At 58.3% G+C, this 57671-nt stretch carries 54 protein-coding genes and 2 tRNA genes (2 of these 56 cut by a window edge); 27 read left to right on the top strand and 29 right to left on the bottom strand.

Going from position 1 to position 57671, the window contains the following annotated elements; genetic code table 11:
• A protein-coding gene (locus tag VNL17_03285; GenBank protein HXI83096.1) for a hypothetical protein crosses the window boundary here: on the top strand, window positions 1-508 show its 3' portion. 128 nt of this gene lie to the left of the window's left edge; only the last 508 of its 636 coding nucleotides appear in the window; the start codon falls outside the window, past its left edge; its stop codon occupies window positions 506-508.
• 228 nt (window positions 509-736) lie between these two features.
• Here VNL17_03285 and VNL17_03290 read toward each other — a convergent pair whose 3' ends face one another.
• The 3 genes from VNL17_03290 to VNL17_03300 form a co-directional block, all read right to left on the bottom strand.
• Window positions 737-1804: a Fic family protein gene (locus VNL17_03290; GenBank protein HXI83097.1), complete on the bottom strand. Its 1068-nt coding sequence runs from the start codon at window positions 1802-1804 to the stop codon at window positions 737-739.
• A 271-nt stretch (window positions 1805-2075) separates the two neighbouring features.
• Entirely contained in the window at window positions 2076-2921 is an 846-nt protein-coding gene (locus VNL17_03295) for a serine protease (GenBank protein HXI83098.1), read from the bottom strand.
• Window positions 2922-3035: 114 nt separating this feature from the next.
• Window positions 3036-3212 carry a hypothetical protein gene (locus tag VNL17_03300; GenBank protein HXI83099.1) on the bottom strand — a complete coding sequence of 59 codons (177 nt, stop codon included), beginning with the start codon at window positions 3210-3212 and terminating at the stop codon, window positions 3036-3038.
• Between the two features lie 157 nt (window positions 3213-3369).
• On the opposite strand from VNL17_03300, the gene VNL17_03305 reads away from it, so the two are divergent.
• Complete coding sequence (locus VNL17_03305; protein ID HXI83100.1) at window positions 3370-3663, top strand: GYD domain-containing protein; 294 nt, start codon at window positions 3370-3372, stop codon at window positions 3661-3663.
• Window positions 3664-3690: 27 nt separating this feature from the next.
• On the opposite strand, the gene VNL17_03310 is transcribed toward VNL17_03305, so the two are convergent.
• From VNL17_03310 to rnr, 10 genes are all read right to left on the bottom strand, one after another.
• Window positions 3691-4632, bottom strand: a complete 942-nt coding sequence (locus VNL17_03310; GenBank protein HXI83101.1) for a thiamine pyrophosphate-dependent enzyme — start codon at window positions 4630-4632, stop codon at window positions 3691-3693.
• Between the two features lie 11 nt (window positions 4633-4643).
• Window positions 4644-6446: a 2-oxoacid:acceptor oxidoreductase subunit alpha gene (locus tag VNL17_03315; protein ID HXI83102.1), complete on the bottom strand. Its 1803-nt coding sequence runs from the start codon at window positions 6444-6446 to the stop codon at window positions 4644-4646.
• Window positions 6447-6639: 193 nt separating this feature from the next.
• On the bottom strand, window positions 6640-7386 hold the full coding sequence (locus VNL17_03320; protein HXI83103.1) for a hypothetical protein: 747 nt from the start codon (window positions 7384-7386) through the stop codon (window positions 6640-6642).
• 21 nt (window positions 7387-7407) lie between these two features.
• Window positions 7408-8862: an excinuclease ABC subunit UvrC gene (locus tag VNL17_03325; protein ID HXI83104.1), complete on the bottom strand. Its 1455-nt coding sequence runs from the start codon at window positions 8860-8862 to the stop codon at window positions 7408-7410.
• Window positions 8863-8930: 68 nt separating this feature from the next.
• Window positions 8931-10529 carry a murein biosynthesis integral membrane protein MurJ gene (gene murJ, locus VNL17_03330; protein HXI83105.1) on the bottom strand — a complete coding sequence of 533 codons (1599 nt, stop codon included), beginning with the start codon at window positions 10527-10529 and terminating at the stop codon, window positions 8931-8933.
• A complete protein-coding gene (gene waaF / locus VNL17_03335; protein ID HXI83106.1) occupies window positions 10526-11641 on the bottom strand; it encodes a lipopolysaccharide heptosyltransferase II in 1116 nt (371 codons plus the stop codon). Before waaF ends, murJ begins: the two co-directional genes overlap by 4 nt.
• A complete protein-coding gene (gene lpxK, locus VNL17_03340; protein ID HXI83107.1) occupies window positions 11610-12770 on the bottom strand; it encodes a tetraacyldisaccharide 4'-kinase in 1161 nt (386 codons plus the stop codon). The genes waaF and lpxK overlap by 32 nt, the downstream gene beginning before the upstream one ends.
• A gap of 208 nt (window positions 12771-12978) precedes the next feature.
• Window positions 12979-13941: a hypothetical protein gene (locus VNL17_03345; protein ID HXI83108.1), complete on the bottom strand. Its 963-nt coding sequence runs from the start codon at window positions 13939-13941 to the stop codon at window positions 12979-12981.
• A gap of 39 nt (window positions 13942-13980) precedes the next feature.
• Window positions 13981-14727 (bottom strand): PEP-CTERM sorting domain-containing protein, encoded by a 747-nt coding sequence (locus VNL17_03350; protein HXI83109.1) that lies wholly within the window; start codon window positions 14725-14727, stop codon window positions 13981-13983.
• 306 nt (window positions 14728-15033) lie between these two features.
• On the bottom strand, window positions 15034-17181 hold the full coding sequence (gene rnr, locus VNL17_03355) for a ribonuclease R (protein HXI83110.1): 2148 nt from the start codon (window positions 17179-17181) through the stop codon (window positions 15034-15036).
• A gap of 26 nt (window positions 17182-17207) precedes the next feature.
• Here rnr and VNL17_03360 point away from each other — a divergent pair, with 26 nt between their 5' ends.
• The 4 genes from VNL17_03360 to VNL17_03375 all read left to right on the top strand — a co-directional run bounded on the left by VNL17_03360 (window position 17208) and on the right by VNL17_03375 (window position 21106).
• On the top strand, window positions 17208-18521 hold the full coding sequence (locus VNL17_03360) for a hypothetical protein (protein ID HXI83111.1): 1314 nt from the start codon (window positions 17208-17210) through the stop codon (window positions 18519-18521).
• 76 nt (window positions 18522-18597) lie between these two features.
• Window positions 18598-19182, top strand: coding sequence for a GTP cyclohydrolase I FolE (gene folE / locus VNL17_03365; GenBank protein ID HXI83112.1), 585 nt, complete (start codon window positions 18598-18600; stop codon window positions 19180-19182).
• On the top strand, window positions 19182-20564 hold the full coding sequence (gene miaB / locus VNL17_03370; protein HXI83113.1) for a tRNA (N6-isopentenyl adenosine(37)-C2)-methylthiotransferase MiaB: 1383 nt from the start codon (window positions 19182-19184) through the stop codon (window positions 20562-20564). The genes folE and miaB overlap by 1 nt, the downstream gene beginning before the upstream one ends.
• Complete coding sequence (locus tag VNL17_03375; GenBank protein ID HXI83114.1) at window positions 20561-21106, top strand: hypothetical protein; 546 nt, start codon at window positions 20561-20563, stop codon at window positions 21104-21106. Before miaB ends, VNL17_03375 begins: the two co-directional genes overlap by 4 nt.
• Before the next feature lie 47 nt (window positions 21107-21153).
• Here VNL17_03375 and VNL17_03380 read toward each other — a convergent pair whose 3' ends face one another.
• Window positions 21154-21738, bottom strand: coding sequence for an FKBP-type peptidyl-prolyl cis-trans isomerase (locus VNL17_03380; protein ID HXI83115.1), 585 nt, complete (start codon window positions 21736-21738; stop codon window positions 21154-21156).
• Between the two features lie 75 nt (window positions 21739-21813).
• On the opposite strand from VNL17_03380, the gene budA reads away from it, so the two are divergent.
• Window positions 21814-22617, top strand: a complete 804-nt coding sequence (budA, locus tag VNL17_03385; protein ID HXI83116.1) for an acetolactate decarboxylase — start codon at window positions 21814-21816, stop codon at window positions 22615-22617.
• A 406-nt stretch (window positions 22618-23023) separates the two neighbouring features.
• Entirely contained in the window at window positions 23024-23389 is a 366-nt protein-coding gene (locus tag VNL17_03390) for a hypothetical protein (protein HXI83117.1), read from the top strand.
• Window positions 23390-23429: 40 nt separating this feature from the next.
• On the opposite strand, the gene VNL17_03395 is transcribed toward VNL17_03390, so the two are convergent.
• From VNL17_03395 to VNL17_03410, 4 genes are all read right to left on the bottom strand, one after another.
• On the bottom strand, window positions 23430-23717 hold the full coding sequence (locus tag VNL17_03395; GenBank protein ID HXI83118.1) for a type II toxin-antitoxin system RelE/ParE family toxin: 288 nt from the start codon (window positions 23715-23717) through the stop codon (window positions 23430-23432).
• Window positions 23714-23896, bottom strand: coding sequence for a hypothetical protein (locus VNL17_03400; GenBank protein ID HXI83119.1), 183 nt, complete (start codon window positions 23894-23896; stop codon window positions 23714-23716). The genes VNL17_03395 and VNL17_03400 overlap by 4 nt, the downstream gene beginning before the upstream one ends.
• A 50-nt stretch (window positions 23897-23946) precedes the next feature.
• The gene (metH, locus tag VNL17_03405; protein HXI83120.1) at window positions 23947-27468 is read right to left on the bottom strand and encodes a methionine synthase; all 3522 of its coding nucleotides are present in this window, start codon (window positions 27466-27468) and stop codon (window positions 23947-23949) included.
• Window positions 27469-27544: 76 nt separating this feature from the next.
• Window positions 27545-27736 (bottom strand): hypothetical protein, encoded by a 192-nt coding sequence (locus tag VNL17_03410; protein ID HXI83121.1) that lies wholly within the window; start codon window positions 27734-27736, stop codon window positions 27545-27547.
• A 372-nt stretch (window positions 27737-28108) separates the two neighbouring features.
• Here VNL17_03410 and VNL17_03415 point away from each other — a divergent pair, with 372 nt between their 5' ends.
• A complete protein-coding gene (locus tag VNL17_03415; GenBank protein HXI83122.1) occupies window positions 28109-28609 on the top strand; it encodes a YbhB/YbcL family Raf kinase inhibitor-like protein in 501 nt (166 codons plus the stop codon).
• Here the strand turns inward: VNL17_03415 and VNL17_03420 are convergent.
• Window positions 28566-29291, bottom strand: coding sequence for an NADAR family protein (locus VNL17_03420; GenBank protein ID HXI83123.1), 726 nt, complete (start codon window positions 29289-29291; stop codon window positions 28566-28568). The two genes, VNL17_03415 and VNL17_03420, sit on opposite strands and share 44 nt — an antisense overlap.
• A 106-nt stretch (window positions 29292-29397) precedes the next feature.
• On the opposite strand from VNL17_03420, the gene VNL17_03425 reads away from it, so the two are divergent.
• The 6 genes from VNL17_03425 to panB are packed head-to-tail and all read left to right on the top strand — an operon-like array spanning window position 29398 to window position 33764.
• The gene (locus VNL17_03425; GenBank protein ID HXI83124.1) at window positions 29398-30384 is read left to right on the top strand and encodes a phytoene/squalene synthase family protein; all 987 of its coding nucleotides are present in this window, start codon (window positions 29398-29400) and stop codon (window positions 30382-30384) included.
• A 40-nt stretch (window positions 30385-30424) separates the two neighbouring features.
• Window positions 30425-31312 (top strand): 4-hydroxy-tetrahydrodipicolinate synthase, encoded by an 888-nt coding sequence (gene dapA / locus VNL17_03430; GenBank protein HXI83125.1) that lies wholly within the window; start codon window positions 30425-30427, stop codon window positions 31310-31312.
• A complete protein-coding gene (locus tag VNL17_03435) occupies window positions 31309-31989 on the top strand; it encodes a dihydrodipicolinate reductase C-terminal domain-containing protein (GenBank protein HXI83126.1) in 681 nt (226 codons plus the stop codon). Before dapA ends, VNL17_03435 begins: the two co-directional genes overlap by 4 nt.
• A 2-nt stretch (window positions 31990-31991) precedes the next feature.
• Complete coding sequence (locus tag VNL17_03440; GenBank protein HXI83127.1) at window positions 31992-32459, top strand: hypothetical protein; 468 nt, start codon at window positions 31992-31994, stop codon at window positions 32457-32459.
• On the top strand, window positions 32456-32956 hold the full coding sequence (gene folK / locus VNL17_03445; protein ID HXI83128.1) for a 2-amino-4-hydroxy-6-hydroxymethyldihydropteridine diphosphokinase: 501 nt from the start codon (window positions 32456-32458) through the stop codon (window positions 32954-32956). Before VNL17_03440 ends, folK begins: the two co-directional genes overlap by 4 nt.
• Before the next feature lie 7 nt (window positions 32957-32963).
• Window positions 32964-33764: a 3-methyl-2-oxobutanoate hydroxymethyltransferase gene (gene panB / locus VNL17_03450; GenBank protein HXI83129.1), complete on the top strand. Its 801-nt coding sequence runs from the start codon at window positions 32964-32966 to the stop codon at window positions 33762-33764.
• A 2-nt stretch (window positions 33765-33766) separates the two neighbouring features.
• Here the strand turns inward: panB and VNL17_03455 are convergent, their stop codons facing one another.
• From VNL17_03455 to VNL17_03465, 3 genes are all read right to left on the bottom strand, one after another.
• On the bottom strand, window positions 33767-34168 hold the full coding sequence (locus VNL17_03455; protein ID HXI83130.1) for a hypothetical protein: 402 nt from the start codon (window positions 34166-34168) through the stop codon (window positions 33767-33769).
• A 5-nt stretch (window positions 34169-34173) separates the two neighbouring features.
• The gene (locus VNL17_03460) at window positions 34174-35439 is read right to left on the bottom strand and encodes an LL-diaminopimelate aminotransferase (GenBank protein ID HXI83131.1); all 1266 of its coding nucleotides are present in this window, start codon (window positions 35437-35439) and stop codon (window positions 34174-34176) included.
• Window positions 35440-35519: 80 nt separating this feature from the next.
• A complete protein-coding gene (locus VNL17_03465; protein ID HXI83132.1) occupies window positions 35520-36239 on the bottom strand; it encodes a class I SAM-dependent methyltransferase in 720 nt (239 codons plus the stop codon).
• Between VNL17_03465 and panC the strand changes: the two genes are divergently transcribed.
• Together panC and VNL17_03475 are read left to right on the top strand one after the other, a co-directional pair.
• Window positions 36238-37083 (top strand): pantoate--beta-alanine ligase, encoded by an 846-nt coding sequence (panC, locus tag VNL17_03470; protein HXI83133.1) that lies wholly within the window; start codon window positions 36238-36240, stop codon window positions 37081-37083. The two genes, VNL17_03465 and panC, sit on opposite strands and share 2 nt — an antisense overlap.
• Before the next feature lie 163 nt (window positions 37084-37246).
• Window positions 37247-38356 (top strand): SUMF1/EgtB/PvdO family nonheme iron enzyme, encoded by a 1110-nt coding sequence (locus VNL17_03475; GenBank protein ID HXI83134.1) that lies wholly within the window; start codon window positions 37247-37249, stop codon window positions 38354-38356.
• A gap of 1 nt (window position 38357) precedes the next feature.
• On the opposite strand, the gene VNL17_03480 is transcribed toward VNL17_03475, so the two are convergent.
• Window positions 38358-39332 carry an NADPH:quinone reductase gene (locus VNL17_03480; protein HXI83135.1) on the bottom strand — a complete coding sequence of 325 codons (975 nt, stop codon included), beginning with the start codon at window positions 39330-39332 and terminating at the stop codon, window positions 38358-38360.
• Window positions 39332-40360 carry a trypsin-like peptidase domain-containing protein gene (locus tag VNL17_03485; protein HXI83136.1) on the bottom strand — a complete coding sequence of 343 codons (1029 nt, stop codon included), beginning with the start codon at window positions 40358-40360 and terminating at the stop codon, window positions 39332-39334. Before VNL17_03485 ends, VNL17_03480 begins: the two co-directional genes overlap by 1 nt.
• 70 nt (window positions 40361-40430) lie before the next feature.
• Here VNL17_03485 and nadB point away from each other — a divergent pair, with 70 nt between their 5' ends.
• A complete protein-coding gene (gene nadB / locus VNL17_03490; GenBank protein HXI83137.1) occupies window positions 40431-42038 on the top strand; it encodes an L-aspartate oxidase in 1608 nt (535 codons plus the stop codon).
• 3 nt (window positions 42039-42041) lie between these two features.
• Here the strand turns inward: nadB and VNL17_03495 are convergent, their stop codons facing one another.
• The gene (locus tag VNL17_03495) at window positions 42042-44249 is read right to left on the bottom strand and encodes a DUF2079 domain-containing protein (GenBank protein ID HXI83138.1); all 2208 of its coding nucleotides are present in this window, start codon (window positions 44247-44249) and stop codon (window positions 42042-42044) included.
• Window positions 44250-44354: 105 nt separating this feature from the next.
• On the opposite strand from VNL17_03495, the gene VNL17_03500 reads away from it, so the two are divergent.
• Both VNL17_03500 and VNL17_03505 read left to right on the top strand, forming a co-directional pair.
• Window positions 44355-44431: transfer RNA gene (locus tag VNL17_03500), tRNA-Val, on the top strand.
• Window positions 44432-44437: 6 nt separating this feature from the next.
• The gene (locus VNL17_03505; GenBank protein ID HXI83139.1) at window positions 44438-45598 is read left to right on the top strand and encodes a hypothetical protein; all 1161 of its coding nucleotides are present in this window, start codon (window positions 44438-44440) and stop codon (window positions 45596-45598) included.
• On the opposite strand, the gene VNL17_03510 is transcribed toward VNL17_03505, so the two are convergent.
• The 4 genes from VNL17_03510 to VNL17_03525 form a co-directional block, all read right to left on the bottom strand.
• Complete coding sequence (locus VNL17_03510; protein ID HXI83140.1) at window positions 45550-46587, bottom strand: glycosyltransferase family 4 protein; 1038 nt, start codon at window positions 46585-46587, stop codon at window positions 45550-45552. The two genes, VNL17_03505 and VNL17_03510, sit on opposite strands and share 49 nt — an antisense overlap.
• A gap of 105 nt (window positions 46588-46692) precedes the next feature.
• A complete protein-coding gene (locus tag VNL17_03515; GenBank protein ID HXI83141.1) occupies window positions 46693-47568 on the bottom strand; it encodes a glycosyltransferase family 2 protein in 876 nt (291 codons plus the stop codon).
• A complete protein-coding gene (locus VNL17_03520; protein HXI83142.1) occupies window positions 47565-48314 on the bottom strand; it encodes a methyltransferase domain-containing protein in 750 nt (249 codons plus the stop codon). The genes VNL17_03515 and VNL17_03520 overlap by 4 nt, the downstream gene beginning before the upstream one ends.
• A gap of 9 nt (window positions 48315-48323) precedes the next feature.
• Window positions 48324-49178, bottom strand: a complete 855-nt coding sequence (locus VNL17_03525; protein ID HXI83143.1) for a class I SAM-dependent methyltransferase — start codon at window positions 49176-49178, stop codon at window positions 48324-48326.
• A 246-nt stretch (window positions 49179-49424) separates the two neighbouring features.
• Here VNL17_03525 and VNL17_03530 point away from each other — a divergent pair, with 246 nt between their 5' ends.
• The 7 genes from VNL17_03530 to VNL17_03560 all read left to right on the top strand — a co-directional run.
• Window positions 49425-50570, top strand: a complete 1146-nt coding sequence (locus VNL17_03530) for a glycosyltransferase (GenBank protein HXI83144.1) — start codon at window positions 49425-49427, stop codon at window positions 50568-50570.
• The gene (locus tag VNL17_03535; GenBank protein HXI83145.1) at window positions 50567-51535 is read left to right on the top strand and encodes a lysophospholipid acyltransferase family protein; all 969 of its coding nucleotides are present in this window, start codon (window positions 50567-50569) and stop codon (window positions 51533-51535) included. The genes VNL17_03530 and VNL17_03535 overlap by 4 nt, the downstream gene beginning before the upstream one ends.
• Entirely contained in the window at window positions 51532-52203 is a 672-nt protein-coding gene (locus VNL17_03540; protein ID HXI83146.1) for a glycosyltransferase family 2 protein, read from the top strand. Before VNL17_03535 ends, VNL17_03540 begins: the two co-directional genes overlap by 4 nt.
• Before the next feature lie 310 nt (window positions 52204-52513).
• Window positions 52514-53158 (top strand): DedA family protein, encoded by a 645-nt coding sequence (locus VNL17_03545; GenBank protein HXI83147.1) that lies wholly within the window; start codon window positions 52514-52516, stop codon window positions 53156-53158.
• 23 nt (window positions 53159-53181) lie between these two features.
• Window positions 53182-53259 (top strand) — tRNA-Pro (locus VNL17_03550).
• Between the two features lie 378 nt (window positions 53260-53637).
• A complete protein-coding gene (locus VNL17_03555; protein HXI83148.1) occupies window positions 53638-54786 on the top strand; it encodes an efflux RND transporter periplasmic adaptor subunit in 1149 nt (382 codons plus the stop codon).
• Window positions 54783-57671 carry the 5' portion of a multidrug efflux RND transporter permease subunit gene (locus tag VNL17_03560; GenBank protein HXI83149.1) on the top strand. Its footprint extends 309 nt past the window's final position, so the window shows 2889 of its 3198 coding nt (coding positions 1-2889); its start codon is at window positions 54783-54785; the stop codon falls past the right edge of the window. The genes VNL17_03555 and VNL17_03560 overlap by 4 nt, the downstream gene beginning before the upstream one ends.

Raw genomic sequence — 57671 nt, forward strand, 5'->3', positions numbered from 1 at the left:
ACTCCTTTCGCAGAGTATCGCAGCCCACGAAGCTGAATCAGACTACAAGACGTTTCTAGTGGATGTTCGCAAAGAGAAAATTACTTTCCTGGTCTTTGGTATTCCAATTCCAAACGCGGACCTGGAGCGAGTGATCGCGTACTATAGAAAAGCAGAAGGCAGGGTGACAACAGGAGATATTGCCAAAGCTTGGCAGTATCGCGGTCCCAGTACCAAGCCGCTATCCTTCCAACTTAGCGCTTCGACTAGGGCAGAATACATTCTCAAGTTGGTTTATGCAGTGTGTTGTATCGTAGCGGCCGCCGGAGGAGTCTTAGCCGCCTCAGTGTTTATGATCCGTTCGAAAGATGTTATCCTTCTTATCTGTCTTTCTGTGATTTCGTTCATTTTCATTGTTTGGACCAATCAGGATTTATTTACTGCTGTGGGGCTGGCCAAGCTCGAAAAGGAAAGATCCAAGGGTGGCAGTACAGTCGCGCTGCCTCTCGATGGCTCTGTCGGAAAATAGTTGCAGCGTCAGCGCTAATTGATTTGTGCCAACTAGAGCAGGGGACTCATAATTCTAAAGGGCTTTTTGTCACATTCCATCTCGGGTATGCTCCTGTCGCCTAAGCCAGTTAAAGTAAGCCGTTCGTCAGCTATCCACTCTGTCTCACCTCGTCCGGAATTGCCTCATTTTTACACGAGGAGTGACAAGTAAGAGTGACAACTGTTCTTACTAGCGTTGAACTCGGCCCTAGGATCGCATTCGTTTCTTCGCTAAATGGTCGTCTTTGACTCTCTCGTAAGCACGGATCCATTGCGTGAATGCCGTGCTAGTATAGTACTCAATCCAAGCCGTCAGGTCTTCGCGTTCAGACAGCCAGTTCACTTGACCGGAGTACAACGCCTCATAGTACTTCCGTCGCGTTTCCACGACCACATTATCAACAGGATAAAACCGCGCGAAGTGATAACCGGACTTCTCTAGCAGGTACGTGGACAGCAACCTTGCCGTTCTACCATTGCCATCCGCAAATGGATGAATTGCAAGAAAGTCCAGAATATACTCTGCAGTCAGAAGAAATGTTGAATACTCAGCATGTTTTCGCGCGAGTTTCCACTTCTCTGCATACCTCTCCGTAATTCTGCGCAAGAAGACCTCGGTCTTTTCAGGCGGAAGCGTCTCAACGTGATACCCTGCTCCCTCTATAAAAATATGCCCCGTTTTAATTCGTCCAGCCGTCTCCCCCTTTGTGCTTTCAAACATCCGCTTATGCAACTCAAGCAAGAACTCATACGTGAGAACGCGGAGCGGTTTCAAGCTCAGCGCCCACATGTATGCTTCGTATATTGAACGGATAGCCGCAATTCGACCCCGAAGCTCTTCGTCCGCCTCGCCCCCTTCGTGTTCGCTTTCAGGAGTCTCGAGCAGCACTAGCTTATCCGCATGGACCGATTCGCCTTCTATTTCGCTGCTCGCATTCACACTCTGGGCGATCATCCAGTTGATCCCCTTTTCCTGCTTCCACACACTTAGGTCTTCAGATGTGAATTCGCTGACATCAAATCGCGCTCTCGCAAGTCGTTCCAGTTTTCCCAGAACCCACGGGGACAAATTGTACCGCAGGCCCGTTCGCTTGGGCTCCGGCGAATCCGGGTTAATCAAGTTACTGTACGCTCGTGTACCTCCACCGCAAACATCAATCCCCGTCCTCGCCGTAACCGCCATGCCCGCTGGCTTTTCGAGGTCCAGTTCTTTCCCAGAACCCAGAATCGAAGTGTGCGCGGTTCCAATTCCCGCTTTCTTAGATTTGCTTTTCATAGTTTCTACAGCACAACACTACAGTTTTCCAGCGCAACTGACAAGGCTCTGACGCAGTTTGCACTTGTACTCGTACTCCACAACAAAAAAGCGCCAAAGGAACACTCGGACGGCTGCCGCCCCAGTTTCCCTCTCGACTCCATTCCCCACCTGATACGAGGGCACAGATGGATCGTCCTGGGCTACACGCGCTGGACTCCGCCACTCTCGGTAACCCGCGACGCTTCGCCCGCAGCATTAGGCCCAGTCGACCATCTGCGCTCGGGGTGTATCACCAGCACAAATCAACGACAACGTCCATTGGCTCAGCTACTGAATATCCTGAATTCTGGATGTAGATGTTGGTGTAACCGTGCTTGGTGTTCTTCCATTCGTCAACAAAGGGAACGAACTGCGTAACAACTCCTACAACTTTGAATTCTGACCCTCCGAACCCTATAGGATTCACGACCATAACCGGACCTCCACTGTTTCCATAGTACACCGGGCAGTCCAAAATCAGGGTGTGGGCTTGAAAATTCCTTCCAGCTACAATCCCGCGCCTCAAAAGCGGCTTTTCGTATTCGATTTGTGGCACCTGCTGCATGCCGATGCTGCTGGGATATCCGAAAATATACACTTCGTTTCCGATCGGTACGTCCTTAAGGCGTGTGACAGTCTCCGGCGCCACCTCGAGCTCGCCCCCCGGCGGTGTATCGATTCTTCTAAAATACTTGTTCTGCGTTACAAGCACCATCTGGCCGCTTGCGTTGGTTACAACCGTACCGATTTTACAGATGGCGATATCGTGCGTAGGATGCAGCCGCACTAGTTGGTCAGCCTGAAGTGCAGCCAAGTTTACGATGTTGTGATACCGATTGGTGCTTTCCAACCCACCCTTGCTGTAGCCGAATACATGAAACTCATCACCATAGAATTTCTTCCCATCGTAAATTACATGCTTTGCGGTGACGATGTAGGCGGAATTACTGCCGTCGCGAAAATAAAACCCAGAACCTTCTTGCCCACCGTCGAATTGAAGCAGGAGAGGCATAACTAAATTTCCGGCCGGCATCATTTCAGCACCATCAACTTGAACCGCTGCCAAGAAGCTGAGTATTAGGAGTGTGTGTTTCATACCTGTACAGACTTCATAACGCGCAAACTCATTAAACCTTAGAAGAAACCACGAGGAAAGCACAAAACGGATTCCACCCCCACCTAGAATTGTGGACCTCGACAGCCCACACCCTCAGCAGGGGTTCCCCAAGTGGTTCTCCGGCAACCAAACTTCGACACCATCGGCTCCGTCCACCCACAATGCGTAATTCCTCAGCGCCTGTTGGAGGATGCCGTAGCTTTTTCGCCGGCTGATTCCCACGACTCCTGCACGAATGCGGCGATATTCGTCCCCGAGCCAACTTCGCACGTGAATGTCTTTAACCCGGCACCAATTCACGAGGTCAGCGTTTCACGGTTTACAGATGCCTGCGGCAGTTGCTCACCGCGATTGATGGCACTCGCCTTGCCGTGGAACGCGTGGCATACTGACGGCGGAAACCCAACCAGCGAAAGGATGGTACATCATGGCCAACTACATCGCATTGCTCCAGTTGACTGATCAGGGCATTCGCAACGTCAAGGAAACCACCAAGCGCGCGGCAAGCATGACCGAAATGGCGTCGAGAATGGGCGTGAAAATCACGGACATCTTTTGGACGCTAGGTCCGTACGACGGCGTAATCGTCGCCGAGGCACCCGACGACGAGACCATGACCGCATTCACGCTCAAGAGCGCCTCGTTCGGGAACGTGAAGACGCTGACCCTGCGCGCCTTTCGGGCCAACGAGATGGATGGGATCCTGAGCAAGGTCAAGTAGCGCTGCTCTTGTTCATCGCCGGCGGGCTTACATCAACTCTTCGATCAACGCCTTGGCGATCTTGGGATCAACACCGAGGGGGCGGTGGGCCAACGGGCCGCCTTCGGCGAGTACCGGTTCGAGTTGGTCGAGTGCCGGAACCCCGTCCTGTTTCCAGAACAAGCCGACAGGGATTTCGTCACCCCACTGGCAGGCCCGCTCCATGGCGGCGTGGAAATCGGCTGGGTCGTGGCCCAGTTCTTCGAGCGCTTTCACGCGCGGTCGGAACCATTGGTAGGTGTTGTCTTTGTTGTACGTCACGCACGGGCTGAAAACGTCAATGAGGGCGAAGCCGCGGTGCTGGATTCCGCCCTTGATGAGTTCGACGAGCTGTTTTTGCTGGCCGCTGAAGCCGCGGGCGACGTAGGTCGCCCCGCCGGCAATAGCCAGCGCGAGCGGGTTGATCGGGCGTTCCACATTACCGAACGGCGTGCTCTTGGTTTTCATGCCGGACACGCTGGTTGGCGAACACTGGCCGGTGGTCAGCCCGTAAATCTGGTTGTTCATCACGAGGTAGGTCAGGTCGTAGTTGCGGCGCATGCAATGCACGAAGTGATTGCCGCCGATGCCGTACCCGTCGCCATCACCGCCGGTGGCGATGACCTTCAAGCTGTGGTTGCCCAATTGAACGCCGCTGGCAACGGCCACCGCGCGCCCGTGAAGCGTGTGCATGCCGTAGGTGTTGATGAAGCCAGGCAGGTTTGACGAGCAGCCGATACCGCTGATGACGATGACTTCGTGCGGGTGGAGGCCCAGTTCGGCCAGCGCCAACTCCAAGGAGGCGAGCACGCTGAAGTCGCCGCAACCAGGACACCAATCCGGGTCGATCTTTCCCTTAAAATCCTTCGCGGTGGGTCGTGCGCCCGGCGATTTGATATCAGGAGTCGCGGTCGCGGGCACTGGTGTCGAGGCATGTGTTTCGGCTGGCATGGTTGGTCTCCTTACACAATGTATTCGTGGACGGGCACGTACACCTTGGTGGTGCGCGCCAGGATTTGTTTCACTCCATTGACGATGTGATGCGGCATGAACGGCTCGCCGTCGTATTTGCGGATGTGGCCGGTCGGGACGAAGCTGGTTTCGGAACGGAGGTAGCGCGCGAATTGTCCGCTGTAGTTGTTCTCCACGATAATGGTCGTCTCGCATTTCGCCAGGACTGACAGGATCTCGTCCGCGTGCAGCGGTACGAGCCATTTGACCTGCAGGTTGTTGGCCACGATGCCTTCTTCGCCGGCGAGTTTCTCGCACGCTTCACGAATGACGCCCTGGGTTGAGCCCCAACCGATGAGCGTAACCGGCGCGCTGGTGGGGCCGAACAGTTTCGGTGGCTTGATGAGCTGTAGCACGCCGTCCATCTTGCGCATCCGTTTTTCGTGCATCGCCTGCCGCTTGTGCGGGTGCGTGAACTCGTCGCTGATGAGCACGCCGTCTTCCATGTGTTCGTCGGTGGCGACGACATGGACGTGACCGGGCGTGCCGGGCAGGGCGCGTGGCGAGACGCCGCTTTCGGTGATCTTGAACCGCTTGTAACCACCTTCCGGCGGTGGAGTCTCCCCATTGCCGTTGCCGTGCCAGCCGATGATTTCGCCGCGGTCAATCGGTGGACTGAAATTGAATTCGCTCGGCTCAATGCTCGAACGGCCTTCGGAGAGCAACAAATCGGTCAGTACGATGCCGGGGCACTGGAATTTCTCAACGAGGTTGAACAATTCAGTGACCGTGTTAAAGCAGTCGGGGATGCTCGTCGGGGCGACGATGACGCGCGGGTAATCACCCTGGCCCGCGCCCAGGACTTGCCAGAGGTCGCCCTGCTCGGTCTTGGTCGGAACGCCCGTCGCCGGGCCGGCGCGCTGGACATCGATGCAAACCACAGGAATTTCCATCATCGCCGCCGCGCCGAGCGCCTCCGTCATCAGCGCGAAGCCACCCCCCGAGGTGGCGCACATCGCCCGGCAGCCGGTATGCGCCGCGCCGATGGCCATGTTAATCACGCCGATCTCGTCTTCGACCTGCCGCACCATGATGCCGAGTTTGCGCGCGTTGCGAGCCATCCAGTGCAGCACGCCTGTGGCCGGACTCATCGGGTAGGCGCAGTAGAATTTCACGCCGGCGGCGGCCCCGCCCATGGCCAGCACCTGGTTGCCTTCGACGAACGCGTAGCGCTTGCCGGTGTCCGGCAGGGGATTGGCGAAAGGTTTGAAGTGTTCTGCGGCGTAATCGTAGCCGGCGCGGGCCACCCCGACATTTTCGGCGATGATCGCCTCGCCCTTCTTGGCGAATTGTCGCGCGAGGATATCTGCGAGCAACTGGAAATCGATGCCCAGCATTTGGAGTAGTGCTCCAAGCGCGATGGTGTTTTGCGCACTCGGGATTTTGCTCGTCCCGGCCAGCTCACGAACGGGCAACGGACACATCTGCACCCCTTCGTTGGGTGAGCCCGGCTTGACCTTCTCACCGTCATACAGGCAAACGCCGCCCGCGCGCAGGTGATTCAGATGGCGGTTCATCGTGTCCTGGTTCAGGGGGATTAGCGCGTCAATCTTGTCACCCATGCTGCCGACCCGGTCGACGCTCGCGCGCAGGATCAGGAAAATATGTCCGCCGCGAATGATGGACTGGTAGGCGTTGTACGCGTTGAGATGAAGACCGCGTCGCACCAGAATTCTAGCTAGAATATCTCCCGGGGTGGCAATGCCTTGCCCAGCCGCGCCGCCGATGCCCACTGCAAAATCGATTTTGCCCATGGCTAACTCCTCTTGGCGAAGCGACAAGCCCAGATCGATTTTTGAGGCTGCTGCGTTGAACGCTGACCCGTCGCCTCAGCGCAACCATACATTGCGTTGTTTTTGAAAAAAAGACAAGCACTAACCCAACCCGTAGTGGTGGGCTGGAACTGGGATGTTCACCGATCGGTCCGTCAAACCCCATTCGCAAGCCTCAGAGCGGCCGCTTACTCTCGGCCATTCGAACGCTCGCATTTGAGCGCACCAACGCGGCGAACGGGGCCAACAATTGCTGGTCGGCGTCGGGCATTTGGGAAATCTGCTCTAACAGTTTCTGCGGATCGGACTGCGCTTTCTCGCTCAACGTGACCGGGTTGTGGACCACCTTCGCGAAATGTTTGTCCACCGTCCCACGAAGAAACACGGAAAACATTTGCGCCATCGTCGCCAGCACCACGTTGTCCACTTTCACAAATGCCGCGCGCGTGTACTCGATCTCGTCGCCGGTCTTGGCGTGATAGTCCAGGACCGCCACGCCGCGCCCGGTCGCGTCGAACAATCCGTGCTGTGTGCCGGCCACGTAGATGACGCGTTTGCCATCCGCCGCGTACATGTTGAGCATGTAACCCGCCGCGCCTTCGTGGTCGTCCGCAGAGAGCCGGCCCTCCGCATCCCGCGTTGCACGGTACGTGATCAGCCCGACCTTTTGCGCCAGCGCCGAGCAGGACTCCATATGATCGAACAGATACTCGAACACCGGGATTCGCGCCCTGAATACTTCCGCGGTGTAATCACAGTGCAGCGTAACACGGTCCGTCACCTCATGCACCAGGGCGCGGTTCGTAACGGTCAGCGAATCGAAGGGAATCAACCGCGAGGCGACAGCGTCATCCTCCGCGCGCACAGAAGCCGTGCACAAAACTCGCAAGGACAAGAACACAAGGAAAGCGACCCGCCGCATGGCGCAACGCTACGGCAGCCCTTACCGATTAGCGAGGAATTCCTTCAGCGCCGCCGCCATCTTCGAGCCGATACCGGTCACTTCCGCGATTTCTTCGGCGGTCGCTTCGCGGAGACGGTGGATCGAGCCGAAATGTTGCAGGAGCGCCAGCTTGCGTTTCGCGCCGAGACCGGAGAATTCATCGAGGACGGATTCTTGCACGCGGCGTTTGCGCAGTTTCTGGTGATAACTGTTCGCAAAACGGTGCGCCTCGTCGCGTAGGCGTTGAATCAGGTGCAGGGCAGGGGAGTTGCGCGGCAGGCGGATCGGCAATGTCTGGTCGGGCACATGGATTTCCTCCATCTGCTTCGCGAGACCAATCACGCGCAGTTCGCGAATATCCAATTTCCGCAACGCATTGAGCGCGGCCATGAGTTGGCCTTTGCCGCCATCGACCATCACCAGGTCGGGCAACGCACCGCCCTCCGCCTTTACCCGCGCGTAACGCCGTCCCACGACCTCGGCCATGGACGCGAAATCATCGCTGCCTTCCACCGTCTTGATGCGGTAATGCCGGTAGTGATCTTTATTTGGCCGGCCACCTTGGAAGCAGACGCTCGAAGCCACCGACAACGTGCCGCTGATGTTCGAAATATCAAACCCCTCAACGTGCTGTGGCAATACCGGCAGATTAAGCACCTTCTGCAGTTCCTCCATCTCGCTTTGCCATTCAATCTTCGGCGACAGGTCACGGGCGAACTTCCGGTCCCGTGACGCGCGCCCGATTTCACGAAGGCTGTTGATCACATCGCGGAGTTCAGCAGCCCGTTCGTATTTCTTGGCGCCTGCCGCCGCGCGCATTTCCTCTTCAAGTTGCACCACCGCTTCCTTGTTCCTGCCGTCGAGAAACTCACAGGCCATATCCACGAGCCGCAAGTATTCTTCATGCGGTATGTCCGCCAGCGGCACCGGCACAAGATAGGTTGAGTACTTCAGGTCCTTCGCCTTCGGCGCACCCGTCCCTTGCACCAGCACGCCGTACTTCTTGCGAATCCACTGCATGACCAGCCGCACCGCACCCGCGTGCACGAATGGCCCGAAATAGCGCGCCCCATCGTCCTTCTTCAACCGCGCGAACTTGAACCGCGGGTACTCCTCATTCAAGTTGACCTTCACCATCAGGAACCGCTTGTCGTCCTTGAACATCGCGTTGTAGCGCGGCTTGTACTCCTTGATCAGCTTGCCTTCCAGCAGCAACGCCTCGGGCTCGCTCTTCACTACCAGCACCTCGAAATCGGCGATGGAACCGATCAGCGCCTGCGTCTTCGGGTCCCACCGCATCTCGCGCGATGGATGAAAATATTGACCTACCCGCTTCCGCAACGAACGCGCCTTGCCGACATAAATGACACGCCCCAATTTGTCGCGCATCAAATACACGCCCGGCTTGTTCGGCAGGTCGCGGACCCTGGATTTGAGTTGTGGCCCTTCGCTCATCGGTACAGTGAATCATACCCGATTTGCAGGAGAATTTGGAGTGCACGACAGCTGTTGCGTCAGCTGGGTTACTTCGCCCCGAATCGCAGCACACCCAGCGCTTCGCCCATCTCGGTGACACGGAGCAGCTTGCAGGCCGCGCCGAAGACGATCACGGCGACGGCCATCGACGCAAACATGTCCGCATAACGATTGAATTCGCAAAGCCGATGCGTGCCGTAGGCTGCAGCAGTCATCACCGCCGAGGCCGCGGCAATTTTTACCAGCGAACGCAGCAGCGTGGACACTTCAATGCGGCCGATTTTGCGGCGCATGAGCATCAAGAGCAGGAAGAAATTGCAAAGCGCCACCATCGATGTCGAGAGCGCGAGCCCGGCCGGCCCCATGCCAAAAGTGATGGCAAAGAGATAATCAGTGCCGGCGTTAACGACGATGGAAGCGATTGTCACGTACATCGGCGTGCGCGAATCGCCAAGCGCGTAGAACGAGGGCGCGATGATTTTACCGGCGGCGTAGCCCACGAGGCCGACCGAAAAGGCCCGCACGCACGCCGCTGTTTGCGCGGTCGCGAACGCGTCGAATTTGCCGTGTTGGTAAATCGCCGAAATGATGGGGGTGGCCAATACCCACAAGCCGCAGGCCGCCGGCAAGCACAGGAAAAACGCCAGGCGGATCGAGCGGGCAAGCGTCCTGCGGAATTCAACCATATCACCGCGCACCGCATGTGCACTCACCGTCGGCAGCGTCGCTGTCGCAATGGCCACCCCGAACACGCCAATCGGGAATTGCATCAACCGAAACGAGCAGTTCAGCCACGACACAGCGCCACTCCCACTCGGCCCGGACATCTGCGGCCACGACGCAAACCATTGGTCCGTGAAAATGTTCACCTGGACGGCTGCCGTGCCGATGACCGACGGGCCGAGCAATCGCAGGACTTGGCGGAAACCGGGATCGTTCCAGTCGAGAATGGGTTGGTAGTGATAGCCCACCTTGCGCAGGCTCGGAACCTGGATAATCCATTGCAGCGCGCCGCCAATGAGCGTGCCGATACTCATGCCAATCACCGCGCGGTTCGCCAGCGCCGGATTGTGCAGAAACCCCGGCGCTAGAATAAGCGCGAAGGCCAGGCCGCCGATGACCGAACCGATATTAAACATCATCGAGGCGCTAGCCGGCACGCCGAAACGACGCTTCGCATTGAGCATTCCCATCGCCAGCGCCGCCAACGCGACCATCAACAGGAACGGGAACATGATCCGGGTCAATGTGGTGGTCAGCTCCACTTTGCCCGGAATCTGGCTGAACCCCGGTGAAATCATGCGCACAAGCCAGGGCGAGATGATAACGCCAACCAGCGTGATCACTGCAAGGACAAGAATCAGTGCGTTCAGGACGAGATTCGCCAGCCGCCACGCCGACTTGTCCCCTTCGGCCGACAGCTTCTGCGAAAACGTGGTGACGAATGCCGCCGACAACGCACCCTCCGCAAACAGGTCACGCAGCAGGTTCGGGATGCGAAAAGCAGTGAGGAACGCGTCAAACTCGCGATTGGCGCCGAAGAGATAGGCCAGCACCTGCTCGCGGACGAGGCCGAGCACGCGGCTGCCAAGGACCGCCAGGCTGACGGTGCGCGCCGAGCGGGCGACGCTTTGCGGTTCGCTCATGATGGCGGACGATTCGGGTCTTCGACGCCCAGTTGTTTCAGCATGGCCTTGACGACTTCGTCGACCTGGACGCCTTCCATGCAACGGAAATCGATCGGGCATTCACGCAGAAAGCAGGGGCTGCATTCGACGGGTTGACGAATTATGACGCTGCGGGGCGAGAGCGGACCGGTAAGCTCGGGCGAAGTCGATCCCCAGACGCTGACCACGGGCGTGCCAATGGCTGCGGCGATATGCATCGGGCCTGTATCGTTGGTCAGGAGCAGCTTGCAGAACCGGAGCAAGGCGCACAGGTCCAGCAGCGTGGTCTTGCCGGCGACATTGATGATGGAGCTCTCTCCCAACCCCGCGTCCCGAAGCTGCGCTTCGATCTGGTCGGCAATCCCGGCATCGCGTGGGCCGCCCACGATGAGCCAGCGGGCGTTGGTGTGATCGGAGACCTTGATCGCGGTTTCGGCGAAACGCTCGGCCGGCCAGCGTTTTGCGGGGCCGTATTCAGCGCCCGCGTTAATGCCGATGACCGGACGACCGTCGTCCCGCATAAACTTGTTAAGCGCCGGCATCTCTTCAGGGGCGACGCGGATTCGTGGTGGGACCGGTTCGCGGTTGCCGCCAAGGTACGCGATGATGTCGAGGTAATGCTCCGACTGGTGCCGCGCGGAGCGAAAAACCTTTATTTGAAAGGTTTTGCCCGCGACCGTGCGCTTCTCATAAGCAACCCGTTCCGACCGTCTTCGGCGGACGACGTCGGTCAAGAGGAAGCGGCGCCAGTGTCCGGCAAAGCCGACCCGGCGCGGGATTCCGGCGCGTTTACATTCCCAGGCGGAACGGAAAGAGTTGGGGAAGATGACGGCAACGTCGAACTCGCGTTCACGAAGATCGCGGAAGTTGGGTTGGTCGCCAAAAGGGATGATTTCGTTGAGGAATGGATTATGGCGCCAGAGATCGGTGAGTTTGCCGGGACAGAGCAGGACCATATGTGCGTGGGGCGCCATTTCGCGCAGGCGCTGGACAGCCGGCATGGTCATGACCGAGTCGCCGATCCAATTGGCCGCGCGAATGAGAATACGGGGCGCGTTGCTATCGATGGCAGATCCTGGCAACAGCGTCATCGAAGTCCTTTGCGCCGGAGATAATGCGGATTTCCACCCGCAAGTAATAAATGGGAATATCGCGACGGTCAATCTTTGGAAAGCGGACCGCATCTTTTTCGGTGGTGAGAATGGCGCCCGCGCCGCGCTTGAGGCTGCGATTGATCATGTTAATGATCTCCTGCTGGGAGTAACGGTGGTGGTCCGCATAGCGCTTGGCGTAAATGACGTTCGCACCCAGGCCACGGAGCCCATCCTCGAAGCTCTCGGGGACGGCGATGCCGGAAATGGCGGCGACTTGAAGGCCCTGCAGCGTTTCCAATGGATGACGTTCGCTCGTGAAGACGTCCTGCAAATAGAGCGGCTGGTGGGCGCATTCGATGATTTCGGCCTTCTCATTGAACTGGCGGATGGCTTTCCGAAGTTTTTTTGCGCCACGTTCACTCGATTTGGTGATGAAAATGTAATGGGCGCGCTTCAGATTGGCGATCGGCTCGCGCAGCGTGCCCCGGGGCAGGAGATAGTGATTGCCGAAAGGGCTGTTGCGGTCGATCAGGCAAATGTCGAGGCGACTCTTCAGCGCGAGATACTGGAAGCCGTCGTCGAGCAGAAGCGTGTCGCAGCCGAACTTTGAAATGGCGTAGCGGCCACTCTTGACGCGGTCTTTGTCGACCAGGACGACAACGTCCTTGAGATTGGACGCCAGCATATACGGTTCGTCGCCAGCCTGGTCGCTATCGAGCAGCAATGACCTGCCGTCGGACACGATCTTGGGCGGGACCCGGTCCTCTCGAAAGGTGATTTTGGCAACAATCCGTTGCCAGAGGGGGCGCGGGGTGCTCTTGTAGCCCCGCGAAAGAATGGCGACCCGGCGCCCACGTTGTTGGAGCGCACGGGCGAAGACCTCCACCACGGGTGTCTTGCCGGTGCCGCCGACACTGAGGTTGCCAATGCTGACGACCTGGCAGCCGAGGGTGTGGTCCCGGAAGATGCGGTGATGCCAGAGAAGCAAACGGGCTTGAATGGCCACTTCGTAGATCTTGGACAGGCCAAGCAACCCCGCACTGGTAAGTCGCGCGGGCCAATCACGACGCCGTTCAAAGATGACGTCGAGGACATACTGCTCGACGTTTTCAGTCCATTGCCACATGTTCGATGTATAGTGCCGTAGCGTGAGGTGAGGGTCAAGCCAACGGCTGATTTCGCGGCGGCTCAACCGCCGCATTCCTCGACGAGAAACGGCGGAAAGATGAACCCATCAGCGTTACTCGAGGAACAACTGTTGTTTTGGCGGACTACGTTCGACGCTTCGCGAAGAAAAGTGTCCTGAGACCGACCACAGAGAGGACCGGGGCCGTCTATGGATGGGCATCAATGCGAAAAAACTGCTGGGGCGCAGCGCTCGGACCGCAGTTGAAGTTGGTCAGGCCGCCGCTACCGGCGATGTTACTCAAAATGGTGCTCCACGTGCCCGCGACCAGGTTTGTTGTGGTTTGGACGTCATAGTGAGCATTGGTGGAGGTCGTCAGGCCCAGCATGATATCCGCCCCGCTGAAAAAGATACCCGATATGCTGGCGGCCGACCCAGCCGTCAACACTACGTTGTCAATACCGCCACTGCCACCGTTTCCCAGGCCGTCCGTGTCGCCAATGCTGATCCCCGCCTGGTTGATCGGATGGCTGGAACCGATGGGCGCGTTGTTGGCGAAGGAGACGCCGTTGATGCTCAGGCTGAACGTACGCGCCGGCAGATTCAGGCTGAAATTGATGTTCTGAAGATTGCTGCGAACCAAGCTGGTCGCAAATGAGTACAGCGCCGTTAGGGAATTGGTGGGTCCATCCACCGATTGCACCGCCACAATATTGGTCGTGGTCTCCGGGTAGTTCAGGGTGATCGACGTCACGTTGGAACCGGGTGGACCTGACTGGCCGAATGTCACCTTGGCGCCAACGACGGAATCAAGTTGCAACTGCATGCTCAGGGTCACGGCATTAGACGAGACGTTGCCGATCTGCATCAAGAAATTGCCGACGCCCTGACCGGCGTTATTGCAAACGAGGGGTTGATTCTTCAAATTAAGGAACGCAGGGAAGATGACAGAAAAGACCCCGCTGGGATTTGATCCGCCCGGGGCATAGGCGGAAAAATCGTTGGGCGGTCCACTTGCGTTGGTATACGTTGTACCCGGCGAGAACTGACCGAAGGTGATGTTGTACAAGATCTGGGCGTGAGATTCTACGGGAACCAGCAGTTCGATCACACAGGTAATAACTGCGGCGAGCCAAACACCAATACCAGACACCTTTAGACTCGATCCCATTGCGTAAGTCCTCCACCCCCGCTGCTGTCAGGGTGCCGTTTAGCGCCGGCGACGTCGCAGAAGAGCCATTCCCGTGAATCCTGCCGCAACCAAGGCCAGCGCGCTTGGCTCGGGAACCTGGGTGAACGTCTGGTCGATGGTCGAAATACTCGCAAAAGCCGGCAATGAAGCTGTGACAATCACGTCCTTGGAGAGGGTCAGGAAAGGCTGAGGCGGCTGGATCGCCAAACTGTCTGAGAGCTTATTTGTCGTTGTCGAAGCAAAAACGAACATCTGCCCAGCAAGTTGGTTGTTGTTGGTGAACACTTGCTCGACCACTTCTGCCAGACCCGTACCGGTCACAGTTCCATTGAAAAGGAGGTTCGCTTTGGAAATCAGATTGGGCGAATTGGTCACCGCGACCTTGTAACCGAGAATCATGTCCATGGGGTTGGAACCGGACACAATCGCTCCACTGAATCGAATCCCAAAATCACCGTTGATCGTGATCGAAGTGACGTTGATTTGACTGGCTGAGAAATCGCCGCTGATGCTGAAATTCGAAAAGTCCTTGTCGCCAACGAGAACGTCTCCGCCATCATTCGTCAAGCTCGCCAAACTGACAGTCGGCCCGATAACGATCTGGGCACTGGCGGTGGGAGCATACGCTACAGCAACGGCGACAATCGCGCAGATCGCAAAAAGATACTGGCAGGAAAGAACGAAAGAAGACTCCGGGCGTTTGCCTCGGTTGGTCACGGTCCTGAATTCGCTTGTGCAGGAGAAAAGCTTTTTAATCGTCCACATTATTCTACTCGCCCTTCCGATCCCTAACCCAAACAAATCTCCAAAGTGAAATCTATTGCTTCGACGACTTTGACTCTGCGCATCCTAGTAAACCCAGTGATCGAAGTCAAGGCAGAAGCGAAAATTACTGCTACTAAGCACTTTCCGTCAGTATGACTAAGTCTGCAAACGATGCAAAAAAGCTGCAAGACATTCTGAATCAATAGGATGCTAAAACCACGGACTTTGCAAGGTCCAAGAGAGATGCTCAGAACACTATTTTGTTCCAATTCAATTTGCCGTTTTGTTCAAGATATAAGACTCCCCCTACAAAACGACCCGAAAATCAATCTGGCGCTTGAAAACGTCAACGCGCTCCACCTGTACGCGGACTTTATCCCCGATCTGGATTACACGCTTGGTACGCCGCCCGACTAGGCGTTCCTGGCGCTCATCGTATTGGTAGAAATCGTCCTCCAGCGTGGACACATGGACGAGACCCTGGACCAGGCTTTCCGGCAGCTCAACGAAGATGCCGAAATTCCGGACCGTGCAGACCACGGCTTCCATCACAGCCAATTTGCCGCGCGCCAACTGCTGCTGGAAATACTCCAGCTTCTTCAACTCGACCGACTCCTCCTCCGCCTCGGCGGCTACGCGCTCCGTCTGGGAGATGTGCTCGGCGGCGCGGGTCAACTCCTGGAGACTATAGCGGCGCGGGGAAGTCTTCCCCTTCGCCAGCAAGGACAACAAGGTGCGATGCACGATCAGGTCTGCGTACCGCCGGATCGGTGAAGTAAAATGGGTATAGAACTTCTTGGCCAGCCCGAAGTGGCCCACGGGAACGGGTGAGTAGCGGGCCCGCTTTAACGAACGCAACAACGCCAGGTTGATGGCGTACTCCTCCGGTTTGCCCTCGACCTGTTTCAGGAGCTTTTGCAACTCCTGCCGGTGCGCCACGTCGCCGACCTTGTAACCGAAACTCTGCGCGTATCGCCGAAAGTCGCGCAACTTTTCCAGGTCGGGGTCATCGTGGATCCGGTAGATGCACGGAATCTGCAACTGGCAAATGTGTTTGGCGACCGCCTCGTTTGCCGCCAGCATGAACTCCTCCACGAGCTGGTGGGAAATATCGTAATAGATCTTCTCGATATGCGTCGGCTTTCCGTTCTTATCGAGGCGAACCTTGACCTCGGGAAAATCCAGGTTCAGCGAACCGTGCGCGAAACGCTGTTGGCGGAGACGCGAAGCCAGCCGCCACATCTTTTTCAACTCGTGCGTGAGTTCCTCATGGTCGTCGCGCGACTGGAGGCGCGCAAACGCTTCCTTGTAGGTCAGCCGTTGCCGGGAGCGGATGACACTGAGCGCAAACTCCATCTTGCGGACCACCATTTTGGGCGTGAACTCGATGAACACCGATTGCGTGAGCCGGTCTTCATTGGGCCGCAGGCTGCACAGGTTGTTCGAAAGCTTTTCCGGCAACATGGGCAGGACGCGATCCACGAGATAAACACTGTTGCCGCGCGCATTCGCCTCGCGGTCGAGCGCGCCGTCGGGCTGGACGTAGTGCGAGACGTCGGCGATGTGCACGCCGAGACGCCAACCGCCACCCGGCAATTCGTCCACGTTCACCGCGTCGTCAAAATCCTTCGCGTCGTCGGGGTCAATGGTGACGATGAACTTCCCGCGCAGGTCGAGCCGATGTTCGTATTCGGCGCGGGAAATCTTTTCCGGGATGCGGGCGACTTCGGCCAGGGTTTGTTCCGAAAAACCGATCGGCAGGCGATGCTTGCGAATGATGGCCACGATGTCCACGCCGGGCGCGTCGGATTTGCCAAGCACCTCGACGATCTCGCCTTCGGGACTCGCGTGCCGCGATTTCCATTCAAGCAGCTTGACGACGACCTTGTCACCGACCTGCGCGTTCAACGCGGGCCGGGTGTAAACGTCATGCGGCATGCGCGGGTCGTCGGGGATGACATAGTGAACGTGCTGGCCCTTCTGCAGGGTGCCCACGACGATTTCGCTGGCACGCTCCAGGATGCGAATCACCACACCCGCGGGTTTATCAGCCGCCTTGAATTTCCGCCGGTCGCGATGCAACCGGACCACCACCTTGTCACCGTGCAACGCGATGCCCGTGTCTTCTCCCGCGACGTAGATGTCGGGCCGCGGCTCGACAGGAGTCGTCGTCTCCGCGGGTGGCTCGGGACGCAGAAAGGCAAAGCCCTTTTCATTGAACTCGATTCGTCCGACGACCAGATCGGCGTCGTGCGGGAGGACGAAACGGTCGGTGCGGACGCGGACGACCTCGCCTTTGTCCAGCATTCCGGCCAGGACGCGGCGGAAATCGCGGCGCTCGGCAGAGTTTAGGCGGAGCTTTTTGGCCAACTCGTCGCGGCGGAGTGGATGGTAATTTGGCGTGGCGAGAAGCGTCTGGATTTTCTGGCGGATGTCCATTAGAGTGCGCGGCACGTTAGCACGGGCGGATAAGCCCACCAATGAAAAAGTTTTTCCTCAAGCTCGCGTTCCTGGTGTTGTTCCTCGCGCTTGGCTTTCTCGGCTGGCGCAATTTTGAGTTGCGTCAAACGTTGGAGAGTTTGCGGGGCGAGATCACCCAACTGGAGCAGGAGCGCCGGGATTTGCAGGCCAAGGTTTCCGCTGCGCAACGCGGTCCCAAGCCAGAAGAACAAGCCGGGGACCGCCAGAGCATCGAGCAGCAGACCAGCGAATTGCGCGGCCTGCCGTTCAAGAGCCCGGTGAATTATAAAATCATCGACCGCTCGGAATTGCGACGCGTGCTCGTGGAGAAGGTGAAGGAACAATATACCGAGCAGGAAATGCGCGATTACAGCCGTACGCTGGCGGCGGTCGGGCTGGTTCCCGAGGGCACGGATCTGCTCAATGTGCTGGTCAGCCTCTACAACGAGCAGGTCGCGGCTTTCTACGTGCCGGAAGAGCATTCGCTGTACACATTCAAGGACCTCGTGTTTTCCAGCAATCTCGACAAGATGCTGCTCTCGCATGAACTCACGCACGCACTGCAAGACCAGAACTTTGATTTGTTGAAGTTTCCGCTCAAGGTGAAGACCAACGATGATCTCGCGCTGGCCACTTCCGCGCTCGTCGAAGGCGACGCGACCGTGCTCATGACGCGCTGGTACATGGAGAACGTCGATCCGAGCAAGATGCTGGGCGATGTGGGCGCGATGTTCAGCCAGAACACAACGAAGCTCCGCGAAGCGCCGCCGTACTTGCGCGAAATGCTGATGTTCCCGTACCAGGAGGGCCAGCAATTCGTGACAACGCTGTACAGCTCCGGCGGCACCGCTGCGATCGACACGGCGTTTCGCCATCCCCCGACAACCACGAAGGACATTCTTCATCCCGACAAGTTTCTGCATCAGCGCGCTACGCCCGAACATCTCGATCTTCCCAAGCTTGAAGCCGGAGATTGGCGGTTGATCGGCAGCAATAGCCTCGGCGAATTTGGGACACGCTTCGTCCTGGGGCAGGGCATGGGAGCTTACGATGCCCAGATACAGGCAGAAGGATGGAACGGTGATCGCTACCAGGTTTACGAACGAGGCACGAATGGACCGACCGCTCTCGTGTGGGTGATCGCTTGGGAAACCGAGCCGCAAGCAGCGGAGTTCGCCGCAGCATACAAAAAGGTGATCGAGAAGCGGACTGCGACTCCCGCCCCGACCCTGCGCATTCACCGCGAAGGCAAACACATTACCGTCATCCAATCACCCGACCCCGCCTTCGTGGATTTGTGGGAAGCAAGTCATGCTGTACGGAAAGCCAATTGAGCTCGGATCAACGCAGTTCCTCGCATTGACCATTCCCAGACGCTGGGCTATGGTGGGCAGATTCTGAGGGTGGCGAATGCCAAATCACCAAACAATTGATAAGAAGAAAATCCGCGAAGCGGTGCACCTCTTACTGGAAGCCATCGGCGAGGATCCGGACCGCGATGGTTTGCGCGACACACCGGACCGTGTGGCGCGCATGTACGAGGAGATCTTTGGGCAGGGGGAGCAGGAGCCGCATCTTGCGCTTAGTAAAAAATTCGATGAGCACCATCATGAACTCGTGCTCGTCAAAGACATCACTTTCTTCTCCATGTGCGAGCATCATCTCATGCCATTTTTTGGAAAAGTGCACATCGCATACATTCCCAACGGTCACATCGTCGGCATCTCGAAGCTGGCGCGGGTCGTGGAATCGTTCGCCCGCCGCCCGCAGGTGCAGGAGCGCATGACCAGCCAGATCGCGGATATCATCAACCACGAACTCAAAGCCGATGGCGTGGCGGTTGTCTGCGAAGGCGTCCACACCTGCATGACCATGCGCGGCGTGAAAAAGCCCGGCTCATCGGTCATCACTTCCGCCATGCGCGGCGCGTTCGAGAAGAATGTCACCAGCCGCACCGAACTCATGGCGCTGATCTATAGCCAGTCGACCGTCTGATGATGAAGAAGGTTTACATCAAGACCTACGGCTGCCAGATGAACGAGCGCGACAGCGAGGCCGTGGCGGCAATGTTGCGCGCGCGCGGTTACGCGATCATCCCCTCCGAGCGCGATGCTGATGTGATCCTGCTGAACACCTGCAGCGTCCGCGACCTCGCTGAACAAAAGGCCATCGGCAAGATGACCTCGCTCGCGCATCTCAAGCGCCGCAAGCCCGACCTCGTGCTGGGTTACCTCGGCTGCATGGCCCAAAGCCGCGGCGGCGAACTCGCCGAAAAACAATCCGCGGTCGATCTGGTTGTGGGCACCCAGCGCTTTCATCACGTCCCCGATTACCTCGACCAGATTTTCACGCGTCGCCGCGAGGACGCTGATCTATATGATGAAGAGTTGAAGGCCATCGTGGACGTCGCGGAAGAATCTGGTAGCGAATCCACGATCAAGGACCACGTCCTCGGCACAAACGGCAATCGCCAGGTCACCGCGTTCGTCAGCATCATGCAAGGTTGCGACATGTACTGTTCGTTCTGCATTGTGCCCTACACGCGCGGCAGCGAACGGAGCCGGCCGATTGCGGAAATTGTCGAGGAAGTCCGTCAACTCGTCGATCAAGGCGTGAGGGAAGTCACCTTGCTGGGCCAGATCGTGACCAGTTACGGACGCAAAGACATTGGAAAGCAGGATGGCAAGTCCGCGTTCGTCCAACTCCTCGAAGCTGTGCACGAAGTGCAGGGACTGGAACGCATTCGTTTCACGTCGCCGCATCCAAAAGGTTTCGGGGACGATCTGGTCGAAGCCTATCGCGATTTGCCGAAACTCTGCGAGCACGCGCACCTGCCCATTCAGAGCGGCTCGAATCGGCTGTTAAAGGCCATGAATCGTGGGTACAGCCGCGAGTGGTATCTGCGGATCCTCGACAAACTCCGGGAGGCGCAACCGAACATCGCGATCAGCACCGATGTCATTGTGGGTTTTCCGGGTGAAACCGAGGAGGACTTCGAGCAAACCGCCTCACTCATGCGCGAAGTGGAATTCGACCAGGCCTACATCTTCAAGTACTCACCGCGCCGCGACACGCCCGCCGCCGAGTTGCCCGATCAACTCAGTGACGACGAGAAGGAAAAGCGCAACCAGATCGTTTTGGAAATCCTGAACGAGCGTATGAACCGCAAGAATCAGGAACTCGTCGGCCAAACCGTTGAAATCCTCGTTGAAGGCCGCAGCGAGAAGGCGGGCAAACGCATGTTTGGCCGCACGCGCACCAACAAGATCGTGCTGATCGACGGCGACGAGCGTCATCACGGTGAATTGCTGCCGGTGCGCATCGACCGCGCCACCACCATCACACTTTACGGCGATCCCGCCATCCACAACCTATGACACGACTAGCCATCACCTCGACCATCCTCGGCACGGCGATTATTGCCGGCCGACTTCCGGGCATTATTGCCCCGGAGAAATTCAGCGCGGAAGCGCGGAAGTTTCCGCGCTCGGTGTTATGGGGACGCATCCTCATGGGAGTCTGTGCGGTCTGGGCAGGCATTGTGTTGTACTTCTTCGCCGCCGTCGACGACTTCGCGTGGGTCAAACCGTTTATCGTCATCGGGATTCCGATCGCCTACTGGCTGGTGATCCAATACGCCGACCAGTTTCTCGCCCTTCGCGGCCTGGCCGCCCTGATGTTGCTGATTTCCAAGGTCGTGCTCAATGCCGCCGACATCAGCGATTCCCCGTTACGCCTCGTCGTCACCGTCTTGGCCTACATCCAGGTCTGCGGCGCGGTCTGGATGGCCTCCGCGCCGCATCAGGTCCGTGACTGGATCGCCTTTATGACAGCCAACACCGCCCGTTGCCGGTTCGCCTGTTCGGTGGGGGCCGCCGTCGGCGTGTTCCTGGTCTTGCTGGGGCTCTTCGTGTACTGAACACGCTAATCCTCATTGTGATGTAGCCGCACCCTTCAGGATGCGTTTTAATTCACGCCGAGAAGTTCAACTTCGAACACCAGCGTCGCATTCGGGGGAATCACGCCGCCCGCACCTCGTTCGCCGTAGCCGAGGCTGGAGGGGATCGTCAGCTTGCGAATTCCGCCCACCTTCATTCCTGCAACACCCTGGTCCCAGCCCTTGATGACCTGACCGGCGCCGAGTTGGAAGCTGAATGGTTGCCCGTGGTCCTTGGACGAGTCAAACTTCGTGCCGTCGGTGAGCCAGCCCGTATAGTGGACCGTCACTTGTTTGCCCGCGGCGGCCTCGGCGCCCGTGCCGACCTTGGTATCTTCAATTTTCAATTCGGTCACAGTAGCTCCTGGTTGTGCGGGTGCAGCAGTTGTGGGTTGGGGTGTCGCACCGATCGGCGGCGGTGATACGGCATCAGCTGGCGATCGGTTCGTCGCAGCGGCTGCTGCTGGTTGCGCCGTCGCATCTTGCTTCGGTGCCTCGCTCGGCGAACAAGCCGTCCCGAGGACAACCAGCCCGAGAACGAATGCGTACGCGGTGGCAAATCGATGCATCGTCGTGGATGTGTTCTTCATGATCATGACGGAAAGTGTAGCCACCGTGAACGTCGATTGCAAGTGCACCGACAATTTGTGCTTGCTCCGGGGTGTGGCCGACGCGTTCAATCCGACATCGTGAAACCGATTCGCCACCGGCAGCGCCCGCGCAGTTACCTGATTGCGTTGCTCCTCACCGTGTTCGTTGGCTGCGCGACGGATAACAGCAATCGCCAGACGCTCGTGCAGTACTCGACCATCAATGCCCTACTTTCGGGCGTGTACGATGGCGATTTGACGTTCGGTCAGCTCAAGCGGCACGGGGACTTCGGACTGGGCACGTTCAACGCGCTCGACGGCGAGATGGTTGCGCTGGACGGCAACTTCTACCAGGTCAAGACCGACGGGACGGTGGCGCTGGTGGCCGACGCGATGTTGACGCCGTTTGCGACCGTGACGTTCTTCAAGCCCGACCACTCGCTCTCGTTGACCAACTCCCTTGACTTCCACGGCATCGAGCACGCCCTCGATCAGGTGCTGCCCGACAAGAACGCGTTCTACGCCATCCGCATCGAAGGCGTGTTCGCCAGCGTCAAAGCCCGCAGCGTCCCGCGTCAACACCTGCCGTATCCGCCGCTGTTGGAAGCCGCCAAACGACAATCCATCTTTGAGTTCCATCACGTGCGCGGCACGATGGTTGGGTTCCGCGTGCCCGAGTACGCCGGGAAACTCAATGTGCCCGGCTACCATTTCCACTTCCTCACCGCCGACCGCCACGCTGGTGGCCATGTCCTCGCCTGCCGGATTCAAAGCGGCAAGGCGGAGATCGATCGCACCACCCGCTTCCTCATGATCCTGCCCCAACACGGCGCCTTCGCCGAAACCGACATCGCCCAACCGCGCAATGAGGAACTCGGGACCGTGGAAAAAGGCGAGCCGTGATGGGCTGCCAACTTTGGCTTTCAAAAAACAGACATGCTGTGTAAAACTTGCCTAACAAAAAGACGCAAAGCAGAGAGGTTTATGGCTTGGGAAGTAGTTAAAAGAGAAGACAATGCTGAAGGATCTGATAACGCGTTTATCAGCGTCGCGTATGAGCGCATTGCATTCAGCGCACAATTTGTCAGAGTTGCCGACTTAAGCGCGAACATGCGGGTTACTGTACAAGCGGACCCCCCAGAGTTTTAAATTGGGATTCGAGTTTTGCAAAGAAGACCGCCCCAATTCGTTTGCGTTGGTGCCGGCAGGAGCGGGCCACAAGGGTTTGAATTGCTCCGCGAAATCTCTTGTCAGGAAACTCGATTGGGTTCGATCTGTTGCAAAGCTGCCTCCCAAGTATCGACGATTCGTGCCCAAGCAAGAGAATACACCCTTTGGAAAAGTTTGGAGCATCCAGCTCTGCCCCGCCTTTGAAGAAAGACGAGCACGAGAATCAAAGGACATTCCTCCACAGGCACGTGGAATCTACCGCTACGTAACGGAGGGTGGCGAAATTGTTTACATAGGCAGGGGCGACATTAATGTGCGTTTGAGATCTCCGGAGAGACAGGCGTGGCAATTCGATATGATCGAATATTCCCTAGTCGATGATCCAGACCAGCAGGTGCGGTGGGAAGCACACTGGATTGATAGATACAAGGACGACCACAAGGGCAAGTTCCCTGTTTACAATAAGGTTGGTGGAACATCTGTTTCCGCCGAAACTGGAAGCTAGCCTGTTGTTTTAGGGATGCCTCGAAATAGAGGGATGAGGACTACTTCGTCGGTGGAAATTGCCGTGCGCCATGCAGCACGCCGAGGATGCGCACCGCATCACCACTGGTGTCATACATCACTCGATAACTGCCAACGATGATCTCGCGTGTCGTAGGATCGTTGAGTTCAGGAACGACGCGCCCAGATTCGGGAAAACGCTCCAGTCGGTCGGTGGCCTCGAAGATCTCCAAGATGAGAGCGTCGGCGTAAGTCTCAGAGTCACGGGCGATATAGGTACGAATGGCGTCGAGGTCGGTGACCGCCGGTTCGGTCCAGACGATCTTCATTTCACAAACCGACGCTTCACTTCCTCGTGAGGGATGACCCGGCCTTCATCGGCTGCTTGCTTCGCATTTGCAATTTTCATGCGAACGTACAATTCATACATCGCGTCAGCGTACGAAGCGCCCGCTGGCAGATGCTCAGCGATCTGCTTCAAGTCCAGCTTGATGTTTGCCGTGGCCATGACGTGTAATTATCGTTCGCTTACGTTAGAAGGTCAAGCCGCTCCGTAGTTCATTCCGCAGAATCAGTAACATCCCCGACGCCAAAATACGTGCAATCCGGATGATGAAAGACCAGCGCGCTGACGCTGGCTTCGGGATCCATCATGAAGCCTTCGGTCAACTGCACGCCGATTTCTTCGGGCTTCAATAGTTTCCAGATGCCGGCCTGATCTTCCAGCGCGGGGCAGGCGGGGTAGCCGAAGCTGTAGCGGCGGCCTCGATACTTTGTGGTGAAGCGGTCGATCATCGTCATATCGGCGGGATCGGGGAAACCCCAATCCTCGCGGATGCGCCTGTGTAACCACTCGGCGCAACCTTCGGCGGTCTCGATGGCGAGCGCTTGCAGCGCGTGCGACTTCAGGTATTCGCCTTTCGCTTTGTATTCCTCGGCGCGTTGACGTATCCCCGCGCCCGCGCCGACCACGAAGAGGGCGACGCTGTCTCTCGGCGGATTCACGTAATCCGACAAACACAAGCCATCCGGCTTCCGCTGACGGTGGAAGTTGAAGATGTGGTCTGGCTTCGTGTCCTTCGCGCCTTCGTGGTGAGAGAATAGCTTAATGCTATTCCCCTCCGCTTCCGCATCGAAAAACTGCCACACCGCTTTCACCTTCATGAACTTCGCGGCCTCGGCTTTCACATCCTCGACAAGGTTGTGCAGTTCCAGCGCTTTCGGGTCGCGGGCCGCCAGGGCTTTCTCGAAATTGGATTTGAAACCAAGATGGCGCACATACAGCATCTGCGGATTGATGTATTCCCACACTTCGCGAAGTTGCGGCACGTCGCGCACTTTGCGCTCGGGGTAGGGCGCGGCCAATGGAGATAGAATGCGAACGCGCGAACTGCGTTCGGTCGTCTCGGGAAGCTGTTCTACGGTCCCGGTCGCGACAGGAATGTCGCTCGCACGATGTTCCGTCATCACCTTGTCGCGCTCGGCGGGGTCCATCAATCGGTTCATGATCGACAGTCCCGTCATCGCGTCCTTGCAATACACCACGACGCGCTCGTAGCTCGGCGAAATCCGGCTGCGCGTGAACTTGTCGCTCAACGCCGCGCCGCCGACCAGTAACGGCACCGTGATGCCCGCGTTCTTGAGGTCGCCCGCGGTTATGACCATTTGCTGCGCGCTTTTCACGAGTAGGCCCGACAGGCCGATGGCGTCAGGCTTGTGCTCGCGATAGGCCTTGATCAGGTCTTCGGGCGGCACCTTGATGCCGAGATTGATGACGTTGAAGCCGTTGTTCGAGAGAATGATCTCGACGAGGTTCTTGCCGATGTCATGCACGTCGCCCTTGACGGTGGCGAGCAGGACCTTGCCCTTGGTCGAGTCGGCTTTCTTCTCCATGAATTGTTCGAGGTGGGCGACGGCGGCCTTCATCGCCTCGGCGCTTTGCAGCACTTCCGCGACGATCAGCTCGTTGGCGTTGAACAGCCGGCCGACCTCCTTCATCCCGTCCATGAGCGGCCCGTTGATGATGTCCAGCGGCTTGGCTTCCTTGAGCTTCAAGTCGAGGTCGGGAATGAGCCCTTCCTTGGAGCCTTCAAGAATGTAATTGGCAAGCCGTCCGTCCAGCGGCAGGTCGGACGTCTTTTTCTTCACCCGACTTTCCGCGCCGCGGAAATGAACATTGACCGCTTCGATGTGATGGTTGTTGATCTCGATGCGCTGCACCATCGTCTGCTGTCGATAATCCTGCGGCGCGTCGTATCCCTCGAATGGACGATTCCACAACAAATCCTCGACGAACTTCCGTTCTTGCTCGGGAATGGTCGCGTAACGCTCCAGTTTTTCCGCATTCACGATGGCAAGGTCGAGCCCCGCTTTCGTCGCGTGATAGAGGAACACAGAATTAATCACTTCGCGCGCCGCCGCCGGCAGACCGAAGCTGACGTTGCTCACACCGAGAACGGTTTTGCATTTCGGTAGCGCCGCTTTGATCAATCGCACGCCTTCGACAGTCTCGACCGCGCTGCCGATGTAGTTCTCGTCGCCCGTCGCGCAAGGGAACACGAGCGGATCGAAGATGATGTCTTCCTCAGCGATGCCGTGTTTGACGCAATAATCGCGGGCGCGCTGGGCGATGGCGAGCTTGCGCTCGCGCGTGATCGCCTGCGCCTGCTGTTTGTCCTCGTCAATCGAACCAATGACAATCGCCGCGCCAAACTTCTTCACCAGTGGCAACACATGGTCGAATTTTTCCTCGCCATCCTCGAAGTTGATCGAGTTAATAATGCTCTTGCCGAGGCAATACGTCAGCGCGCGCTCGACCGACTTGTAATTGGTCGTATCGATCATGAACGGCACTTTGACCTTGTGAATCACCTTCTCGTAAAAGCGGTCGATGTCGCCCAACTCATCGCGGTCGGTGTTTTCGAGATTGATGTCGATGATGTGCGCACCGCTTTTGACTTGGGCGCGCGCGATCTCCGTCGCTTCCTCGAATTTCTCATCGGTAATCAGCCGCTTGAACGCGCGCGAGCCGACTTCGTTGGTGCGTTCGCCCACGATGAGCGGACGGTTGTCGTCGGTCGCTTCGACGAGTTCGATGCCGCTGTACCAGGATTTGCGTTGCGCGCGGAATTTGCGCGGTTCTTTTCCCTCGACCATCTGCGCGATGGCCTTGATGTGCGGGGGAGTTGTCCCGCAACACCCGCCGACAATATTAAGCCAGCCGTTTTTGACAAAGCGCTCAAGGGCCGACGCGAGCGTGGTCGGCGTTTCCAGGTACAGCCCTTCTTCGTTCGGCAGGCCGGCGTTTGGATAACACGAGACGCGCGTGTTGGCCATGTTGTGAATCGTGCGGATGTGATCAGTCATGAATTCAGGACCGGTCGCGCAGTTCAAACCAACACTCAGCAAGTCAACATGCTGCAAGGAAGCGACGAGAGCATCCGCCGCCTGTCCCGCGAGCATCGTCCCCATGGGTTCAATCGTGCCCGAAACCATAATCGGTAGTTGGAAGCCGAGTTCGTCGAAGGCTTTCTGGATGCCGATGAGCGCAGCCTTGATGTTGCGCGTGTCTTGGCACGTCTCAACGAGCAGGATATCCGCGCCACCTTCCGCCAGACCGCGCACCTGCTGATAAAAATTCTCAATCAGTCCGTCGAACGTCACGCCACCCGTGACCGTGATGGCTTTAGTTGTCGGCCCAATCGACGCAGCGACAAACCGCGGTTTGCTGGGTGTGGAAAATTCCTCTGCCGCCTCACGCGCGATTTTGGCGGCGGCGACATTGATCTCGTAACATTTGTCCGCCAAGGCGTACTCCGCTAGCACGATGGGCGTGCTGCCGAACGTGTCCGTCTCAACAATGTCCGCGCCCGCCTCGAAATATTTCTTGTGAATGTCGCGGATGACATCGGGGCGTGTGAGCACGAGGTTCTCGTTGCAACCTTCGAGTGCCGCGCCGCCGAAATCATCGGCAGTAAGATTCACCTGCTGGATCATCGTCCCCATCGCGCCGTCAAGCACGAGGATGCGTTCATCCAGTAGCGACTTCAGCAACTTGGTTCTGTCAGCGCGGTCGTTCATGTGAAAATCAAGGGCGATACATTAGCAGCCGGGCTGCCGCATGACAAGCGACAGCCCGGCCTGCGTTGATGTGTGATTAAATCTGGAAATCCAACGGGAAATCCAGTGCCGCCGCCCATTCGTCCAGTCGGCGCGGGGTTGGTTGCTCCGCGAAAGCGGCACTAAGCGATGTTGCGTCGCGCCTTGGGCCAGTCTGTTGCGGTTGACGAATTGCGGAGATTTCGGAACGGACGGTTGTGACTGTTGGCTGTGTAGCTGTTACTGACATGATGCGTATTCCTTTCGGTTCACGCATCAGGACAAACAAAAACCGCGACTCGCATCAAGCGAAGCGCGGTTGCGCGGAGCTGATTGTTCGAACGGCCATTTGCCGCTCGCACATCGTTCAAGGCTGACTGCCCTGAGCAAGCCACCGTAGGCGCTCCCGCCTCGGTTGGCAGGCCCCGATCCATATCGAGGTCATTCCTGATGCTGTACGTAGTATATGGATTTCTGGTCGATTTGCAAGCAGAACTTGCGTCGTGCGCCGGTTCCGTGGAAAATATATGTGACGGAGGACACGATGAGAACCAGCATCTGCGTTGTAATGATATTATTGAGCGCATACGCTCGGGCGCACGCGCAGGGCAAGGAGGCAACTGTGCCACAATTAACTTTGACGAGTCCGAGTTTTCGCAACAACCAACCGATACCGGTCAAACATACGTGCGGTGGCGAGGATGTGTCACCTGCGTTGAAGTGGGAAGGGGCGCCTGCCGGCACAAAGAGCTTCGCGTTGATCGCGGACGATACCGATGCGCCCGGCGGTACGTGGGTGCATTGGTTGATCTATGACATGGACACTTCCGAATTGCCGGAGAATACGTCCAAGATCGATGCTGTGGGAACGCGGCTCATGGTCAACCCGTCCGGAGCCAAGACGTGGTTTGCGGCGCAGGGGATGAATGATTTCGGGAAGGTCGGCTATGGTGGGCCGTGTCCGCCGCGCGGTCACGGCGCGCATCATTATCACTTCCGACTATACGCCCTCGACGTGGAACTAAAACTGGCATCCCGTGCGACTCGTCAGCAGCTCGAAGCAGCGATGAAGGGCCACATCATCGCGGAAGCGGAGTTAGTGGGGACGTTCCAGCGGGAGTAATGGGTTCCTGCTTCTTCTGTAGCTCGGTGCGGATGGTTGTGAGGATTTCGTAGTAGCGCCACGCGGGGGCAGCGTCGGGTTCCTGGTGGTGATCGGGTTTCAACACGAGATCGCCCGTGGCGAGCAACACCTTCTGTACTTCGGGATTCTGCGCGACTTTTGCGCGCGTCGCTTCGACAATGAGTTTGTAATACTCGTCTGATGTGGTGGAACGGGGTTCGATGCGCTTGCCTTCGAACGTGACCCACGTGATGCCCATTTTCTTCATGTTTGCGTCAGCCACCGAGCCGGCGTGCTTGGCATCGAACGCGGTGAGTTGCGCAACCTGTTCGCGTGTCAGTTTCCATTCCAACCCCGGAAATGTTGCGCGCAGGTCGTTGGTGTCCTCGGGATACTTCATCATCTGCCAGAATCCCTCGAGGCTGGCGTAGCGCTTGCCATGAAATTCAAACGGAGTCGCCGCGAAATTGGAAAGCAGCCCAAGCTCGTTGCGCTTTGACAGAATCACTTCGCCGGGCCCGGCTTCTTGCGGCAGGATTTCCCACGCAGGAGCGCCTTCCTTCGAGACTGGCGTCCACCAATATGCCGGGTACTTCGGGTCGCGCGTAATGGTCGGGGAATCGGCTAAGGCGTTTGCCGCGAAGGAAACGAGAAGCAGACAGCAACATACGCGAATGGTCATTCGAATCGGCATGAGTTAATTATCGGGCACCGCGGGCGAAATCACAAGGTTGTCTTGTTGTCTTGCAGCATGAATCGCGCAGGCTTATCGTGGCGCGCAATCGCAGATGAGTACCACGCAAACTGAACTGATCGGCCCACTGCTGCGCGACGTGTCGCGTTCCTTCTATCTCACGTTGCGCGTGTTGCCGCCGGAGATTCGACCGCAGGTTTCGCTGGCCTACCTGTTGGCGCGGGCGACCGACACGATCGCGGACACGAAAGCGGTGCCGCGAGCGAAACGCATTTTCGCGCTGCAACAGCTTCAGAATTTGTCGCATGTGCCGGAGTTGGGAGCCATCGCGGGACAACAAACTTCTGATGGCGAACGGCAACTGTTGGAACGATTAGAAGACTGCATTGTCACGCTGGGACAGTTTGATGAAGCGGATAGTCGTCGAATCCAGGAGTTGTTGAAGATTATTGTCAGCGGCCAAATTTTCGACCTCAAACGCTTTCCCGGCGAGACGGAGAAAGAGTTGGTGGCGCTCTCCAACGACGAAGAACTGGACCGCTACACATATATGGTGGCCGGTTGCGTCGGGGAATTCTGGACGAAGATGTGCATGGCGCATCTACCGGCATTGAACGACTGGAAAGCCGAGGAAATGTGCGCACTCGGAGTGCGTTTTGGGAAGGGACTACAACTCGTGAATGTGCTTCGCGACATCCCGAAAGACCTGCGCATTGGTCGTTGCTATCTACCCGTGGGCGCGCCCAGTGCGTTGCTAGACCCCAAGAACTTTGAAACGATTCGTCCGGTCTATGCACACTGGCTGGATACGGCGTTGGCGCATCTGGACGCAGGCTGGCAATACACGATGCGAATTCCGCGATCTGAGCTCCGATTGCGGCTGGCGTGTGTATGGCCGATCTGGATTGGGCTGATGACCATGGCTCGATTGCGCACTGAGAACCCGCTTGGTCCGGCACACCGCATCAAGATTTCGCGGGGTGAAGTCTACGGCGTAATGGCTCGATCGTTTATGTCTAGTCGCAGTGACGCGGCGTTAAACCACTCGCACGACGTGCTCCGGGCTGCGGCAGCAGGTTAGCACTTGAAAAACCCGCATCTTGCCCTAGGATAACCCCGCTATGTTTACGGGTACCCATACGGCACTCATCACGCCGTTTACCAAAGACGGGAAGGTCGACGAGCCGCGGCTGCGGCAGCTTGTCGAACAGCAGATCGCCGCCGGCATCGACGGCCTAGTTCCCTGCGGGACGACCGGCGAATCGCCCACGCTTGACCACGAGGAGCACAACCACGTTATCGAGTTGGTAGTGAAGTTTGCGGCGAAACGGTGCGCGGTCATTGCCGGCACGGGGTCGAACTCGACCGCTGAGGCGGTTTTTATGACGCAATACGCGAAGAAGGTCGGCGCGGACGCGTCGCTGCAGGTCGCGCCGTATTACAACAAGCCGACACAGGCAGGACTCTACGCTCACTTCCGCGCGATTGCGGAACAGGCGGACATCCCGCTCATCCTTTATAACATTCCCGGACGCTGCGGCGTGGACATCGCAAACGACACGATTGCGCGACTGCGAAGCGATTTGCCCAAACACATTGTTGGGCTGAAAGAAGCGACGGGCGTTGTGGACCGCGTCAGTCAGTTGCGCGGGCTGGTTGACCGCGATTTTTGCATCCTTTCGGGCGACGATTCACTGACACTGCCGATGATGAGCGTTGGGGCGGTTGGCGTGATTAGTGTGGTTTCCAACATGATCCCGCGGGAGTTGACAGAAATGACTCACGCTGCCTTGAAGGGCGACTTCGAGCGGGCGGGTCGCATCCATGCGAAACTATTTCCACTCTTCAAAGATCTTTTTATTGAGACGAATCCTGTTCCGCTCAAAGCAGCCATGGCGATGATGGGCCTGTGCGAAGAAACGTATCGGCTGCCCCTCGTGCCCATGGGTGACGCAAATCGCGCTCAATTGAAGAAGACGCTGCAAGCCCTCGGCTTGGTGAAGGCGTGAGCCCCATCAAGGTCATCATCTGCGGCGCCAAGGGCCGTATGGGACGCGCACTCATTTCGTGTGTGCAGGACGATCCCGAATTGCACCTCGTCGCTGAGGTTGATCAAGGCGATGACCTCGCGACGGTCATTTCACGGGCGGACGTCCTGGTCGACTTTTCCGTGCATGAGGCAACCGCTACGGTCGCCAAGTTGGCGGCCGCTCACAAAAAGGCGCTGGTGATCGGCACCACGGGCCATGGGGACGACGAAAAGAAGGTCGTGCGGGGGTTGACGACGGCGATTCCTGTCGTTTGGTCGGCGAATTACAGCACAGGCGTGAACGCGTTGTTTTGGTTGACGCAAAAGGCGGCGGAGATTGTTGGCAACGAATGGGAAGTCGAGGTCGTCGAAACTCATCACACCGCCAAAAAAGACGCTCCCAGCGGCACGGCGAAGCGCTTGCAGGAAATCTTGAAACATGTTCGTGGTAAAGATGCGCCCGCCCATGCGCTGCGCATCGGCGATGTCGTCGGCGATCACACGGTCACCTTTGGCACGCCGGGGGAGCGCCTCGAATTGACTCATCGCGCCGCCAGTCGGGAGTCGTTCGCGCGCGGCGCGCTTCGCGCCGCGAAGTGGGCTGTCAAACAGAAACCCGGGCTCTACGACATGCAAGACGTGCTGGGACTTCGCTAACCATGAAACGAGAACTGATCCTCGGCTGCGTAGTGATGGCTGCTTTCTCGTCCTGCTCGCACCTGGGACGAACGGAACAGCCGTCGTCCAGCCCGCGCGCCGAGGAAATACGGAAGGCCATGAATCAAACGGTGATCCCGGTCGTCGACCTGGAGAACGTGAAAGCCGAGGATGCGCTCAAGTTTTGGGACGACACGAGCCGCACCTATCATCCGCAACACTTCAAGTTCACGCATGTCATTTCGTACCCGGTTACATATACGGTGCAAACGACGGCACCGGGTGAGACCCGCAGAGTGCCTGCGGCTGCGCCTGCGCCCGTACCGCACAAGGTGACCGTGCGACGGAAGAACATCACCTCGAAACAACTATTGGATGAGATTTGCCATGAAGCCGGTCTCGTGTGGACAATCATGGGACGAGCGATTGTTATCAAGCCAGGCGCTCCCGTTTCCGACGGACAGCAATGAAAGTCGGACTGGCTCTTGGGTCGAATCTCGGCGACCGGCTGAAACACTTACAGCAGGCCAAGGCGTACTTGTTGAGCTTGTCGAACGAAGGCTGGCATGTCGCCTCGCCGTTGTACGAGACGGAACCATTGGGGTGTCCGCCGAATTCGCCGAAGTTTCTAAACACTGTGCTGGAAATCGAGTTTGGCGGCGCGCCAAAGACGTTGCTGAAGAAGATCCAAGCCTACGAGGTCGCGCACGGACGTGATCGCGACCTGCCGAAGAATGCGGCGCGCACGATCGACATCGACGTTCTTTACTTCGGCGAGAAGGAAATCCTGGAGAAAGACCTGGTGGTGCCGCATCCGCGTATGGCGGAGCGGCGGTTTGTGTTGCTGCCGCTGTCAACGATCCAGCCGGACATGATTGTGAAAGGCACGGGCAAGACGGTGCGGATGCTCTTGCGGGAGTTGCGAGGCGGGGACGGAGAGGTTAAATTCGTGCAGCACGATTGGTGAACGCATCATGAACGAGCATAAGATCAACATCCATACGTTGCGGTCGATGAAGCAACACGGCGAGAAGATCGTGGCGCTGACCGCCTACGATTTCTTCACCGCGAAAATCATGGACGAGGTTGGCGTGCACCTGATCCTCGTTGGCGATTCGGTGGGGATGGCAGTACTAGGGTATGAGAACACGCTGCCCGTGACCATGGACGACATGATCCATCATACGAAGGCCGTGGCGCGCGCCAAGCCGAATGCCCTGGTCGTCGCGGACATGCCGTTTATGAGTTATGCGAGCGTGAGCACGGCGCTGGAGAATGCCGGACGCTTGATTCAAGCCGGCGCCGAAGCGGTAAAGGTGGAGGGTGGCGAGTCGATCGCCGAGCAGGTCCGGGCGCTGGTGGCGTCCGGCATTCCGGTACTCGGTCACATTGGTTTGCTGCCGCAATCCATCCTCGAAACGGGCGGCTACAAGATACAAGGTCGCACACCCCAATCGGCGGAGGGACTGTTGCGCGATGCCCAAGTGCTGGAGAAAGCGGGTGTGTTCGCGATGGTCGTCGAAGGGACGGTCACCCGCGTGGTGGAGCAGGTGACAAAGTCGGTAGCCGTGCCGACGATTGGAATTGGCGGGGGGGCGCATTGTGACGGACAAATCCTGGTGAGCAATGACATGCTCGGGCTCTTCACCTGGTTCACACCGAAGCACGTAAAGCGTTATGCGAACCTGTCCGAAGAGATGCGCAAGGCGTTTGCGGCGTACAAACGCGATGTTGAATCCGGTAAGTTCCCGGGCGCCGAGCAGAGTTTCCAGTAGCGTTATTTGTGGCCCGGACCGGCGACGTACGGCAGGGCGAAGAAACACAGCAGCGTGGCCAGCAAAACCAGGACGATTCCCCCAACGATCAGCGCGGCGCGAAGGAGTTGACGCTTCAGCCAGCAGAGATCGACGAAGATGCGCCACGCCCTGGTGAAATGCGGATCGATCTCCAACCGTTCGCGCTCGTCCTCCTTGAGCATGCCCTGCAACATGCAATCGTAACTGACCTTGTCACCGAGCAAAATATGATCACCGATCGCGCGCACGATGAAGTCGTGCCGCATGTGCCGCAATTCCTCCTGGCGGGCGCGCTCGAAGTCGCGAAAGCGTCGCTGGAACTCCTCCACATAAAGGCTCACTGTGTCAGAGGTGGAATCGGATTTGGCGGGCGACGGGTTCATCAGCCCTAGAACTCGAACTTCAGTCCCGCGAGCCGCTTGTCGATTTCCCCGACCACGCGCCGCTCGTCGGCTTCGCCTTTCGCCACGAAGGTCACGGAGAAACGCAAGTACGGCCCCGCCTCATCCCAGGGGACGGTCGAGATCAGTTTCTGCGTGATCAACCACTGCGACACGTCTTCCGCGGACAGGAACGCGGTGCGGTTGCCTTCACTGTCCGCAACCGCTTTCGGCGCGCGCACGTAGAGAAAGAAAGAACCCCTCGGTTTCGTGGCGTCGAAACCATATTTGCGAAGGCACGCGACGAGCGAATCCATGCGGCGCGAGTATTTGGCGGCGATTTTGGCGGTAATTTCGGGATGCGCGAGCGTCGCGGCGCAGGCCTTCTGGATCGCCAGGAACTGGCCGCTGTCACTGTTGTCCTTCACGTTATTGTAGGCGGCAACGAGCCGGGGATTGCCGCAGACAAACCCGAGCCGCCAGCCGGTCATATTGAAGGCCTTGCTCATTGAGTGCAGTTCGATGGCGACGTCCTTTGCACCGGGGACGGACAGAATCGACAGGGGTTTGCCGTCGAACACGAGAGCGCCATACGCGGCGTCGGAGATGATAACGAGCTTGTTTTTCTGCGCGAAGTCAACGGTGTGCGCGAAGAATTCCGCCGTCGCGCTCGCGCCCGTTGGATTGTTTGGGTAATTCAGGACGATGGCCTTCGCGCGCTTGAGTACCTCGTGCGGGATCGAGTCCAGATCGGGAAGAAAGTTGTTCGCTGCGGTCAGCTTCAGGTTGTGGACCTCGCCGCCGTACCACTGCGCGTGTGTGCCGAACACCGGATAGCCCGGCACCGTCATGATCACCACGTCGCCGGGGTTGATCAACGTCGCCGGCAAAAGCGACAACGCGGCCTTGCTGCCGATGCTGTGCGTGATCTCCGACTCGGGATCGAGTCCCGTCACGCCGAACACGCGTTCCATCCATTGCGCCGCGGCGCGGCGGTACTCGGGGCCACCGTTGTCGGCATAGCCGCGGTTTTCAGGTTTCTGCACTTCCTCGCTCAACGCGCGCACGCTGAGCGGAAACGCCATTTCGTCCGGCTCGCCGACGCCGAGGTCGATCAATTCGCCGTGTGGATGGGCGTCCAGCGCCGCGCGTTTGGCGCGTTTGATCTTCTCAAATTTATAGATGGCCGTGCTCTTGCCGAACGTCTTGCCCCCGATGCGCTCGGCGAAAAGTTGTTGAATATACGATTCCGTCATATCAGCACGATTATACATAACCCCCTCGGAAGTCAACCGGGGTGAAGCGGAACGGCCACCCATATGTATTGACGAGTGAACAGTGCCGATACCATGCCTTACTGCTGGATCCTCTGCGCTATCACGTAGAGGTGCTGTTCGGGATACTGGTCATACTCGAGATGTCGGCAAATGCAGCCGAACCGCGTTAACAGTTCCAGTGTTTTTGGTATGCCTAAAACGCTGTAATACATCGGAGGTCCCATGCAGGAGTCAGACTTCTCACCAGGCTCATCAAGGCCTCCTGTGGTGAAGATAAAGACGCCGTTCTGGGTCAGTCCCTCACAAATCTTCCGTAGAACGAGTTCCTGCTTTTCAAGGGGGAGATGCCACGTGCTATCCCATGCCGAAATGAAGTCATATTCTCGAGGGAGATTCCATGTGCAGATGTCCGCCTGGTGAAGTGGAACATTCGGATGGCGTTGTCTGGCCAACGCGACCATCTTCTCCGAGATGTCGATTCCTTCGACTTGAAACCCATGCTTGAGTAAGAAGTCGAAAAAGCGTCCGCTACTTCCACAACCAATATCCAGGGCATGGTTACGGATCTTCGTGAACTTGATCGCGCGCTCGAACTGGGCAATTCCGTTCGATTGGATGTGAGGCTCCTGCCAGACATTTGCAATGGTGTCGTAACTGCGGCCAATTTCGTTTGGTTGCATCTTATGACCTAACAGAGTGGATAGCACAATTCCGCAGTCGATTCCAAGTGCAACGGATGCACGGCTGATTTTGTCCGTGACGCAATACGCAGCGGGCGCTATTTTGCCCGCGACCATGGAGTTTCTCCAAACCGCACAAGAAATGCAGGCAGCGGCGATCGTCGTGAGGCGGTCGGGGCGGCGTGTGGCGCTGGTGCCGACGATGGGGGCGCTGCACGAGGGGCATGCGGCGTTGATGCGGAAGGCACGGGAGCAAGGTGCGGTGGTCGTGGTCAGTGTGTATGTCAACCCGACACAGTTTGGGCCGCAGGAAGGCTTCAAACAATATCCGCGCGATCTGGATGCCGATGCACGACTGTGCGAGCGTGAGAAGGTGGATGCCGTCTTTGCGCCATCGGACGACGAAATGTATCCCGGGGGAGTGCAAGCTACCGAGTTTGTTGAAGAAAACGTGCTCGCGCGGCGGCTGGAGGGGGAGCGGCGGCCGGGTCATTTTCGCGGCGTATGCACCGTGGTGGCGAAGCTTTTCAATATTGTTCAGCCGGACATCGCGCTTTTCGGCCAGAAGGATTACCAGCAACTGAAGGTTGTCCAGCGCATGGTGCGCGATCTTCGTTTCCCGATTGAAGTTGTCCCCGTCCCGACGGTTCGTGAGGCCGACGGGCTGGCGCTCAGCAGTCGCAATCAGCGTCTTTCAACAGCTGAGCGTGCCGAAGCCACCGTGCTGTGGAAAGCTCTCGGCATCGCACACGATCTCTTCAACGAAGGCGAGCGCAACGTGCACCAACTCGAAACCGCCATGTCGCGTGCCGTGGAACTGGCTCCTTCCGCCCGCCTCGATTACGCCCAGATTGTTGACGCCGAATCACTCGAACCGGTCAACGATGTCCAGCGCGGCAATATCGCGCTCATCGCCGCGCACGTCGGCAAGGTGCGGCTGATCGATAATCTGATTCTGTAAGTAATAATCTCGCCCGGGCCAGGAATCGCTTGGGATGGCGGGATTAAGCTTGCGGGCGCTGTCTGCGGTAATAGAGAATGAAAGGCTGCGACGCTCGACGTCCCGTGATGGTCGCGGGGTACGTTGTATGGGAAATGTCGGGTCAAAACAATCTTAAGGACACATGCAAGCCAAACTCAACTCCCTGCTCATCGCGCTGGCCGTGCTGGCCGGCGTTCATTCGACACTGGCACAGAACCCGGTCGTGACCTCCTTCGGCGGCAATGGGGTGTTGGTCTGCAGCAATTTGGCGCAGGGCTCTTTGGCCAGCGTGGAATGGGCATCGACGGCGTCGGGGCCATGGCAAACGGATTGGACGAGTTTGGCTGCCGTGATGACGGATACGAACGGCTCGTTCACGGCGAGCGTGCCCATGTTTTATCGCGTGCGCGGAGTCGCTCGCGGGGTGTTGATTCCGGCGGGCACATTCACGATGGGGGATAACCTGGATAACGAGACCGATGCCGTTCCCACCGTCGCGGTCAACGTCTCAGGATTTTACATGGATGCGAATCTCGTGACCTACAGCCAATGGCAATCGGTGTTCACGTGGGCCACCAACAATGGTTATAGTTTTACGCAAGTCGGTTTGGGCAAGGCGGCGGATCATCCCGTGCAGACCGTGGGCTGGTATGACACGGTAAAGTGGTGCAATGCGCGGTCGCAACTGGCGGGATTGGCGCCGGTGTATTTCACCGATGCGGGGCTGACGCAGGTTTATACGACCGGGCAAATAGAGCCGTATGTAAATTGGACCAATAGCGGCTATCGGTTGCCGACAGAAGCGGAGTGGGAGAAAGCGGCGCGGGGCGGGGTCAACGGTCAACGGTTTCCGTGGGGCAATACCATTTCCCAAAGTCAGGCCAACTACCGCTCGTTCACGAACCAGGTTTATGATTTGGGTCCATTCGGATTTAATGCCGCCTTTACGAACGGGGTCCAACCCTTTACCAGTCCGGTCGGCTCCTTTGCCGCGAACGGCTATGGACTCACCGATATGTCGGGGAACGCGGCGGAGTGGTGTTGGGACTGGTATGCCGCGCCTCCGTTTCCGGCGGGCAGTCCATATTTGGGCAGCACTGATCCACGCGGACCGACAAACGGAACCACCCGCTGCCAGCGCAACGGTTCCTGGACCGGTCAAGCCAGCTTCCTTCGTTGTGCCGATCGTTTCGGATTGCCTTCCACTACAGCCAATTTCATCGGCGGATTCCGGTGTGTGCGGCGGCAATAGTTTAAGGAATCAGCACGATTTTGCCATAGGCGCCCGGTTGCATGAGCAATTCGTGGGCGCGCGGCGCGTCTTTCAGGGGGAGTTCCTGACTGATGACCGGCTTCAGGGAGCCAGTGGCCAAACCGGCCACCAGTGCGGCGTGGATGCTGGCGAGTACGGTGTCGGAGGCGTTGGGTAGCATCATGCTGAGGATCGTCGCGTCGCGTTGCATGGCGGCGCGCGGGTTGATCTCGATGGTGCCGCGATTACCAATGATCACTACGCGACCATGGGGAGCAAGGACGGCAAGGTCCTTGCCGAGATTGACGTTGGCGAGCATCTCCAAGATCACTTCCGGACCGCGACCATCAGTGAGAGTGGTTAATTTTTCCAGATAGTCCGGAGCATGATGGTCAAGGACGTGTTGTGCGCCTTGTTGCTTCACCAATTCTTGTCCGCGCTCAGTGCTGGCAGTGCCAATCACGCGCAAGCCATGTGCGACGGCAAGTTGCACCGCGGCGATGCCCACGCCACCGCTGGCTCCGTGAATAAAGACGGTTTCGCCGTGGACGGCCTGTGCTTTTTGGAAAAGCGCGCGATAAGCAGTGCTGTACGGTACGCCGATGGCCGCACCTTGGGGAAACGTGGCGTTGTCGGCAAGAGAATGAACCTGCGACGCGGTGCAGAGCGCGAATTGGGCGTATGCGCCCTCACGAATGCCACTGGCAGTCGTGAAAATGTACACACGATCCCCGCGCTTCCATTGTTTCACGCCGTCGCCAATAGCTTCGATGACTCCTGCGCCGTCGGAGCCGGGAGTGAATGGCAGCGTGGGTTTGATCGTATACGTGCCGGCGCGGACATAGGTATCCACAGGGTTTATGCCGACAGCATGCAGCCGAACCAACACCTGTCCCGCGACCGGCTTCGGGTCGGGCACATTCTCCAGCTTCATGACGTCCGGACCGCCGAATTCGTAGACGCGGATCGCTTTCATCAAGCTCTGCGTTTGGAATCTTGCGGGACAATCTCGACGTCGAGCTTCTCCGAGTGACGGATAATCGTCAAGCGGCTCTTCGTGCCGATTTTGTCGACACCCAACAAACGATGCAGGTCATCGACGGACGCAATCGGCTGGTCTTCGAGAGCGACAATCAGATCACCATCCTGCAATTTGGCGGCGGCAGCCGGGCTGTCCTTCTCCACCGAGATGATGAGGACTCCGGTATTCTTCGCCAGCTGATGGAAGCGCATTAGTCGGCGATGCAGGTCGATATTCTGGCCGGCGATGCCGAGATAGGCGCGATGGATTTCGCCGTCGCGCATGAGATGGCTCAAGACGTATTTGGCCGTGTCCACGGAAACCGCGAAGCACAATCCTTGCGCCGGTAGAATCACGGCGGTGTTTACGCCAATGACCTCGCCGCGCGAGTTCACGAGCGGCCCGCCGGAATTGCCGGGATTGAGCGCCGCGTCGGTTTGGATCATGTTGTCGATGAGACGGCCTGATTGCGAGCGGAACGAGCGCCCGAGCGCGCTGACAATTCCCGCGGTGACAGTGCACTGGAAACCGTACGGATTGCCGATGGCGATTGCCACCTGTCCGACGCGCAAGGACTTGGAACTCCCCAGCGTCACCGGTGAGAGGTCGGGTGCATCGACGCGAACCACCGCAATGTCGGTATCCGGGTCGTCGCCGATCAGGGTGGCGTCCACGGTGCGGCCATCTGTAAGCGTGGCCTCCAAACGAGCGGCATCATGCACAACGTGGCTGTTCGTGAGCGTGAAGCCGTCCGGGGTGAAGATAAAGCCCGAGCCGCTACCGGCGCGAGCGAGCCGGTCGCCCGGGCCAAGTTGTTCCACATCGATTTTCACGACGGCGGGGCTTACTTTTTCCGCTGTTGTCGCGACGGCATGGGAATAGGCGTCCAGAAACTCCGTGTCCGAAGATACGGGCGGCGAAGCGGTCTGCCGCTCGGGGTCAGACTGAACCCGATCAAACATAAATTCAAAGCGAGGTTTCATTTTTGTTCCGACGACATTTATGTGTAATAATGATGCGCAAGGTAGGCGATAGATTCAGTTTGGGCAAGTCATGGCGGACAACACACAACGCAAATACGATTTTCTGGTTATCGGCAGCGGCATCGCGGGCCTGACCTACGCCTTGAAAGTGGCGGAAGCCGGCACGGTGGCGATCATCACCAAGAAGCAGCGCGCGGACAGCAATACGAACTACGCCCAGGGCGGCATCGCTGCGGTCATGGCCAAGGATGACTCGCTGGAGTTGCATGTGCGCGACACGCTCGAAGCGGGGGCCGGACTCTGCAAGGAGGACGTGGTCCGCACAATTGTCAGCGAAGGCCCGGCGCTGGTGCGCGAGTTAATTGATTTTGGCGTGAAATTCACGGAGAAGGAGAACGCACACGGTCAATACGATCTCGGCCGTGAGGGTGGGCACACGCGGCGTCGTGTCCTGCACGCGGGCGACATCACCGGGCGCGAAATCGAGCGAGCCTTGCTGGCGCAGGTGGCCCGACACCAGAACATCACCGTTCTCGAGGAATCGCTGGCGGTCGACCTCATCACGACGCAGAAGCTGGGCGCCAGTGGCCCGAACCAGTGCCTTGGGTGCTACGCGCTGGATAAGAAGCGGGGTATCGTCGACGTGTTTGCTGCGAAGATCACGTTGTTGGCGACCGGCGGCTCCGGCAAGGTGTATCTCTACACGACCAATCCCGACATCGCGAGTGGGGACGGCGTGGCCATGGCGTACCGCGCCGGGGCGACCATTTCGGACATGGAGTTCATCCAATTCCATCCCACGTGTCTTTACGATCCAAAGGCGAAATCGTTTCTCATCAGCGAAGCGGTGCGCGGGGAAGGGGCGGTCTTGCGCGGCCAGGACGGTGAGCCGTTCATGCAACACTATCATCCCATGGCCGATCTTGCGCCGCGCGACATCGTGGCCCGGGCCATCGACGCCGAGATGAAGAAGACGGGCGCGGATTGCGTTTCCCTGGACATTACACAGAAAGATCCCGAGTTTGTGAAGAAGCGGTTCCCGAACATTTACGCGAAATGCCTCGAATACGGGTACGACATGACGAAGAAGCCGCTCCCGGTCGTGCCCGCGACCCATTACCAATGCGGCGGTGTGGTGACGAATGTGGATGGCGAGACGGAATTGACTGGACTGCTTGCGGCCGGGGAGGTGGCCTGCACGGGTTTGCACGGCGCCAACCGGCTGGCAAGCAATTCCCTGCTGGAAGCGCTGGTGGTGGGACACCGGGCGGCCGGGGTTGTCCGCAGACAACACGCGACGATCGAAATCTCGCCCATTACGCCGCCACCGTGGGAAAGCGGCGATGTGTCGGACGCTGATGAGCTTGTCGTCATCACCCACAACTGGGGGGAGATTCGTCGTCTCATGTGGGACTACGTCGGTATCGTGCGCACTGACAAACGCCTGTTGCGGGCGCGGGCCCGGATCCAGAACCTGCAACACGAGATCAACCAGTTCTATTGGGACTACAAAGTGACGCCTGACCTGATCGAGTTGCGCAACCTCGCGCTGGTCGCGGAGCTGATAATTGAGAGCGCGCTGCAACGCAAGGAATCGCGCGGCCTCCATTACACGCTTGATTACCCGGAGCACGACAACGTGAATTGGAAACGCGATACGGCCCTGCGGAAGGTGTGAGCTTTATTCCACGCTCCTGGAATCCAACGGAAGCACTTCAAAGCTGACGCTTGAGATTTCCGCCGCGACTCCCGACGGCATCGTGATGATGAAATCGTCGGCGTAGAGGTTATTTGTCTCCCAACGCGCTATCGGCCAGATGCACTGACCCAACGGCTGAAACTCGCTGGCGTAATTGTCAGGGTGTTGCGGGTCTCCGCCGGCGTGGACGTCGCAGCGCACCGCAAGGTCGGCGTTTGTTGGCATTGTGACGGTGGAGTAGGTAGTCACGCGCACGCGATCCAGACTCTCCCCAGGGGCCCGTGGCAATGGCGATACGGTAAACCCAACAAGGCTGACCCCACTACCCAACTTCAAGTTCGCCGTCCTGGCGGCATCGGGCAGGCTGTCGTGCTCGACAAGTTTGCGCGTGTCGAGGCGAACTCCGCCGCGCGAGTACAGGAGCAGGCCGTCTTCTGCTGCCACAAGATGGAGTTGAGGATTGGCCTCGACCTCACGCTGGATGCTGCGCAATCCCTGCAGCCAATAGAGATTATCCAGCGCGCCGCGCCAGGAATCGCGCATGTCGAGAAGCGCATGGTCGATCCCGCGCGGCACGGGACGGTCGAGATAAAGATAGCGTTGCGTGACAAAGTGAGCGCCGACACGTTGCGTGGTGAAGAGCGAGCCATGCGGATCGATCTGCGCGCGGAAACGTTGAATTAAGTCGAGCCGACCCGGTGAGCGGTGGATAGTTAATGTGGGCTTGCTCCAGGGTTGCGCGCCGAGGAACACCGAGGTGACGACACACGAGACGATCACACCGGTAAGAATGCTGAGACGGCGCGTGACATCTTCCGGTCGCTGGATTGCGCAGACCAGGGCCCAAAAGACAACGGGTAAGAGGGCCGCCTGATAATGGAAGCACATGTTCTTGAAAATCGGATTCAGGCAACAAAAGACAAAAGTCAGAGCCCCGGTGAAGAGTATGGCCGGCCTGCGCAAGGGAAGAAGTAGCAAGGGTGCCAGAAGCGCGGCTGCGAAGTAGAGCGTGGCCGGTTCGAAAAGGTGGCCCCAAAAGATAGCCGGTTTGTTCAGGGGTGACAGCAAGATCTCCCATTTCGTGTGGCCCAAATCATAAAAGAACCTGGTCCCGATATACCCCGCGCCGCTGATGGCCGGGAGAACAACGGAAGTCATCAGCAAGAAGTACCCAAACGCGCCCACCGTCAGCGCGATTCCAATAATCTTGCGTCGGTCAAAGATGGCAAGATACAAGCCGAACATTCCCACAATGATGGCGGCCTCTTCCTTGATCAGGATCGCCCAGATGGCTATGACCAGCGCCCATCCGGGGCGTTCGTAGATCCAAAGGGCCAGGGCAACGAAATAAAACAGGAGACACAGATTGCCCCATCGGAAACCATAAGATGCGCTGTAAACGAACTGTGACGTTATCGGGTATAACACCCACGAGAACGCCAGCAGCAGCGCGGATGGCTCGTCCCGAAAAGCTCGTTTGCCGATGAAGTAAAGGGGCACTGTCACGCCGAACACAGCTATGACCTGGAGCAGGATCGTCAGCTTGAAGTCAGGCCAGAGGAACCAGAGGGGAAAGAACGGTACGATGCCAATCTCCATGTGATCATAGAGGAATACCTTGTGAGGGCTTACGCGAAGAAAGAGTTCCCGTGGATTGGTCACTGAATTGAACATCAGCCGCGCGTTCTCACCGCAATCGGCGTAACCAAGCGCCAAATCATTCAGATAACGGACCTGCTGCCAAAACTGCCAGGCAGCGAGGGCCGTCACAGCAGTCCAGACTGCCGTCCGAAGCATTCTCGTTGTCCGGGCGTCGGAGCTGGAATGGGTGGGCGTCCAGAGGCGAGCCGTCCAGCCGCACGCGACACAAAAGAGGAACATATCGTACATTCGAACCTGCGCACCCAGCAGCGTCTTGGCGAGGATGGCAAGAGAAACAAGCGCGACAGGGAGCGCACCGCAGGCCAACCTCCGCCAGGCATCATGACGGCGAAGCCACAAAACTAATCCGCAAACAGCGGCAACGAGTGAGCCGCCGATCCAGGCGAATTCAACGGTGTCTCGCACCATGGGCGCCGCCTCGTAGTTCTCTGGGGAGTAACGCTGGCCGAGTAGCAGCCAAAACGCGGCAAGAGAGGTGGCGGTGATTGCCACGAGGAGAGCGAACCAGCGAACGGAACCCGGTTTCATTTGCGAAGTGGTGAACATCCGGAGTGAGCTTAGCCTGTCGCGCTTATTTTCCTCAAGACTTGAAAACCACGGCGAGCGCTGGTAGTCTGCGGCACACTTTGGTAAGGGCGTGTAGTTCAGTTGGCTAGAACGTTCGGATCACACCCGAAAGGTCACAGGTTCGAGTCCTGTCACGCCCACCATTTTCAATGCGGGCACTTGCCTTACGACCGTTGTGGATCTGTCTCCTGCTCGCGCTCGTTGCGCGCCTGGTGTTTGCTTTCTGTTTATTCCCGATCCTGCAGCAACGGTGGCATCTGCGGGAGGATGGCGACGGCTACGGGGTGATCGCCGAAAGCATCCGCGACCGGCAGTACACGGACATCACGAGGGGGCCTGTCTATCCGATGTTTGTCGCAGTGGCAGGTTCGCCGTCTGTTGTGAAATTCCTGCAGTCGCTCCTGGACACCGTGACTTGCTGGTTGGTGTTTCTCCTGGCTGGGCGCAATTGGAAGGCGGCGGCGTTGTGGGCGGTGTACCCGTTCGCGATTTGGCGCGTCGCCTTCATCAATAAAGAAGTGGTGCTGACGCTGCTGGTGGTGGCGTACGTGTTCATGCAGTTGATGGCGCTACGTCGCGGGAAGTTCTGGCAATGGCTGGCAGCAGGAGGACTGCTTGCGCTTGTAAATCTGTGCAAGCCGACGTTTCTGGCATGGCCACTGGTGGTTCTCGCCATCGCGTTGCTGCATCGTGTGCCATTTTCGCGTGTCGCGGCCCTGGCCGTCGCGATGGTCGTGGTCGTTGCTCCGTGGACGTGGCGCAATTATACGGTCACTAATGGAGCGTTTCTCCCGGTCGCGACCGAGCAGGGGGGGATGACGACATTTATCGGGAATTACCAACCGACGCTGGGCCTCTGGGAAGGTCCCGTGAAATCGGTATGGATGCTCGCGGTGGCAGAGATTCGATTGCAACATCCCGACGCATCTGTAGTCGAACTTGATAGGGTTTACTACGTAGCCGCGCTGGAGCAGGTCATGCGGAATCCCCTCCAAGCTGCGGGGATGTTCGTCCGCAAGTGCGGACGGTTCTGGTTCCTGAGTGCGGCACGGCGCGAACAGGTCATCTCGTTTGCTATTCAGATCGCGTATCTGGCGATGTTGGGCATTGGCCTGTGGCGGCGGTGGCCCTGGGAGGCGGAAACGGTCCTGGTGCTGGCGCTCATTGCGTATGTGATGCTGATTCACGCGTTGAGCTATGCCGATATGCGGTTCAGCCTGCCGGTAATGCCTTTGGTGTGCGCCTGGGCCGTCGCGGCATTTCAGACCAAATCGCGCAGCACGGATGCGACCGTTTCAGCGGCGCGCTGAACCGTGAAATATTTCTCGACGGTCTCGCGGCCAGCGGCGCCCAATTTTTCACGCAGGCCCGGGTCGGCAATCAACGTGCGCAACAGCGTGACCCATTCTTCGGTGCTCTTTGCCAGAAAACCATTCACGCCGTGGGTAACAATGTTCACATTCGCCCCGACAGGCGAGGCGACAACGGGGATGCCGCAGGCCATGTATTGAAGAATCTTCACGCCGCACTTACCGTGTTCCCAGGGTGTATCCGGCAATGGCGCGACCCCGATGCCGGTCTGCGACAATTCTTCCATTTCCGTTTCCAGACGCCAGGGGCGAAACTCGACCTCGAAGCCGAGTTGGGTTGGATCACCAGATGCGATGATGCGGGGTCTGATGCCCAGGGTTTCGAAGACCGGCTTCAAAGGCTTGAGGTAGGGCAGCGTGGTACGACTGCCGATCCAGCCGACTACATTCGAGTTGGCAGCACGCCGATAAGCCGCAAGGTCAATAGAACTTGGGACGACAGTCACCTTGCGATTGAAGCGGGTGGCGTAGTCGGCCAGATAACTGTTGCCTGCGACAACCGCTGCGGAGCGCCGCAGGATATCTTGCACGGCGGACTCGCGGTGTAAGGCGCGCAACACCCGCGAGCCGCCAACGCGCGGCAGCCAGATCGCATCATCGAAATCGAAGACAACCGGTTTGCGCGCGGCTAACTTTCGTTCGAAGCCGGAGTACAATCCTGTGAAAACGCCTTTTTGCACGAACACCACATCAAAGTCCTCAACATGTTGCAGGTCGGTGCGACGTCGTTGCCAGGTGGCCGAGAAGGCCGTCCAGCGAGAACTGCGCTCGGTCGAATCCAGATAGAGGCCGCGATAGAGTGCATCGTCAATTGCAGGAGAGACTTCACATTCGACTCCAAGTTTCTGTAGCCAGGGCAGTAACTGATAAACGCGGTAGCGGCTGGAGGGGCCGAGCGCGCTGGTTTGCGTGAGGAAGAGGACCTTCACAGTTCCCACAGGTTCATCAATCCAATGATTGCGCGTTGACCATACCGTTGAATGGCAGTGTTTGCCAACTCAATACCACTAACCACGCTGAAAAGGAGCGAGCGCTCACAGCGAACAAAGGTGGCGCAGGACCGCACTGAAGGCGGCCCGTTTGGCGGGTTGAAAGGTGTAAAGAATCAGACGCATCGTGATGGCCACGCCGATCACCACTTTGAGCACTGTCAGGTGCCAAGCGGGATAATGCTTTCGATAGAACGCGACCAGGCTGCGATAACGGTAGAGTGTCGCTTCCTGCAACACTTGCCGCGCGCTCTGCCCACCGTGATGCATGACTTCGGCGCCGGGCACGAACAGCACTTTCCAGCCCGCGTCGTGGAGCCGCAGGCACAGATCCACCTCCTCGAAGTACATGAAGAAACGTTCATCGAATGCGCCCACCTGTTCCAGGGCCGCGCGCCGCAGCAACAGCGCCGCTCCCATCAATTGATCCACTTCGCGCAGTTGGTCGTGCGCCCACCATGTCATGCGATAGCCGCCAAAGAATTTGGAGTGCGGGAACAGTTTTCCAAATCCCAACTCATCAAGGATCAGGCGCGGCAGCGTGGGAAAGCTACGGCAGGAAGGTTGCAGCGAACCGTCGGGATTGAGGATGCGCGGCCCGCAGGCGCCGGCGCGCGGCTCCGCCTGCATGACGTCCAACAGCGTTTGCAGGGCGGTGGGTGTCACCAACGTGTCTGGATTCAGGATGAAGATAAAATCCTCCGTGCTGGCGGCGATCCCTTGATTGCAAGCCGCAGCGAAGCCGTGGTTGTTGGTGTTGGCGATCAGTTCGACTGCGGGAAACTCGGTGCGTACCATCGCGGCGCTGCCATCGCCGCTAGCGTTGTCCACCACGATCGCGCGCTGCCCGGACAGATTGCGCAGGCAATCACGGAGTCGATCGCGGACATTGTAACTAATGATGACGATGCAAAAGCTCACGCGGGTGCACCGGCTTTTCGGAGAACAAAGATGATTTCGAGGCGGTTCTTGAAGATGAGTTCGAATTCGAAATCGAGGGGCAACCTTTGCCGAACGGAGGCAAGGAACTCAACCATCTCGATCTCTGTCCAAACGTGGTAGTGGATGCTGTAATCTGTTTCGAGAAGGTGCGCAATGGCTTTATCGATTTCAGCGTGGTCACGAATCTTCTGAACAAGTCTCACATATTCTTCTACGTGCTGCTGACGCGACCACTTCGGCCCTTCCTGAAAATCACGCCACAGATGGTCGAGAGCCGTGGAGGGACGCTCGGAATCAAACGAGTAACGCTTGTCGGGAAGCGCTAGGTAAAGGATGCCGTCGGGCTTTAGGACACGGAAATGATTGAGGAGGGCGCGAATCGGATTCTGGCAATGTTCGAGGAAATGGTTGGCGATGACAAAGTCCTGACTTGCGTCGGGGATCGTAGCCAATTCCTCGCCGTTGTCGACGATGTCCACGTGGACGAGCGGCTCGGAGGCGAGCTCGGGATACTGATTGCGCAAATCTTCCACGGAGAGGCGATCCACGTATTTGACGTGGGCCAATTTTGGAACCGGCAGTGGATTGTGCAGGGCCCCGATTTCCAGGCCGGCGCCGTGCAAATACGCCGCGGCGATCACATCGCGGTCGAGCGGCCGGCCAACGAAGTGGGAGAACTTGCGCAGGTTGGTGGCAAATCGTTTGGCGACGCGTCGCAGGTTCATGCCCATGTCTTATTTGACCGCATCAAGGATGCACTCCTCACCGGAGTTCTTTCGTAGAAGATGCACAATCACCGCTTGGAATTGGAACAGCAGAGACTGAATTACCAGTCCCCATCCCATGCGCACGCCAAAGCGGTGACGACCGGTGTGCTTGATGGAAAGACTTCCTTCGGCGAAGAATTGCGCGTTGGCAGCGGTGGTCCATGTTCTGGCGCGTTGGAATCCCGCTTGAACCGCGAGTTGGTTGAGCGTGAGCGACGAAAACAGATGGAGATGCCGTGGCGGATCAAGTCCCAGCCAGCCGGAACTGAAACGCCGGTGACCAAGGCTGTTTACGTTCGGAGTGACGGCGATCAATCTGCCGCCGAGCTTCAGGAGGCGGTGGCACTCTTGCAGCAGGGCCAGGGGATCCGGCACGTGCTCAATCACATGGCTCATAGTTACGACATCGAAGGTGGAATCGGGTAACGCAAGATCTGATAACGCGCCCAGGTTTACGCGCAACCCGTGCAGGGTGCGGGCCCGTTCCGCGGCCATTGCGTCAACCTCCTGTCCCTCCACCTCCCAGCCCATGGTTTGCCAACGGGCGAGCCGGCCACCATCGCCACAGCCCACGTCAAGCAACCGACCGGGCTCTGAGCCGTGTAGAAAGAGAGAGAACAACTCGTTGCGTTGGTGTGTCAACCCGGACACCCGCAACAAGGCGCGGTAGATCCAGTGGACAATGCGCCGGGCGAGTCCGCGAACCGCCGGAGGTTTATCCTGGTGAGTGAAATAGTCTCGATAGACCAAGTGGAGGTCCTGTTCCTCCGGCATCGGGTCAAGCCACAGCAAACCACAACCTTCCCGGGGGCAGCGCTTCATTTGCCAAACGCCGGGGGTCTCGGACAGCCGATCGGACAAATCTGAGTACAGAAGGTCGCCAGTTGCTCCGCAGAGAAAGCAATTGGGACAGGGCCAGGTGCGGATGGGTTGTGTCATCGTCGGTCAAAGCGATTCAGTCTCGAATGCCACCGGTGAAGTTTAGCCCAGGGCGCGCGTTGTGAGGCAAGCAAATAGTTTGATTGACCCCTGTTCGCGCCATTCTGTATGCTGCAGGGTGCGAATCCAATGACGAAGCGTATTTTGTTCCTTTATTTGACGAAGCATTCCGGTCATTACTCGGCCGCCGTCGCGGTCGAGTCCGCCATGCGCAGCCTCGACGTGCCGGTGGAGTCGATGCTGCTGGATTCCTTCAGCCATGCCAATCCGGTGCTCTCGAAAGTGACGCTGCGGGCCTATCTGGCCGCGTTGAAGACGGCGCCTGAAATCTGGGAGTGGATGTATGACAACCCCGAGTTCAAGGTGCGCACGGCGAAAATCCGCGAGCTGCTGAACCGCGGTAACTCTCGCAAGTTGCAAAAGCTGCTAAAGGACTTCGCTCCCGACGCCATCGTTTGCACGCAGGCGTTTGCCTGTGGCGTGATGGCTTCGTGGAAGCGGGCCACGGGGCTCAAGAAGCCTCTGCTCGTCGGCGTGCTGACGGACTTCGTGGCGCATCGCTACTGGGCCGATCCCAATGTCGATTTGTATGTGGCCCCCAGCGAAGAGACGCGCCAGAAGCTAATCGGGCAGGGCGTGCTTCCCGATCGGGTGAAGGCCTTTGGCATCCCGACCAACGACCGCTTCCAAAAGCCGGTCGACAAGGCGGCGGTGATCAAGAGCCTGGGGCTCAAGCCGGATCTCCCGAAAATCCTCGTGATGGGCGGCAGCCTCGGCCTCGGGCCCATGAAATCAGTGATCCGCAAGCTGAACAAGCTACCGCAGCCGTTCGACATCATTGTCATCACCGGCAAGAACGAAGAACTACAGGACCGGCTGGCGCGCAAAGGCCCCAAGCTGCGCCATACGACGAAGATTTTTGGGTTCGTTGAGAATATCAACGAACTGATGGAGATCGCGGAGATGATCATCACCAAGCCAGGCGGGATTACGACCGCTGAAGCGCTGGTGAAGAAGCTGCCCATGATCATCATCAACCCGATTCCCGGGCAGGAGGCCAAGAACACGGAGTACCTGCTGTCGCAAAATGTCGCGGTGGAAGCCGAAGACGCCAACGACGTGATGTTGTTCGTCGATGAATTCCTGCGGGACCCGCGCAAACTCTGGGCGATGCGCGAGGCCGCCGCTGCGTTGGGTCGTCCGCGCGCGTCCGACCGCGCGGCGCAGGAAATCCTCCAGCTTTTGGCCACAAAAACCGCTGTTGCTGCCGCATGAAGTATTACGGGCTCAAGTTTGCCGAGGTGCTTTCCCGGCTGCTGCCGCGCCGCTTGAGCTACGGCGTGGCCCGCCGTGTGGCGGACCTCTACGTCCTGTTCGACAAGCGCGGCCGCCAGTGCGTCATCTCCAACCTCAAGCAGATCCAGGCGAACAGCGGCGTGGCGTTGTCCCCGCGCGCGCTCCACTCGCTGGCGCGCGAAAACTTCCTGAACTTCGCGAAGTATCTTGTCGATTTTTTCAAGTTCCTGCGCATTGACCGCCGGCGCATGGAACGGATTGTCCATTACGGCAATTTGCCGTCCGTGCTCGACGGCCTGCTGGAGCACGGCAAGGGAGTCATTTTTGTCAGCGCGCACCTGGGCAACTGGGAGTTGGGAGCGGCAGCGCTGGCGGCGCTGGGGTACAAGTTCAATGCCGTGGCGCTCTGGGTGCCCGATGAGAAGCTCAACAGCCTCTACCAGCATTATCGTGTGTCCCGCGGCATCCGTCCCATTCCCTTTGGCCGCGCGGCGCGGGAGTGTATCGCCGCGTTGCGGCGCAACGAAATCGTGGCCGTGATCGGCGACCGCGATTTTTCGGCGGGGAATCGCACGGTTGAGTTTTTTGGGAGACCGGCGCGGTTGCCGGAGGGGCCGGCCAAGTTGGCGCTGGCGACCGGGGCGCCGCTGATACCGACCTTCATGATTCGGTTGCCTGATGATACGTTCGCGTACATCGTCGACGAACCGATTTGGGCTGACAAATCACGACAGAACCTGGACGACATCATGCGGCAGGTTGCCGTGGCGCTTGAGCGCGTGATTCGCCAGCACAGCGAGCAGTGGTTCCTCTTTCACGATCTTTGGGACATCGAATCCGACCGCGCGCTGGCCACGGCCACGGCCTTCGGCACGTCCGCGGGCGATCCCGCGGCGGAGAATCCTGAAAAAGTTTCGCGGCGACAGGACAAGACCGGAGCATGACCCGTCGTGTCATTGCGTTGATTCCCGCCTACAACGAAGCGGCGCGAGTCGGCGAAGTTATCGCCGGGGCGCGTCCGCACGTGGACGAAGTCATTGTGATTGATGACGGCTCGAAGGATGGCACGGCCGCCGCGGCGGAAAAGGCGGGGGCCAAAGTTCTCCGCCACGAGCAGAACCGCGGGAAGGGCGGGGCGATCGCCACGGCCCTCGACTACTTTGGTCGGTCGGACGCCGAGTTCGCCATTCTCCTGGATGCAGACGGCCAGCATGACCCGGCGGAAATCGTGAAGTTCATCGAAACCGCCGGGCGCGAGCAAGCGGATGTCGTCGTGGGCACGCGCATGGGCAACACCAAGGATATGCCGCTGGTGCGTCGACTTACCAACCGATTCACTTCGTGGGTCACCGGCAAGCTGGCGCGCCAACAAATTCCCGACAGTCAATGCGGTTATCGATTGCTGCGACGCAACGTCCTGGGAGATTTGCGGCTCTCGACCGCGCGTTTCGAGACCGAGACAGAAATGCTCGTCCAAGCCGCGCGCGCCGGCCATAGGATCATCAGTATTCCCATCCGCACGATTTACGAAAGCGGTCGCCCGAGCCACATCCATCCGTCGCGGGACACGATACGATTCTTCAAGTTCGTGCGGAAGTATTGGAGGGGGTGAGGCCGGGTTGGGACGGTGTGTCAGATGTACAGTGTAGTGAGTTGACCCCAATGACCCCAATGATAAGGGGCGGGGGCCTATATACGTTTTTGCGAAACGAACCCATTTTGAGGGGTTTTTGGAGTCGATTTTATTGAGAAGTGGGTTCGTTTCAAGGAAACGAAGCCACCGGGGAGTCGCGACGGTGACGACCCTCCCACGTTCAGGCGGGCGCGGACGGACGGCTGGGCCAGCCCGTCCCTACCTACGACGGCGGATTGTCTTCTGGGCTGACAAGGGGGAGGGGGTGTGGTACAGGTAGCGGCCCTTTATGGAATGGATACATCAATTCGTTGACCTGTTCCTGCATCTGGATCGTCATCTGAATGACGCGATGCAGACGCATGGGACGGCGTGGACCTATGCGGTTTTGTTCGCGATCATTTTTTCCGAGACGGGGTTTGTGGTGACGCCGTTTTTGCCGGGGGACTCGCTGCTGTTTGCGGCGGGGGCGTTGGCGGCGACGCCGGGCAGTCCGTTGAGCATGGCGTGGCTGCTGGGATTGTTCTGCGTCGCGGCCATCGGGGGGAATACGGTGAACTATTCCGTTGGGCGGCTGTTCGGCGACAAGCTGGCGGCGAATTTCCCGCGAATCATCAAGCCGCGGTACCTGGAGAAGACGCACGCGTTTTATGAGAAGTACGGCGGCGAGACGATCATCATCACGCGGTTTGTGCCGATTGTGCGGACGTTTGCGCCGTTCGTGGCGGGGGTGGGGCACATGACGTACCTGAAATTCACGGCGTACAATGTGGCGGGCGGTTTGCTGTGGGTGGGGCTGCTGACGTTTGGCGGGTACTGGTTCGGGCAATTGGATTTCGTAAAGAAGCATTTCGGTATTGTGGAGTTGGCGATCATTTTTATCTCGGTGCTGCCGATGGTGATTGAGTTCTTGCGTCACCGTAAGAAAGTGTGATTAACTGGTGTGCTGCACGAAGTCGGGACGTAGCGCAGTTTGGCTAGCGCGCTTGGTTCGGGACCAAGAGGTCGCGGGTTCAAATCCCGCCGTCCCGACCATTTTTCTAAATGGTCGAAGGTAGAATAGCGTCGCGTGCCCAGATGTCCGTCGGGAGGGTCGCATGCTCAAATTTTTTCGAGCGCCCCACTTGTGAGTACACCGCCAAACCAGCGGCTTTTCAGGCGCGTTCTGCGTAGGTATAAGTGCGTCCTCAAAGGAGCACGGAACCGCTTGAGGGAGGCAGGATGCCTGGAGAATCGGACACTGTCGAAGGCGTCTCCATCAATAGTGGTGGGAAAGCCCGGAGCATTCCCAACGGCATGGCACCGCGCCGGTTTATGCCCCCATCGCACCGCGTTGGTGGAGTCTGTCAAAGAGCATAGCCTTTACACGACGGAAAACCTCGACTATAAGGCCTTATCCTAAAATCAGGTTTCATGAATTCTGATTTCAAACAGCAAATCGTAGCGATCAGCACTGTTTTGCTGCTAGTTGCCAGCGGGTGTTCGAAGGCGTCACCCGCACGGACCCCGCCGCCTCCGCAGGTGACCGTCGTTCAGCCAATCACGCGCGAAGTTGTCGAATGGGACGAATACATCGGCCGCTTGGAATCGCCGGAGACGGTCGAGGTCCGGGCGCGCGTCAGCGGCTATCTCGACAAAGTGCATTTCAAGGAAGGCAAGGAGGTGAAGAAGGGCGACCTCTTGTTCACTATTGATCCGCGTCCGTACCAGGCGGAATACGACCGCGCCGACGCCGACCATCAACGCTCGCTGAGCCAGGCAGAGTTGGCCAAGAATGATTTTGAGCGTGCCCAAAGACTGATCGCGACCAAAGCCATCTCCGAGGAGGATTTTGACACGAAAGGCAAGACTTACACCGCAGCCCAAGCGGCTGTGATGTCAGCCAAGGCCGCGGAGGACTCCGCGAGACTTAATCTCGAATTTACGGAAATTCACTCGCCTATTGATGGACGCATCAGCCGAGCACTGGTCACGCAAGGAAATCTTATCAGTGGCGGCGTCTCGGGTGCAGGCGCGACGCTTCTGACCACCGTCGTTTCGCTCGATCCGCTTTATCTCTATAGCGACGCCGACGAGCGCGCCATCTTGAAATACCTTAAGCTTCGTCGGGAAGGCAGCCGGGTCAGCGCGCGCGACGAACAAATCCCGGCCGAGATGGAATTGTCCGACGAGACCGGTTTTCCGCACAAAGGCTTCATAGATTTTGTGGATAACCGGGTCGATCCGAGCACCGGGACCATGCGCGCCCGCGGCGTATTTGCCAACACGGACCACAGCTTGAGTCCGGGATTCTTTGGGCGCATCCGCATCCCCGGCAGCGGGAAGTATCCGGCCCTGTTGATTCCCGACCGGGCATTGGGCTCAGACCAAGCACTGAAGTTCGTCTATGTCGTCAACGCGGAGAAGAAGGTAGAGTTCCGACCGGTCACGATTGGCCCGATCATCGATGGCTTGCGCGTGGTGAAGACCGGGCTCAAGGCCGGCGAGCCAATCATCGTGGAAGGATTGCTGCGCGTGCGACCGGGGGTCGTGGTGGACGCGAAGCCGCCGGAGACGAAATGAACTTTTCCCGCTTCTTTATCGAGCGTCCCATCTTCGCAGCGGTGCTGTCCATCGTCATTGTGATTGCCGGATTGATCGCGATGACTCAACTACCCATCGCCCAGTATCCCGAAATCGTCCCACCGACCGTGGTCGTGCGCGCCACCTATCCCGGCGCAAATCCCAAAGTGCTCGCCGAAACCGTCGCTACGCCAATCGAACAGGAGGTCAACGGCGTTGAGAACATGCTCTACATGTCGAGCACCTCGACCAGCGACGGCATCATGGCGTTGACCATTACCTTCAAACTGGGCACGGACCTGAACACCGCACAGGTGCTCGTCCAAAACCGCGTGGCCATTGCGGTGCCCAAGTTGCCCGAAGAAGTGCGCCGTCTCGGGGTGACCACCACAAAGAGGTCGCCCGATCTCACGATGGTCGCCCATCTCGTTTCGCCGGACAACTCGCGCGACGAACTCTACCTCAGTAACTATGCCTTCCTGCAGGTGAAGGACCAGCTCGCCCGCATCCCCGGCGTCGGCGACGTGACCGTGTTCGGAGCGCGCGATTATTCAATGCGGATTTGGCTCGACCCGGAAAAACTCGCGTCGCGCAACATGACGGCCGGCGATGTCGTCCGCGCGATCCAGGAGCAAAACCTTCAGGTGGCCGCTGGTACGATTGGGCAGCCGCCCGTGCCGGCGGGCAATGATTTCCAACTGACCATTAGCACGCAGGGAAGGCTGTTGGACGAACAGGAGTTCGGTGACATCATCGTCAAACAGGGCCCGCAAGGGCAGGTCACCCATGTGCACGACGTGGCGTACGTCGAGTTGGCGGCACGGGACTACACCGTTTCCTCGCGACTCAGCGGCAAGCCCGCCGCCGCGCTAGTGATTTTCCAGTTACCGGGGTCGAATGCGATCCAGACTTCCGACGCCGTGCGCGCGCGACTGGCGGAGTTGAAGAAGAATTTCCCGGCTGGTGTGGACTACCGGGTCATCTACGACACAACCATCTTCGCGCGTGAATCGATTCATTCGGTCGTCGAAACCTTATTCGAGGCCGTCCTGCTGGTCGTCCTTGTGGTGGTTGTCTTTCTCCAGAACTGGCGGGCGTCGATCATTCCGCTCATCGCGGTGCCGGTGTCGCTTATCGGCACGTTAGCTGTGCTGCTGGGGTTTGGCTTTTCGCTGAACAACCTTTCACTGTTCGGCCTTGTGCTGGCCGTGGGAATCGTCGTGGACGATGCGATCGTGGTGGTCGAGAACGTCCAGCGCTGGATCGAGCATGGCCTTGCGCCACGCGAGGCGGCCTATAAGGCGATGGAGGAAGTTACGCCTGCCGTCATCGCCATTGCGGTTGGTCTCTCGGCGGTGTTCATTCCGGTCGCCTTCATTCCAGGAATTTCCGGCCAGTTCTACCGGCAGTTTGCCCTGACAATTGCGTTCTCAACGCTTCTGTCGGCGTTCAATTCCCTGACGCTCTCGCCCGCGCTCAGCGCGCTGCTCTTGAAAGCTCATGACGCCAAGAAGGATTGGTTTGCGGCCAGCATGGATCGTGTGCTTGGCTGGTTCTTTCGCTTGTTCAACAAGAGTTTCGAGGCGACGACGAAAGGCTACACGCGCGCCGTTGGCGGTACGATCCGTCGCGGCGGCATTGCATTGGCGGTGTATGGGGGGTTGATTGTGTTGGCGTGGGGCGGTTTCAAAATCGTGCCAACCGGCTTCATTCCGACGCAGGACTCGGGCTACTTGATCCTCTTCGCCCAACTCCCCGATGGCGGGAGTTTGGAGCGCACGCAAAAGGTCATCAGCCGCGCCGGCGAAATCGCCCGCGCGATTCCCGGCGTGAACGGCACGGTCGAATTTCCCGGCTACAATTTGTTCGTCGGCGCGAACCTTCCGAATGCCGGCACGATGTTTGTCCCGCTGGATGAATTCAAGGACCGCAAAGACGCGCGGAAATCCGCGCAGTCCATCATGGCGCAGCTCAGTGCGGGCTGCGCCGAACTGCGTGACGCACGGATCGTTGTCCTGCCTCCGCCGCCGGTGCGGGGTCTGGGGAGCACGGCCGGGTTCAAGATGATGATCCAAGACCGGGCCGATCTCGGCCTCGACGCGCTCGCGGCCACGGCATTCAAGATGATGGTCACCGGCAGCCAGACACCGGGCCTCTCGCAGGTGTTCTCGACCTTCACCACGCGCGTGCCGCAACTTTTCGTCGACGTGGATCGAGTGAAGGCCAAGAGCATGAACGTCGCGCTGAGTGATGTGAACGACACGCTGCAAATCTATCTCGGCTCGCTCTACGTGAATGACTTCAATCGGTTCGGCCGCACATATCAAGTCACTGCCCAGGCCGATGCGAGCTTTCGGCTTCATCCCGAGGACATCCGCAAACTCAAGACCCGGAATGCCGCCGGTGACATGTTGCCGCTGGGCGCGCTCATTGATGTCCGCGAGACTACCGGCCCGGACAAAGTGATCCGGTATAACCTGTACCCGGCCGCCGACATCAACGGCGTCGCCATGCCCGGCGTGAGTTCCGGTCAGGCCATCGCGCTGGCGCAGCAACTGGCCGCCAAGGAGTTGCCGCCGGGCATGGACTACGAATGGACGGATCTGGCGTTTCAGGAGAAAGCCGCCGGCAACACGGCCTTGCTTATTTTTCCGTTGTGCATTCTGTTGGTCTGGCTGACACACTCGGCCGAGTACGAGAGTTTCTCGTTGTCCACCGCCATCATCCTGATCGTACCGATGTGCCTGCTGTGCGGAATCACCGGCGTATTCCTGCGGCACATGGATAACAATATCTTCACCCAGATTGGCTTTATCGTTCTGGCGGGAATGAGCGTGAAGAACGCGGTGCTGATCGTCGAGTTCGCGAAGCAGCAGCAGGAACAT

The sequence above is a fragment of the Verrucomicrobiia bacterium genome, assembly GCA_035577545.1.
GTDB lineage: Bacteria > Verrucomicrobiota > Verrucomicrobiia > Palsa-1439 > Palsa-1439 > Palsa-1439.

What these genes read in the sequence shown, in the direction of transcription:
- VNL17_03290 (HXI83097.1), bottom strand. Translation starts at nt 1,804, where the DNA reads ATGAAAAGCAAATCTAAGAAAGCGGGAATTGGAACCGCGCACACTTCG.
- VNL17_03295 (HXI83098.1), bottom strand. Translation starts at nt 2,921, where the DNA reads ATGAAACACACACTCCTAATACTCAGCTTCTTGGCAGCGGTTCAAGTT.
- VNL17_03305 (HXI83100.1), top strand. Translation starts at nt 3,370, where the DNA reads ATGGCCAACTACATCGCATTGCTCCAGTTGACTGATCAGGGCATTCGC.
- VNL17_03310 (HXI83101.1), bottom strand. Translation starts at nt 4,632, where the DNA reads ATGCCAGCCGAAACACATGCCTCGACACCAGTGCCCGCGACCGCGACT.
- VNL17_03315 (HXI83102.1), bottom strand. Translation starts at nt 6,446, where the DNA reads ATGGGCAAAATCGATTTTGCAGTGGGCATCGGCGGCGCGGCTGGGCAA.
- VNL17_03320 (HXI83103.1), bottom strand. Translation starts at nt 7,386, where the DNA reads ATGCGGCGGGTCGCTTTCCTTGTGTTCTTGTCCTTGCGAGTTTTGTGC.
- VNL17_03325 (HXI83104.1), bottom strand. Translation starts at nt 8,862, where the DNA reads ATGAGCGAAGGGCCACAACTCAAATCCAGGGTCCGCGACCTGCCGAAC.
- murJ (HXI83105.1), bottom strand. Translation starts at nt 10,529, where the DNA reads ATGAGCGAACCGCAAAGCGTCGCCCGCTCGGCGCGCACCGTCAGCCTG.
- waaF (HXI83106.1), bottom strand. Translation starts at nt 11,641, where the DNA reads ATGACGCTGTTGCCAGGATCTGCCATCGATAGCAACGCGCCCCGTATT.
- lpxK (HXI83107.1), bottom strand. Translation starts at nt 12,770, where the DNA reads ATGTGGCAATGGACTGAAAACGTCGAGCAGTATGTCCTCGACGTCATC.
- VNL17_03345 (HXI83108.1), bottom strand. Translation starts at nt 13,941, where the DNA reads ATGGGATCGAGTCTAAAGGTGTCTGGTATTGGTGTTTGGCTCGCCGCA.
- VNL17_03350 (HXI83109.1), bottom strand. Translation starts at nt 14,727, where the DNA reads ATGTGGACGATTAAAAAGCTTTTCTCCTGCACAAGCGAATTCAGGACC.
- VNL17_03360 (HXI83111.1), top strand. Translation starts at nt 17,208, where the DNA reads ATGAAAAAGTTTTTCCTCAAGCTCGCGTTCCTGGTGTTGTTCCTCGCG.
- folE (HXI83112.1), top strand. Translation starts at nt 18,598, where the DNA reads ATGCCAAATCACCAAACAATTGATAAGAAGAAAATCCGCGAAGCGGTG.
- miaB (HXI83113.1), top strand. Translation starts at nt 19,182, where the DNA reads ATGATGAAGAAGGTTTACATCAAGACCTACGGCTGCCAGATGAACGAG.
- VNL17_03375 (HXI83114.1), top strand. Translation starts at nt 20,561, where the DNA reads ATGACACGACTAGCCATCACCTCGACCATCCTCGGCACGGCGATTATT.
- VNL17_03395 (HXI83118.1), bottom strand. Translation starts at nt 23,717, where the DNA reads ATGAAGATCGTCTGGACCGAACCGGCGGTCACCGACCTCGACGCCATT.
- VNL17_03400 (HXI83119.1), bottom strand. Translation starts at nt 23,896, where the DNA reads ATGGCCACGGCAAACATCAAGCTGGACTTGAAGCAGATCGCTGAGCAT.
- metH (HXI83120.1), bottom strand. Translation starts at nt 27,468, where the DNA reads ATGAACGACCGCGCTGACAGAACCAAGTTGCTGAAGTCGCTACTGGAT.
- VNL17_03410 (HXI83121.1), bottom strand. Translation starts at nt 27,736, where the DNA reads ATGTCAGTAACAGCTACACAGCCAACAGTCACAACCGTCCGTTCCGAA.
- VNL17_03420 (HXI83123.1), bottom strand. Translation starts at nt 29,291, where the DNA reads ATGACCATTCGCGTATGTTGCTGTCTGCTTCTCGTTTCCTTCGCGGCA.
- VNL17_03425 (HXI83124.1), top strand. Translation starts at nt 29,398, where the DNA reads ATGAGTACCACGCAAACTGAACTGATCGGCCCACTGCTGCGCGACGTG.
- dapA (HXI83125.1), top strand. Translation starts at nt 30,425, where the DNA reads ATGTTTACGGGTACCCATACGGCACTCATCACGCCGTTTACCAAAGAC.
- VNL17_03440 (HXI83127.1), top strand. Translation starts at nt 31,992, where the DNA reads ATGAAACGAGAACTGATCCTCGGCTGCGTAGTGATGGCTGCTTTCTCG.
- folK (HXI83128.1), top strand. Translation starts at nt 32,456, where the DNA reads ATGAAAGTCGGACTGGCTCTTGGGTCGAATCTCGGCGACCGGCTGAAA.
- panB (HXI83129.1), top strand. Translation starts at nt 32,964, where the DNA reads ATGAACGAGCATAAGATCAACATCCATACGTTGCGGTCGATGAAGCAA.
- VNL17_03455 (HXI83130.1), bottom strand. Translation starts at nt 34,168, where the DNA reads ATGAACCCGTCGCCCGCCAAATCCGATTCCACCTCTGACACAGTGAGC.
- VNL17_03460 (HXI83131.1), bottom strand. Translation starts at nt 35,439, where the DNA reads ATGTATAATCGTGCTGATATGACGGAATCGTATATTCAACAACTTTTC.
- panC (HXI83133.1), top strand. Translation starts at nt 36,238, where the DNA reads ATGGAGTTTCTCCAAACCGCACAAGAAATGCAGGCAGCGGCGATCGTC.
- VNL17_03465 (HXI83132.1), bottom strand. Translation starts at nt 36,239, where the DNA reads ATGGTCGCGGGCAAAATAGCGCCCGCTGCGTATTGCGTCACGGACAAA.
- VNL17_03475 (HXI83134.1), top strand. Translation starts at nt 37,247, where the DNA reads ATGCAAGCCAAACTCAACTCCCTGCTCATCGCGCTGGCCGTGCTGGCC.
- VNL17_03480 (HXI83135.1), bottom strand. Translation starts at nt 39,332, where the DNA reads ATGAAAGCGATCCGCGTCTACGAATTCGGCGGTCCGGACGTCATGAAG.
- VNL17_03485 (HXI83136.1), bottom strand. Translation starts at nt 40,360, where the DNA reads ATGAAACCTCGCTTTGAATTTATGTTTGATCGGGTTCAGTCTGACCCC.
- nadB (HXI83137.1), top strand. Translation starts at nt 40,431, where the DNA reads ATGGCGGACAACACACAACGCAAATACGATTTTCTGGTTATCGGCAGC.
- VNL17_03495 (HXI83138.1), bottom strand. Translation starts at nt 44,249, where the DNA reads ATGAAACCGGGTTCCGTTCGCTGGTTCGCTCTCCTCGTGGCAATCACC.
- VNL17_03505 (HXI83139.1), top strand. Translation starts at nt 44,438, where the DNA reads ATGCGGGCACTTGCCTTACGACCGTTGTGGATCTGTCTCCTGCTCGCG.
- VNL17_03520 (HXI83142.1), bottom strand. Translation starts at nt 48,314, where the DNA reads ATGAACCTGCGACGCGTCGCCAAACGATTTGCCACCAACCTGCGCAAG.
- VNL17_03525 (HXI83143.1), bottom strand. Translation starts at nt 49,178, where the DNA reads ATGAAGCGCTGCCCCCGGGAAGGTTGTGGTTTGCTGTGGCTTGACCCG.
- VNL17_03530 (HXI83144.1), top strand. Translation starts at nt 49,425, where the DNA reads ATGACGAAGCGTATTTTGTTCCTTTATTTGACGAAGCATTCCGGTCAT.
- VNL17_03535 (HXI83145.1), top strand. Translation starts at nt 50,567, where the DNA reads ATGAAGTATTACGGGCTCAAGTTTGCCGAGGTGCTTTCCCGGCTGCTG.
- VNL17_03540 (HXI83146.1), top strand. Translation starts at nt 51,532, where the DNA reads ATGACCCGTCGTGTCATTGCGTTGATTCCCGCCTACAACGAAGCGGCG.
- VNL17_03545 (HXI83147.1), top strand. Translation starts at nt 52,514, where the DNA reads ATGGAATGGATACATCAATTCGTTGACCTGTTCCTGCATCTGGATCGT.
- VNL17_03555 (HXI83148.1), top strand. Translation starts at nt 53,638, where the DNA reads ATGAATTCTGATTTCAAACAGCAAATCGTAGCGATCAGCACTGTTTTG.